We start from the raw sequence: 55,961 nt of genomic DNA, 5'->3' as shown, positions 1-55,961 counted from the left end.
GCCCTGCACTGCTCGTCTCCTTCGGGCCTTGCGCCCATTTTATGCTTGCACGATCGGCCCGGTGCGGGCGACCGCCTAGTCTCGTTCGCGGTCGACCAGGCGATGACGAGCCTGGCCCAGGTGGAACTGCATGGCTACGCGGGCCCGTTCACCATCCTGTTCGCGAATCGCGCCCAGGATCGCGGCGTGCTCGTCGGCCACGCGTTGCGCGCGCTGGCGCGAACCGGTGCGGGTCAGGCTGAGCGTCAGGCGCATGAAGCCGCTGATGGATTCGTGAATGGATTCCAGCACGCCCAGGTAGTAGTCGTTGCCGGTGGCCTGCGCGATGCTGGCATGGAACGCCAGGTCGGCCTCGGGCGATACGTGGCCACGCTCGAGTTCGTCGACGAAGGCCGCATGCGCATCGGCAATACGGCGCAGTTCTTCGTCGGTGCGGCGCTGCGCGGCCAAGCGGGCCGCGTCGCCTTCCAGGGCCACGCGCACTTCTTGCGCTCGCAGATAGGCGCCGACATTCTGCACATCGCTGAATGTCTTCAGGCGCGGCGCGGGCTGGTGGCTGACGAAGGTGCCCAGCCCTTGATGGGCGGTGACCAGGCCATCGGCGCGCAAGCGCAGCAGCGCCTCGCGCACGACCGGCCTCGACACCCCGAAGCGTTCGCAAATTTCGTGTTCCGAAGGCAGCTTGTCGCCTACGTTCAGGCTGCCGCCGGCGATCTGTTCGAAGATCTGGCCGTACAGTTGGTCAGCCAGCCGCACGCGCTGGCCACGCTCGAGCACCAATGTGCCGGCCTCTGTCGCTGTTGCTGCCGCGGCCGGCGCCGGTGCGCCAGCCGATTTCTTGCGTATCACCTCACTCCCCTTTCTGCGTTGCGAGATACCGGCGCGTTGCGGGCGCCATTCATCTATATACCACTGTCGGGCGCCGGTCGCTCAGCCGGCCGCCGCCCCTTGTGTGCTGACGTACAAGGCATAGATCGAATGCGAAGATGCCATGAACAGGCGGTTGTGCTGGGCGCCGCCAAAGCAAAGGTTGGCGCAGCGTTCGGGCAAGTGGATATGGCCCAGCCGCTTGCCCTGCGGCGACACTACCATCACGCCATCCTTGTCCTCGCCCATGCCCCAGCCACACCACAGGTTGCCATCGGCATCGCAGCGCATGCCGTCGATGGTGCCGCCCTGCGCATCCAGGAACACGCGGCGATTGCCCAACCCGGCCCCGCCATCGGCCACTTCGTAGGCGTGGATCAGCCGATTGGGGGTGGCGCGGCCTTCCACCACGTACAACTGCGACCCATCCGGCGCAAAGCACAGCCCGTTGGCGCCCTTCAGGTCGGTGATCATGGCCTCGCCCTTGCCCGAGGCCGCATCGATGCGGTAGACGGTATGCGGCAATTCGGCCGTGGCCTTGCGGCCCTCGTAGTTGCCACCGATACCGAAGGGCGGGTCCGAGAACCAGATCGAACCATCGGAATGGCAGACTACGTCGTTGGGCGAGTTCAGCGGCTTGCCCTGGTAGTTGTCCATCAGTACCGTGACCGATCCGTCGTATTCCGTACGCGTGACGCGACGCGTCAAGTGTTCGCACGTCACCAACCTGCCCTGGCGATCGCGTGTATTGCCATTGGCGTAGTTCGACGGTTTGCGGAATTCGCTGACCGCGCCGGTTTCCTCTTCCCACTTCATGATGCGATTGTTGGGAATGTCACTCCACAGCAGGAAACGGCCATCGCCGAACCAGACCGGCCCTTCGGCCCAGCGCATGCCGGTGGCGATGCGTTCCACGCCGGCATTGAACAGGCGGTAAGGCTCGAAGGCCGGGTCCAGCACCTGGATAGCCGGATCCGGATAGGCCGCGGCCGGCTGCCAGGCGTACGCCTGGCCCGGCAGCACGGCCACCGCAGCGGCACCCGCGCCGGCCAGCAGCCGGCGGCGCGACGGATCCGCCGGCGCATCGCCAGCGGACAGCATTCCCTGGAAGGCCGGCCGTGGCGGCCGCATATCGGCATCGTGCATGCATGTCTCCGGTTTGTCGTGGTGCGGGAAAACTTGCGCGAGTGCGGGCGCGCGCCAAGAAAGCTAGGCGGTGGCGGGCTCCTTGTCCCATTCCAGCAGGCTGCGCACCACCGGGCCCACGCGCTGGCGTTCGGCTTCGGACAGTCCGGTCAGGAGCGGCAGCATCGGTCCCATGCCGGCCACGCCCGACAGCGTCACGGCATCGTGCAGCACGCGGATCGGACTGATCTCGTCGCGGCAGTCTTCCAGCCCCAGGTAGTGCGTGCGCACCTGCTCGGCCTCGTCGAAACGGCCTTCATGCAGCAGGCGCAGCAGGCGCATCGAGCCGCGCGGCGCCACGCACACCGACCCCGACGTGAAGCTCTTGAGCCCGAACTGGCGAAAGTGCGTAATGGCCGGACGTTCGCCACTGCCGCTGACCAGCCAACGCGAATCCACGGCTTTCAGCAACGTCGACAGATACGGGTCGTCGCTCGGGTCGTCGCGCACCACGGCGTATTTCAAGGCCACGATGCGGCCTTCGTCGACCAGGCCGGCCACCGTATCAGGCGCCAGGTAGCCGGACGATTTCAGGTACACCACCACCGGCTTGCCCAGCGCGTCGCTGAAGCGCCGGATGCCGTCGGCCAGCCCGGCATCGGTATACGGGAATGACATGGGCAGCAGCATGGCGGTGGGAAACGCGCGCGTGCGCAGGATGGCCGCCTGGTCTATCAGCTTGCCGTAGTCCGGCCCGGCCGAGGGCAGCACCCAGGTGTCCTCGCCCGCCGTCTCGGCCAGGAAATCCACCACGCGCGCATATTCGCTTACGCCCACGTTGTAGAAGTTGGCATTGCCGCCATACATCACGCTGCGCACGCCGCCTTGTTCCAAGTGGCGCAAGAGCGCCTGGTTGGCGTTCGTATCCAGCGACAGGTCGGCCTTGCGCGCCAGCGGCGGAACGGCAATAACGGAACGCTGCAGATCGGCGGCGGTGACCGGGGTGGTTTTCATGGCGGTAACTCCTGGAAGCCCTGTTGTCGAAGTAGATGTCGAAAAAAGTATACTTGGTTGACAAGTAAAAGCTCAATACCTATATTTGTCTTACAAGAGTCCAACCATGGGAATTGCGCCGCTGCGGGCCGTGTCGACGACCCGCCCCACTGCACGGCGTACCGCCCGCAAGATGCGCCACCAGGCGCACCCCGAGGAGACACCACAATGCTTGTCGATTTTCCATTCCGTACCCTGTTGGCCGGCATATGCGCGGCCGCAGCGCTGGTGGCTGCACCCATGGCGCAGGCGGCCGATGCCTACCCCGCGCGCCAGGTCACCATCCTGGTGCCATTCCCGGCGGGCGGCACCACCGATATCGCGGCCCGCGTGGTGGCTGCCGAATTGGGCAAGACCTGGAAACAACCGGTAGTGGTCGAGAACCGCGCCGGCGCGGGCGGCAACGTGGGCACCGCCGAAGCGGCCCGTGCCGAGGCCGACGGCTACACCCTGCTGATGGGCACCGTCAGCACCCACGCCATCAACCAGTCGGTGTATGCCAAGCTGCCCTATGACCCGGTGGGCGACTTCACGCCAGTGACGCTGGTGATTCCCGTACCGAACATCCTGGAACTGAACCCGGCCTTCGTCGACAAGCACAATATCCGGTCGGTGGCCGATCTGATCGCCTACCTGAAAGCCAATCCCGGCAAGGTCAACATGGCCTCGACCGGCAATGGCACCTCTACTCACTTGTCCGGCGAACTGTTCCAGGCCATGACCGGCACCAGGATGACCCACGTGCCGTACAAAGGCAGCAGCCCGGCGCTGACCGACGTCATGAGCGGCTCGGCCGATCTGATCTTCGACAACCTGCCGTCGTCGATGGGCTTCCTGAAAGCCGGCAAGCTGCGCCCGCTGGCCGTCACCAGCGCCGAACGTTCGCCGGCCCTGCCCGACGTGCCCACCCTGGCCCAGGCCGGCGTGGCAGGCTACGACGCCTCTAGCTGGTTCGGCCTGCTGGCGCCCGATGGCACGCCGCCGGCGGTCGTCGACAAAGTGCAGCGCGACGTGGCGAAAATCCTGCAAGACCCCGCCGTGCGCGAGCGCTTTGCCGCGCTGGGCGCGGTTCCGTCCGCCATGACGCCCGCGCAATTCAAGCAGTTCATAGCCGCTGAAGCCGCCAAGTGGGCCAAGGTCGTCGAACAATCGGGCGCGCGGGTCGACTGACCCGCCCCCCGCCGCTTTCCCAAGCCGCCGGAGCGCGTGGCCGGCGGCTCATCCAACAACACGCGCACCAGGAGACATCGTGAACAAACTGATCAGCGCTATCGCGACCGCCAGCCTGGCCTTGCTGGGCGGCCCCCCCGCCCACGCGGCCTCGTTTCCCGAAAAGCCGGTCACCATCATCGTGCCTTTCGTGCCAGGCGGCTCATCCGACATCACCGCGCGCTCGGTCATGCCGGGCATGCAGAAGCTTCTGGGCCAAAGCTTCGTGGCCGAGAACAAGCCCGGCGCCAACAGCGCCATCGGCGCCCAGGCGCTGGCCCGTTCCACGGCCGACGGGTACACCATGATGGTGGGTTCGATCGGCACCTTCGCCATCAACGAGGCGCTGTACAAAGAACTGGCCTACAACCCCAGCAAGGATTTCGCGTACCTGACGCAGGCGGTGCGCAACCCCAATATCCTGGTGGCGCCGCCCTCGTTCCCGCCCAACACCGTGGCCGAACTGGTGGAATACGCCAAGAAGCATCCCGGCGAAGTCTCGTACGCCTCGTCCGGCACGGGCTCGTCGGACCACCTGTCGGCCATCCTGTTCCGCCAGCGCACCGACACCACCGGCGTCGATGTGCCCTACCGTGGCGGCGCGGCGGCCATCGCCGACCTGCTGGGCGCCCAGGTCAATGTCTCGTTCCAGAACCTGGGCGCGGTGCAGAAGCACGTGCTGGCGGGCAAACTGAAGGCACTGGCCATCACTGGCGATACGCGCGCCGCCGAACTGCCCGATGTGCCCACCCTGGCCGAAGCCGGCATCAAAGACATGGTCGTCTATTCCTGGCAAGGCTTCGCGGTGCCCAGGAACACCCCGGCCCCGGTCGTGAAGACGCTGTCAGATGCATTGCGCAAGACGCTGCGCGAACCGGACGTCACCAAGACCCTGCAAGGGCTGGGTTTCGAGGTCGTGGCCAATTCGCCCGAAGAATTCGCCCAGTTCCAGCAGGCTGAAGTCAAGCGCTGGAAGCAGGTGATCAAAGACGGCGGCATCCAATTGCAGTAGGCCGCAAGCCCGGCGCGGGCGGACATACTGGCCGCCCGCGCCCCGAATCAAGTAGCATTTGCGTTTTCCTCCACGATCCGCGCGAACGACATGACCAAGCAACGCATACTCCAGGTCGGCTCCCTGTCCGGCTCTCCTTCAGCGAACCAGCGGCTGGCCGACGGCTACGATGTCTTCGAACTCTGGAAGCACGGCGACCGCAAGGCCGCGCTGGCCGAACACGGCAAGGGCATCACCGCCCTGGTCACTTCGGCATCCATCGGCGCCGACGCCGAACTGATCGCCGCCCTGCCCGACCTGAAGGCCATCTGCAGTTGGGGCGTGGGTTATGAAACCATCGACGTACAGGCCGCCCGCCAGCGCGGCGTGCTGGTCAGCAATACGCCGGACGTGCTGACCGACTGCGTGGCCGACCTGGCCTGGGGCCTGATCATCGCGGGCGCACGCCGCATGACGCTGGGCGACCGCTACGTGCGCGCCGGCCGCTGGGGCCAGGTGCATGGCAGCATTCCGCTGGGTACCCGTGTCAGCGGCAAGAAGCTGGGCATCATCGGGCTGGGCCGCATCGGCCAGGCCATTGCCCGGCGCGGCGACGGCTTCGACATGGAGGTCCGCTACCACAACCGCCGCGCCCGCAGCGATGTGCCGTACGGCTACGAGGCATCGCTGGTCGAGCTGGCCCGCTGGGCCGATTTCCTGGTGGTGGCCACGGTGGGCGGCCCGGACACCCGGCACCTGGTCAACCGCGCGGTCATCGAGGCGCTGGGGCCCAAGGGCATCATCGTCAATATCGCGCGCGGCCCCGTCATCGACGAACAGGCCCTGACCACGGCGCTGGAGAACGGCAAGCTGGGCTGCGCCGCGCTGGACGTGTTCGAGCACGAGCCCAACGTGCCCGATGCCCTGAAGGCCAGCGACAACTCGGTGCTGTTGCCGCACATCGGCAGCGCCACCTACGAAACCCGCCTGGCCATGGAAGACCTGATGCTGGAAAACCTGCAATCGTACTTGCAGACCGGCAAGCTGGTCACCCCGGTCGATTGAGCAGGCTTGCGGGCGTGCCGGCCCGCAAGCCGTCGCCCGCCAATGAAAAAAGCCGCGTGTCCCGCGGCTTTTTCGCTGTGCGCCTCAGATTTCGCGCTCTTCCGTCTTGAGCTTGTTATCGTGGGCGAAGTCGACCACGAACTTGTAGGCCAGGGGTTCGAGGTCGCGCAGGCGCAAGTCGACCACGACGCCACGCACGTCATCGATCATGACGGGCAGGACATAGGGCGAATAGGTCAGGTGGCTGCCGGTCGAGCCGGGCGGACGGAACTGTGCCATGACGCCGGCCAGGCGTTCGGCCCAGTCGCTGGGACGAAACCGGGCCCCGCTCTCGGTGACACCGTGGATGACGAATTGTTTGACGCGAGTTGCCATGATTTTTTCACCACGGGCTGCGTATGCAGGTTCCAGACTGGCCATGCATCAAAGATGCGGCCCGCGCCGCGAATTGTATATGATTGGTCTTTTGGCTTCGCCGTTCCGATCATGACACCTCCCACGCACCAGACTGGCCCCTTGCGGCATTTCCTGCAGTTCCGGGACTTCTCTCCCGCCGAAATCGCCTATGTGCTCGACCGTGCCCGCTTGATCAAAGACAAATTCAAGCGCTACGAGCCCCATATGCCGCTGCACGACCGCACCCTGGCCATGGTGTTCGAGAAAGCCAGTACCCGCACCCGGGTCTCTTTCGAGGCGGGCATGTACCAGATGGGCGGTTCGGTCATCAACCTGACCTCGAACGATTCGCAACTGGGCCGCGCCGAACCCATCGAAGATACCGCGCGCGTTATTTCGCGCATGGTCGACATCGTCATGATCCGCACGTTCGAGCAAACCCGTATCGAACGCTTTGCCTCGCATTCGCGCGTACCGGTCATCAACGGCCTCACCAACGAATACCACCCTTGCCAGATCCTGGCCGATATCTTCACCTATATCGAGCATCGCGGCCCCATCGCCGGCAAGACCGTGGCCTGGATCGGCGACGCCAACAACATGTCGTACACCTGGCTGCAGGCGGCTGAAATGCTGGGTTTCGCCCTGCACGTGTCCACCCCGCCCGGCTATGAGCTCGACCCGGCCCGCGTGGGCACCCCGCCGGCCGGCGTGCTGCGCCAGTTCGCCGACCCCATCGAAGCCTGCCGCGGCGCGCACCTGGTCACCACCGACGTCTGGACCAGCATGGGTTACGAAGCCGAAAACGACGCGCGCCGCACCGCCTTCGCCGACTGGTGCGTCGACGCCGAAATGATGGCTGCCGCCGACGCCCAGGCTGTCTTCATGCACTGCCTGCCGGCCCACCGCGGCGAAGAAGTCACGGGCGAAGTCATCGACGGCCCCCAGAGCGTCGTCTGGGACGAAGCCGAGAACCGCCTGCACCTCCAGAAGGCCCTGATGGAATTCCTGCTGCTGGGCCAGCTCGACTGATTTCCAAGCCCTGCCAAGTGCCTGACATCCAGCCAAGACAGGTAAAGCCCTTCGCAAGCCAGTGCTCCCGACGATTCGATTGATCACCATCGCCGTCCCGTGGCGCACGGGCAGGCAGCGGCGGTGGCGAGCCGGGCGGCGGGGCAGCCTGCCCGTGCGCCACGGGACGGCGCAAGAACAATCCCCCCACCCAAACGCGCTAAAATGCCAGGTTCAACCGCATAACCCGCAGCCAGCTGCCGCCCTGATCACACAATGACCACTATCCTCCCTAACCTTCCCGTCGGCCAGAAGGTCGGCATTGCCTTTTCGGGCGGCCTGGACACCAGCGCTGCGCTGCTGTGGATGCGCAACAAGGGGGCCATTCCCTACGCTTATACGGCCAATCTGGGGCAACCCGACGAAGCCGACTATGATGCAATCCCGCGCCGCGCCATGGAATACGGCGCCGAGAACGCCCGCCTGGTCGACTGCCGCGCGCAATTGGTGGCCGAAGGTATCGCCGCGCTGCAAGCAGGCGCCTTCCACATTTCCACCGCCGGCATCACCTACTTCAACACCACGCCCATCGGCCGTGCCGTCACCGGCACCATGTTGGTGGCCGCCATGAAGGAAGACGGCGTCAACATCTGGGGCGATGGCAGCACGTACAAAGGCAACGACATCGAGCGCTTCTACCGCTACGGCCTGCTCACGAACCCCGACCTGAAGATCTACAAGCCCTGGCTCGACCAGCTGTTCATCGACGAACTGGGCGGCCGCGCAGAAATGTCGGAATACATGCGGCAAGCCGGCTTCGACTACAAGATGTCGGCCGAGAAAGCCTATTCCACCGACTCCAACATGCTGGGCGCCACCCACGAGGCCAAAGACCTCGAGCACCTGAACTCGGGCATCAAGATCGTCCAGCCCATCATGGGCGTGGCCTTCTGGCGCGACGACGTGCCGGTCAAGGCCGAAGAAGTCACGGTGCGCTTCGAAGAGGGCCAGCCCGTGGCCCTGAACGGCGTCGCATACAGCGATCCGGTCGAGCTGATGCTGGAAGCCAACCGCATCGGCGGGCGCCACGGCCTGGGCATGAGCGACCAGATCGAGAACCGCATCATCGAGGCCAAGAGCCGCGGCATCTACGAAGCCCCGGGCCTGGCGCTGCTGTTCATCGCCTACGAACGCCTGGTCACCGGCATCCACAACGAAGACACCATCGAACAGTACCGCGAAAACGGCCGCAAGCTGGGCCGCCTGCTGTACCAAGGCCGCTGGTTCGACCCGCAAGCCATCATGCTGCGCGAAACCGCCCAGCGCTGGGTGGCGCGCGCCATCACCGGCGAAGTCACCGTCGAACTGCGCCGCGGCAACGACTATTCCATCCTGAACACCGTGTCGGACAACCTGACGTACAAGCCCGAGCGCCTGACCATGGAAAAAGGCGAGTCGACCTTCTCGCCGGCCGACCGCATCGGACAGCTCACCATGCGGAACCTGGACATCATCGACACGCGGGATAAGTTGTTTACCTACGTGCAGACGGGGTTGCTGGCGCCGGCTACCGGGGCTGCGTTGCCGCAACTGAAGGATGGCAAGAAGTAGATCGCGTTGTAGTTCGTGTTGTTGAGCTATCGAGGCGTCGGTCCGGGTGGCGGGGGTTCTTGCGCTTCGTAGGCCGATCAACGAAAAGAAGAGAAATGCACGGTGCCGCAATCGTCGGCCGCCCAGCGTGGCCGACGATTGCATTCAGATGGTGACATGCGCGGGGCACCTTTCAAGTATCAGTGTCGAATACTTGGCGCGCCGAACCATCACCTGTCGAATTCGAGCCTCCTCGCCAGCCACGTACTGAATGACCGCGCCCATCCCGGCAATGGATGGATGGCATTCGGTGCGAGTCGGGGCGGGGCCAGAAAAACAACCCACAGCGAGACTACAGTTCCACCTGCATTCCCATTTCCACCACCCGATTAGGTGGAATCTTGAAGAATTTCGTACTCCGCGTGCCGTTGCGCGCCATGAAGGCGAATATGCTGCGCCGCCAGCGCTGCATGGCTGGCCGCTTGGCGGCCACTACCGTCTGGCGTGACAAGTAATACGACGTGCGCATCGGCTCCAGGTCGATCTCGGGATACGCCTCGGCCACCAGCCTGAGCACCACGGGCACGTCCGGGTCTTCCTTGAAGCCGTAGTGCACCACCACCTGCCAGCACGATGGACTGATCTGCTCTACATCGAAACGCTCGTCCGCCGAGGCGTACGGCACATCCTCCACCCGTATGGTCAGGAACAGCACGTGCTCGTGCAGCACCTTGTTGTGCTTCAGGTTGTGCAATAACGCAGCCGGCACGACGCCCGGATTCATCGTCATGAAGATGGCCGTGCCCGGCACCCGTGCCGGCGGGAATGCCTCGAGCTGGGTCATGAATTCCGTCAATGGCTGGTGGTCGCGCCGCTGCATGTTGGCCAGCAGGGTGCGGCCACGGCGCCAGGTCATCATCAGCATGAACACCACCGTGCCTACCAGCAGCGGCAGCCAGCCGCCTTCATGGATCTTGAAGATATTGGCACCGAACAGCAGCAGGTCGACCACCAGCAGCACGCCCAGCACTGCCAGCCATAGCACCCGACGCCCGCCGGTGGCGCCGCGTGGCAGCACCGAGAACGCCAGCACCGTGGTAACGAGCATGGTGCCGGTCACCGCGAAGCCGTAGGCAGCCGCCAGGCTCTCGGAATCCTGGAACAACAATACCAGGATCAGCACCGCCACCAACAGCAAGGCATTGACCTGCGGCAGGTAGATCTGCCCCTTCTCGGCCGCCGACGTGTGCAAGATCTGCATGCGCGGCCAGAACCCCAATTGCACGGCCTGGCGTGTCACCGAATAGGCCCCCGAGATGACCGCCTGCGAAGCCACGACCGTGGCAATCGTGGCCAGCACCACCAGCGGCACCAGGCCCCATTCGGGCGCCATCAGGAAAAAGGGATTGCGGATTGCCTGCGGCTCGCGCAGCAGCAATGCGCCCTGGCCGAAGTAGCAGAGCACCAGCGCGGGCAGCACCATGGCAAACCAGGCGCGCCGGATCGCCGGCCGGCCAAAATGGCCCATGTCGGCGTACAAGGCCTCGGCCCCTGTCAGGGCCAGTACCACCGCGCCCAGCAGCAGGAAACTGCCCAGCGGAAAGTCATCGATGAAACGCAGGGCCCACACCGGATTGAGCGCCTGGAGTATCTGCGGGGCCTGCCAGATCTGCCAGCCGCCCAGCAGCGCCAGCGTGACGAACCATACCCCCATCACCGGGCCGAACAGCTTGCCCATGGCGCCCGTGCCGCGCGATTGGATGGCAAACAGCAGGATCAGCACCACCAGCGACATGGGCACGATCCAGGGGTCCAGTGTGTGCGAGACCACCCCCACGCCTTCGATGGCCGACAATACCGAGATGGCCGGCGTGATCATGCTGTCGCCATAGAACAGCGACGCGCCGAAAATGCCCAGCACGATCAGCAGCCAGCGGGCCGGCCCCTGCCGCCCGCGCACCGCCAGTTCCAGCAGGGCCAGTGTGCCGCCCTCGCCCCGGTTGTCGGCACGCAATATCAGGGTGACGTACTTGAACGACACCACCAGCATCAGCAGCCAGAAAAGAATCGACAGCACCCCCAGGACATGGGCGGGCTCGAGGTCGGCAAAGCCCACCAGACAGGCGCGCAGCGTGTACAGGGGGCTGGTGCCGATGTCGCCATAGACCACGCCCAGCGCCCCCATGATCAACGCCGCTTTCGACGAGGGTACCTGGCCGTGAGGCGCCAGGACGCCTGGATGTTGTGATGTCATAAAGCGCGATCGTGACGAGTCAGTTGCGCTCCCTTGCGGGGGCCGGGAAATACCACGGACAAACGGGTGCCGGGATACTCGGGGCGGCTGGTCAGCTTCCACCACGCGCCGTGGGCATGGGCGATCTCGCGCACGATCGCCAGGCCCAGCCCCGAACCGCCCGCGGTACTGCCCGGCGACCGGTAGAACGCCTCGAATACGCGCTCGCGCTCGTCGCCCGGGATGCCGGGGCCGTCGTCCTCGATGGTCAGCGTCGGCGGGTTCACGGCCACGGTCAGCGTGATCCGCCCGGCTCCTTTGCCGTAGCGCAGCGCGTTGTCGATCAGGTTGCCCAGCAGTTCATCCAGCAACAGCGGGTCGCCATCGATCCAGACGGCGTGGTCCGGCGCCACCAGGTCGATCTCGAACTGCGCGGCGCGCGCGTGGGGAATCCATTCTGCGCCGCTGGCCCGCACCCATTCGCACAAGTCGATGCGCACGAAACTGTCTTGCGGGCGCGCATTCGGATCGGAACGCGCTAGCACCAGCAATTGCTGCCCCAGGCGTATCATGCGGTCGCTGACCGCCTTGATGCGCTCGGCACGCGCGCGCACGTCGTCCGGCAATGGGCGCGCCAGCATCAGTTCGGATTCCATGCGCAGGCCGCTCAGGGGTGTGCGCAGTTGATGCGCGGCATGCCCGATGAAGCGCCGCTGCGCCGCCAGTGAAGCATCCAGGCGCCGCAGCAAGTCATTGGTGTGGGTGACCAGGGGCTCGATCTCGACCGGCACGCCGGCCACTTCCAGGGGCTGCATGTCGTCGATGGAGCGCTGCCGTATTTCGTCGGACAGGTGGTTGACCGAGCGCAGCCCCGAACGCACCCCCTGCACGATCACGCCCGCGAACACACCCACCAGGATTGCCTGGCCTCCCACCATCAGCCAGAAGAAGTCTTCCAGCATCCAGCCCGCCATGTCGAACTTGTGGCTGATGACCCAGGTAGCCAGCAAATCCAGCGCCACCAGCACCAGGATGGGCGGCAGCAGGCGCTTTACCAGATAGCGCGCCAACGAGCCGCGAGGCAGTTGCCAGCGTGCGCCGAGCGGCGCGGCAGAATCGGGGGAAGAGGAATCCGGCATGGTGGAAGGCGCCGGCCGGGCGACAGAGCGCGTGGGCCGGCGCGGTGTATTCACGCCGGATCGGTGTCCAGCATATACCCGAAGCCGCGCACCGTCTGGATACTGGCACCGGTGCCTTCCAGGCGCTTGCGCAAGCGATAGACATAGACTTCCACGGCGTTCTCGCTGAAGTCGGCGTCCCAGGCTGAAAGAGAATTGACGATCTGGCGCTTGGTAACCACGCGGCCGGCGCGCGCCATCAGCATTTCCAGCACCGACAGTTCACGCACCGATAGCGACAGGCGCTGGCCATTGGCCCGCACTTCGCGGCCCACGGTATCGAAAGTCAGAGTGCCGGCCTCGATCAGGGGCTGCGCCTGGCCGGCGCGCCGCCGCCCGAAGGCTCGTACGCGGGCCGCCAGCTCGGGCAGGTCGAAGGGCTTGGTGACGTAGTCGTCGGCGCCGGCGTCCAGGCCCGCCACGCGGTCGTCCAGGCCGTCGCGGGCGGTGACGATCAGGATGGGCACCTGGTTGCCGTCCTGGCGCAACTGGCGCAGCACATCCAGGCCGCTGCGGCCGGGCAGGTTCAGGTCGAGCAGCATCAGGTCGTAGGACTGCCCTGCCAGGGCGCCCAACACCTTGTCGCCATCGGTCAGCCAGTCGACCGCATAGCCTTGATCGGCCAGGAATTCCTGGAGCGCATGGCCCAGGGTCGTGTCGTCTTCGATTACAAGAACTCGCATGCGGCGATTCTAGCGCGAAGATGGCACGGACGGGTAATGGCGCATGAAGCCGGCCGGTCAATTCGCCGGAGCGGGTGTCGCAGCCGGCGCCTGAGCCGGTGCCGGCGTGGCAGCCGCCGGAGCCGGCACGGCTCCCGGAGTGGCGGGCGTGCCGCCAGGTGTCGCCCCGTCCACCGGTGCAACCCCGCCGGGGGTCGGATTGGTAATGAAGCCGATGCGCGACAAGCCCGCGCGGCGGGCCGCCCCCATCACCTTGGCCAGCGTCTCGTAACGCGTATTCATGTCGGCGCGGATACGCAACTCGGGCTGCGGCTTGGTCTGCGCCAGGCTCAGGAAGCGGTTGGGCAGATCGTCGATGGCAACCGGCTTCTCGTCCCAGAACAGGTCGCCGGCCGGATTGATGGCCAGGTCGATGCTCTTGGGCTCGTCCTGGATCTGCTCGGCGCTGACTTGCGGCATGTTGATGCGGATCGAGTGCGCCATCAAAGGCGCCGTGATGATGAAAATCACCAGCAGCACCAGCATCACGTCGATCAGCGGCACCATGTTGATTTCCGACACGGTGTGACTGCCCGGACCCTTGCTGTCGAAGCTGCCGAAAGCCATTATTCGGCTCCCCGGGTGGCCGCCACATTACCCTGGCGGCGCAGGGCGCGCACCTTGCCATCGGACAGCACCACTTGCTGGCCGGTGCTCAGGAAGGCGAACAAGTCGTGGGCAAAGGCATCCAGGCGCGACAGGAACACGCGATTGCCGCGTACGAAGGCGTTGTAGGCCAGCACGGCGGGAATGGCCACCGCCAGGCCCAGGCCGGTCATGATCAGGGCTTCGCCCACCGGCCCGGCGATACGGTTGATGGTGACGCCGTCGGCCAGGCCGATGCCGACCAGCGCGTGGTACACGCCCCACACCGTGCCGAACAGCCCCACGAACGGCGCCGTCGAGCCCACCGATGCCAGCACGGTCAGGCCGTTTTCAAGCTTGGCTGTCTCTTCGTCGATGACCTTGCGCATGGTGCGCATGACAAATTCGCCGTTGGCGCCGCTTTCTTCGAGCTTGGTGGCGCCGAACTTGGCATGGTGGGTCTGCGCATGCACGGCATGGCTGGTCAGGTGCGAGAATGGGTCGCGCGCGCCGTGCGTAACGATCTCGTTCTCGACCTGCTCGAGCGAACTGGAATTCCAGAACTTGTTCAGGAAGTCTGACGAACGGCGGCGCATGCGCAGGTTGCTGACGAACTTCACCAGGATCAGGTACCAGGTGACCAGCGACATGATGATCAGGATGGCGAACAGCGTCTTGCCGACAAAATCGCTCTGGGCCACGAAATGCAGGAAGCCCATGTCGGCCGGTATGGGTAGCGGCGGCGGCAGCGCGGCGGCTGCTTGCTGGGCCGTGTCGGCAGCCTGCGACAGCGCCGGAGCGGCCTGGTTCAGGGCGTCGGCAGCTTGCTGCACAGCCGGCGCGGCTCCGGAAACCGCCGGCGCGGCGGTGGCGGCTGCCGCCGGGGCGGCGGCGCCAGGCGCCGCTGGCGCGGTGCTCGCCTGCGCCACCAGAATGGCGTTATGCATAGCGTTGGACATCTCAGTTCCTCATCACGAAATCGAACGGTAATTTGGCTTTGGCCGGATACGCCACGCCATTGCGGGTCAGGGGCTTGAAGCGCGCCTTGCGCGCCGCCGTCAGGGCCGACTCATCGAGCCGGGTATGGCCCGACGACTGGTCGATGGTGGCCCGCTCGACCAGCCCTTGTGTATTGATTTCCACCAGCACCACTACCCGGCCCTCTTCGCGCAGGCGCTTGGAGGTCATGGGATAGACCGGCAGGGGACGGCGTCCCAGGTACTCGACGCTGGACACCATGATGGGTTCGTCCGGCGGCGGGCCCTGCACCGGAGCCTGCGTCACCTGCGCACCTTCGGGCGCGCCGGTGGGCGGCGTCTCGACCTTGGGTGCCTCGACCGGTTTCTCGATCTTGGGCTTGGGCTTCGGCTTGGGTTTGGGTTTCGGTTTGGGCTTCGGCTTGGGTTTGGGCGCCGGCTCGGGCGCTTTTTCCACCACCGGCTCGGGTTCGGGCTCGGGTTCGATGACTGGCTCGGGCTCGGGCTCTATCACCGGTTCGGGTTCGGGCTCGGGCTCAGGTTCTGGCTCGGGTTCCGGCTCGGGTTCGGGCTGCGGCTCAACCGTGGGCTCGGCCTTGGCGACTTGCGGCAGGGGCGCCTCGATCACGCTGACCATCACTGCCTCGGGTTCGAGCAGTTGCGGCGGGCTTTCGTCGGGCATCCAGTAGATCGCCCCGATCACTGCCATGTGCGCCGCCAGTACCGTAAGACCGGCACCAGCGCGTAAAGCCAGGGAAGACTGCGAACGAGCGGACCAACCGTGTTGAAGACGAGGCATGAATCAGCCGAAAAGCATCAATGATGTCCGGCCGCGCAACCGGCACCACGCCGGGAAACGCCGGGGCCGGCAAATTCCAAGTCCAACATATTATATTAAATGCGAATGATTCGCACACACTTTCTGGCACGGCCTGCCGCAGTTCAATCGCCGGTCCGCCCCGCGCGGTCGATGTGCCCCAGGTCGCGCTGCGGATCCAGGCGATCGCGCACGCGCTGCTTCAGGACCTTGGCGTCGGGGAACCCGCCGTCGACTGTGCGGTCCCAGAGCAGGCTGTCGTCATAATGGATGCGGAATACTCCCCCCGTGCCCGGCACCAGCGTCACCGCCCCCAGGTCGGTGCCGAAGGTCGACAACAGCTCCTGCGCCATCCAGGCGGCTCGCAACAGCCATTGGCACTGCGTGCAGTATTCGATGCCGATACGGGGACGATTCGATTCAGTCATGAAGCACTCCGAGCTGGGCCAACGGGCGCTGCAACCGGACGCCCCAGGCGCCAGTATGCTTGCGCCCGCCCGGGGCCGGCAACCCGTTTTCGCTGCAGCGCAGCAGCGGGCGCCAATTCGCAATACAATGCGGCAACCGCGCCCAGTCCTTGGGCGCGCGCCTTGTCCCGCCCAGCAGCGGGCAACTCCGGCCGCGGACGCCACCCTGCGTCCGGCTTCCCGGCCGCCAACCGGCCTGCGCCGGTCCCTGGTTTTCATTATGTCCGGTAGTTCCGCCAATTCCTTCCTGCGCACCCTGTGCAGCCTGCGATGGCTGGCCATCGCAGGCCAGGCCGCGACCGTGCTGGTCGCCAGCGGCCTGCTGGGGCTCGAATTGCCGCTGCAACCGCTCTGGAGCGGCGTGGCGGTGCTGGTGGCATTCAACCTCTACGCCAGCTTGCGCGTGCGCCGCAGCCGCGGCCAAATCGCGCCCGGCACGGCCTTCGCGCATTTGCTGGTCGACATTACCGTGCTGTCCTGGATGGTCGGCTGGAGCGGCGGCATCCACAATCCGTTCGGCCTGATGTTCCTGATCCTGATCGCGCTGGCCGCGCTGGCGTTGCCGCGCGGCTGGGCGCTGGCCGCGGCACTGGCCTGCCTGGTCGGGTACGCGGTCTCGGCGCTGATGGGCCGCCCGCTGGAAGGACACCACAATCCCTATGCGCTGATCTTGTGGGGCATTGCCACCAGTTTCCTGATCTCGGCCATGGTGGTGCTGTATTTCTCGACCCGGCTGGCGGCAGACCTGCGCAGCCGCGAACGCGAACTGGCGGCGCTGCGCGAACGCTTCACCCGCAACGAAGGCATTGTCGCGCTGGCCACCCATGCCGCAGCCATGGCCCATGAGCTGAACACGCCGCTTGCCACCATGACGCTGCTGGCCGACGAGATTGCCGCCGAAGTCCGCACCGACGACCTGCAGGCCGATGTCGCGCTGCTGGGCCAGTTGCTGGCTTTGTGCCGCGAACGCATCCGCAACCTGGCGGTGCCCACCGAGGTCGACCTGGTACGCGTGGTGGGCCAGTGGCGCCTGGTGCGTCCCACCATCGACTTGCACCGCACGGGCGAACTGCCCGCTTCCCTGCGGGTCGAGCCGGCCATCGCGCATTTGCTGCAAGCCCTGCTGAACAACGCGGCCGACGCCGGCGAGGCCGAAGGGCACTCGCGCGTCGACCTGCATCTCGAATACCGCGACGGCGCGCTGCAAGGTGAAGTGCGCGACCATGGCCGCGGATTCGATCCCGACCATTCCCTGCTGCCCGCCACCAGCTTGTTCCATAGCGGCAAGCCCGGCGGACTGGGCGTGGGGTTGGCTTTATCGCACGCTACCGTAGAACAATTGGGCGGCGAAATGACCATGACTGCGGCCGACGGAGGAGGCGCCCGCATCCGCTTTTACTTGCCGCTGGAGCCCCGTGCTCCGCGCGCCTCCGGAATTCAAGCATGAACCCAACCGACGCCGGCCTGCTGATCGACGACGACGAACTCTACGTACGCACGCTGCAGCGCAGCCTGACCCGCCACGGCCTGGAAACACGCGTGGCCACCAGCATCGCCGAAGCCCTGCGCGTGGCAGAAGAAATGCTGCCCGCGTTCGCCCTGGTCGACCTGCGGCTGGGCGAAGACTCGGGCCTGACGCTGATCCGGCCGCTGCGTGCGCTGCGGGCCGATATGCGTATCCTGCTGGTCACCGGCTATGCCAGCGTGGCCACCGCCGTCGAAGCCATCAAGCGCGGCGCCGACGACTACCTGCCCAAGCCCGCCACCGCGCCCATGATCCTGCGCACCCTGGGGCTGGCCAAGGCCGAATCCGTGGCCATCGAATCCACCATGACGCCGCTGCACCGGCTGGAATGGGAACACATCCAGCAAGCCCTGCACGAGTGCGGCGGCAATGTGTCGGCCGCGGCCAGGCTGCTGGGCATGCATCGGCGCTCGCTGCAACGCAAGCTGGCCAAGAAGCCCGGCCCCGAACGCGATCTGACCCTCGATTGAACCAAATCGGGTGCGACACGTTGTCGCACCCAGTTGGCCGGGGCAAATACTGTTCCTGCAGGGGTAACCGGCCCTTACGCCGCTATACCTGGCCTCTCGCGCCTGCTCGATGCGACTTTTCGTCGCATCTTTGCGCTGCAGCAAACAGCTAGCATGGCGCCTTCACCGCATCTTTGCCCTTACGCAAGGCGTGTGATGCGATTCTTGCCGGCCACGGCGTCATCCTCAAGGCTGTACGTGAAACACCCCTTCTTTGCCACCTGCGGGCGCATGCTCGGTGTTGGTGCGCTCATGCTGCTCGGCGGCTGCACGATGGAAGTGCTCTCTCCCAAGGGAGACATCGGCGCCCAGGAAAAAACCCTGATTCTGACCGCCCTGGGGCTGATGCTCGTGGTGGTGGTGCCCGTCATCATCATGACGCTGTATTTCGCCTGGAAATACCGTGCCTCGAACACGCAGGCGGTGTACATGCCGCGCTGGGCGCACTCGACACGCATCGAAGTAGTGGTATGGACGGTGCCCTGCATCATCGTGGCCATCCTGGCGGTATTGACGTGGCGCTCGTCGCACGCGCTGGATCCCTACCGGCCCATCGCATCCACCGTCAAGCCGGTGAACATCGACGTGGTCTCGCTGGACTGGAAGTGGCTGTTCATCTACCCCGATTACGACATCGCCACGGTCAACGAAATCGCGTTCCCGGTCGATGCGCCCGTGCAATTCCGCATCACATCGGCCTCGGTGATGAACTCGTTCTTCATCCCCCAGCTGGGCAGCCAGATCTACTCGATGGCCGGCATGGAAACCAAGCTGCACCTGATTGCCCGCGAAGCAGGCACCTACGCCGGCATTTCCGCCAACTACAGCGGCGGCGGCTTCTCGGGCATGCGCTTCAAGGCCATTGCCACGTCGCAGCAGGGTTTTGAAGACTGGATCGGCCAGGCCAAGGCGGCCGGCAACCCGCTCACGCCCGAGGCCTACCAGGCCTTGACCACACCCAGCACGCACGCGGCCGTCACGCAGTATTCCAGCACGCCCACGGGCATGTTCGACTACATCATGCACAACCAGATGAGCAAGATCGCCGGCCTGGATCCGGCGACCTGCACGCCCACGTCGCAGAATTTGATCGCAGGAAACAACTGATGTTCGGCAAACTCACCCTGGATTCCGTTCCGTACCATGAACCCATTGTCATGGTCACGCTGGCCATGGTGGCCATCATGGGCCTGGCGCTGGTGGGCGCCATCAGCTATTGCGGCAAATGGAAGTACCTGTGGACCGAATGGTTCACCACTGTCGACCACAAGCGCATCGGCATCATGTACATCATCGTGGCCCTGGTCATGCTGCTGCGCGGCTTTGCCGACGCCATCATGATGCGCACGCAACTGGCCGTGGCCTCGAGCGATTCCACCGGCATCCTGCCACCGCACCATTACGACCAGATTTTCACCGCCCACGGCGTGATCATGATCTTCTTCATGGCGATGCCATTCATCACGGGCCTGATGAACATCGTCGTGCCGCTGCAGATCGGCGCGCGCGACGTCGCCTATCCGTTCCTGAACTCGCTGAGCTTCTGGCTGTTCGGGGCGGGCGTGGTGCTGATGATGATGTCGCTGTTCGTCGGCGAATTTGCGGCCACCGGCTGGCTGGCCTACCCGCCGCTGTCCGGGCTGGACTACAGCCCCGGCGTGGGGGTCGACTACTACCTGTGGGCCCTGCAGATATCGGGGCTGGGCACCACACTGAGCGGCATCAACTTCATCGTGACCATCCTGCGCATGCGTGCACCGGGCATGGGCCTGATGAAGATGCCCGTGTTCACCTGGACCGCGCTGGTCACCAACGTGCTGATCGTAGCCGCCTTCCCGGTGCTGGCGGCCACGCTGGCCCTGCTGACCGCCGACCGCTACCTGGGCACGCACTTCTTCACGAACGACATGGGCGGCAACGTCATGATGTACGTGAACCTGATCTGGATCTGGGGTCACCCCGAGGTGTATATCCTGATCCTGCCGTGCTTCGGCGCGTTTTCCGAGATCGTCGCCACCTACTCGAAGAAGCCGCTGTTCGGCTACAAGTCGATGGTCTATGCCACCGCGGCGATCGGCGTCCTGTCGTTCCTGGTATGGCTGCACCACTTCTTCACCATGGGCTCGGGGGCCAACGTCAACGCCTTCTTCGGCATCATGACGATGATCATCTCGGTGCCGACCGGCGTGAAGATATTCAACTGGCTGTTCACCATGTACCGCGGCCGGGTGGAAATGACGACGCCCATGCTGTGGACGCTGGGCTTCATGGTCACCTTCGTCATCGGCGGCATGACCGGCGTGCTGATGGCGATCCCCGCGGTGTCGTTCGTGCTGCACAACAGCCTGTTCCTGATCGCGCACTTCCACAACGTCATCATCGGCGGCGTGGTGTTCGGCTGCATCGCCGCCATGACCTACTGGTTTCCCAAGGCCTTCGGCTTCAAGCTCAATGAGCGCCTGGGCAAGTACTCGTTCTGGTGCTGGCTGGTGGGCTTCTACCTGGCCTTCATGCCGCTCTATGTCCTGGGCTTCAAGGGCATGACGCGGCGCCTGAACCACTACGACAACCCCGAGTGGCAGCCGTACCTGATCGTGGCCCTGATCGGCGCCTGCTTCGTGGCCCTGGGCATCTGGTTCATGCTGCAGCAGGTGTTCGTCAGCATCCGCGACCGCAAGCAGAACCTGGACACCACCGGCGACCCCTGGGGCGGTCGCACCCTGGAATGGTCCATTCCTTCGCCCGCGCCGTTCTACAACTTCGCCCACGTGCCGCATGTCGAGCACCTGGACCAGCACTGGGAAAACAAGCAGAACGGCGTGGCCGACACCCCGCCCGCGGGCTACGAAGACATCCACATGCCGCGCAACACCGGTGCCGGCGTCTACATCGGCGCCTTCGGACTGGCGATGTGCTTCGGGCTGATCTGGCACATCTGGTGGCTGGCCATCGTCGGTTTCCTGGGAATGATCGGCTCTTTCCTGGTACGAGCCTATGACCGCGACATCGACTACTACGTCCCCGCGCAGGAAGTCGAGCGCATCGAGTCCGCCCATTTCGCCAATATGCAAAAGGCCGCCTGAGCCATGACCCAAGCCGTCACCACCCTACCCCAGGGGTCCGGGCACGCCGGACACCACGACGACGGATCCAAGACCGTATTCGGGTTCTGGATCTACCTGATGAGCGACCTGCTGATCTTCTCGGTCCTGTTCGCCACCTTTGCCGTGCTGTCGCAAGCCACCGCCGGCGGTCCCACCGGCAAGGAACTGTTCGACCTGTCGTTCGTGCTGGTCGAGACCATGCTGCTCTTGATCAGCAGCTTCACGTTCGGCATGGCCATGCTGAACCTGCATGCCGGCCGCAAGAGCCGCGTCATTGCCTGGCTATGGGTCACCTTCCTGTTCGGGGCGGGTTTCATCGCCATGGAAGTCTATGAATTCCATCACCTGATCAGCGAAGGCGCCGGGCCGCAACGCAGTGCCTACTTGTCGGCGTTCTTCACCCTGATCGGCACCCACGGCCTGCACGTGACGTTCGGGCTGGTCTGGATCGTGGTGATGATCGACATGCTGCGCCGCCACGGCCTGGATGCGATCAATACGCGCCGCCTGGCATGCCTGAGCCTGTTCTGGCACTTTCTGGACATCGTCTGGATCTGCGTGTTCACCTTCGTCTACCTACTGGGAGCGCTCTGATGTCGCACGACGCCACCGCCACGGCAAGCCACGATCACGGCCACGACAGCGCCGCCCATGGCACCCTGAAATCGTACCTGGTGGGTTTCGGCCTTTCCATCGTCCTTACCCTGCTGTCGTTCGGCCTGGCCATGTCGGGCGCGGTGCCGCGTTCGCTGGCCTTGCCGGGCATCATCGTGCTCTGCGTGGCGCAGTTGCTGGTGCAATTGGTCTTCTTCCTGCACATGGGCGCCTCGCACTCGCAGCGCGACAATCTGTCGGCCTTTGTGTTCGCCGTGTTCGTCATTGCGATCATCGTGGGCGGTTCGGCCTGGGTGTTGCACAACATGAACGCCAACATGATGCATCCCATGCCCGCGGGGATGTAGGCCTGCCCGATTTGCCGCGGCCTGCCGGCTCCGGTATACTGCCGTCCGCGCTGATGAACGCGGCGCAACCGCCGTCGATAGCATCGGCGGCCATGCAAATGCGGCACCGGGGGTGCTTAGCTCAGTTGGTAGAGCGGCGCCCTTACAAGGCGTAGGTCACAGGTTCGACCCCTGTAGCACCCACCACCCCCACATCAGGCACTCGGTCTCGTCCGAGTGCCTTTTTGTTTCCGGGACCCGCGAAAACACAAAAGCCCTTGAAGTCTCAGCGCGGCACGCCGATTCAAGGGCTTTTTCGGGTCACGGCGCCAAGCGCCGCGCGACGCCGTTTTTAGTTGACAGCGTCTTTCAGGGCTTTGCCCGGACGGAACTTCGGCACCTTGGCCTTCTTGATCTTGATGGTTTCGCCGGTGCGCGGATTGCGGCCCGTACGAGCGGCGCGCGCCGAAACGGCAAACGTGCCGAAGCCCACCAGCGTGACCGTACCGCCCTTCTTGAGCGTGGTCTTGACGGCACCGATCAGGGCGTCAAGCGAACGGCCGGCGGCAGCCTTGGAAATATCGGCCTTGCTGGCGATATGATCGATGAGTTCGGTTTTGTTCATTCAGGATTACCCCTCACAAGGTATTGGTTCTGTCGGGTGTGCACTGGCGTCGCATGTAGGCGTCGACGCCGGCAAACGGAAGAACGGACGAGTGGAAAGCTTCTGGGCACGGCCAAGCGCAACTGCAAAATTGCTGCGTCGCGGAGACTTCAGCACAACAAATGCTGTGATGAAGTGTCAGCGACGCAGAGACGTATTAGGCCTTGCGTCGAAGCGGCTGTCAAGAGGAAAGCTTGTGGCAAGCCGCGCCAACACTGGCTTTTACGGCTTTCCGCAATAAGCTTACTTATGAGTAGGTGTTTCCGTGACTTGCCCGCAACGCCGCCGTGCGGCGCCTCACACATCGCCCCAACGGCGCAGCAAGTTGTGATAAATACCCGTGAGCTGCACAATCGAGGGATGCCCGGGTGTATCCTGGTTCAGGCGCTGGATGGCCACGTCCATGTCCAGCAACAGGCTGCGCTGGCCATCTTCCCGCACCAGGCTCTGCATCCAGAAAAAGGCGCTGATACGCGCGCCGCGCGTCACCGGGTTGACCTTGTGCAGGCTGGTGCCGGGGTACAGCACCATGTGCCCGGCGGGCAACTTCACCGTGCGCGGACCATAAGTATCGTCAACCACCAGTTCGCCACCCTCGTACGAATCGGGGTCGGAGAAAAACAGCGTGGCCGACAGGTCGGTGCGCACTTGCTCGGACGTACCCGGCACCACGCGCACCGCATTGTCGACGTGATAGCCGAACGCCTCGCCCCCTTCGTAACGATTGAACAGCGGCGGAAATATTTTGCGCGGTAGCGCCGCCGACATGAACAAATTGTTGGCCGACAGGCGCTGCAGGATCAGCCCGCCCAGTTCCTGGGCAAGCGGATGCTGCTCGGGCAACTGGCGGTTGTGCTTGACCTGCGCCGACTGATGGCCGGCCGTGGCCCGGCCATCCACCCAGTCGGCCTGCTCCAGGCGCTGGCGTATCCGCACCGCTTCATCGGCGCTGAAAACATCGGCAATTTGTATAAGCATGGGGGGCCCGCAGGAATGAAAGGCGCGGAATTACGCCAGACAGGCCTGCAAGGCCTGATCGAAATCGAACAGCAGATCGGCCTGGTCTTCGATCCCCACCGACACCCGGATCAGGCTGTCGGCAATACCCATCTGCGCGCGGCGTTCGGCCCCCATTTCGTAATAAATGGTGTGCGCAGCGGGTAGCGCCAGGCTGCGCGTATCGCCTAGGTGCGTGGCCATCAATACGATCTTCAGGCGGTTCAGGAAATCGAAACAATCGACGCCGTCCGCCAGCTCGATGCCCAGCAGGCCGCCGAAGCGCTGGCCGAAGAGCTCGGCGGCGCGCTGGTGTTGCGGATGGCTGGGCAGGCCCGGATAGTGCACCTTGGCCACGCCCGGATGCGCTTCGAGCATGCGCGCCAGCGCCAGGGCATTGCTGCAATGTGCGGCCATGCGCAAGGCCAGGGTCTCGGCCCCGATGGCAATACGGTGCGCCGAATCGGCCGACAAGGTGCCGCCCATGTCGCGCAGCCCCTTCTTCTTGACCTGCAGCAAGCCCCAGCCGGTGGGCGGGCCCTTGCGATAGCTGTCGTAGATATTGGAATAGTCCGACCAGTCGTACAGGCCGGTGTCGGTGATGGTGCCGCCCAGGGCGTCGCCATGGCCGCCGATGTACTTCGACAGCGAATTCATGACCAGCGAAGCCCCTACCGTACGCCCCTGGAATAGCCAGGGCGTGGTAAGCGTGTTGTCGATCATGTAGACCAGGCCGCGTTCGCGGCACAGCGCGCCGATGCCTGCCAGGTCGGCCAACTGGGTGCCCGGATTGGCAATGGTTTCCGTGAACACCATGCGTGTATTGGGCCGCAAGGCGGCGTGCACCTGGGCGATATCGGTAGGATCGACGTAACTGATCTCGACGCCCAGTTCGGCCAGGGTGCCCAGCAAGCTGTTGGTATTGCCGAACACATACTGGCTGGACAACAGGTGATCGCCCTTGCGCAGCAGCGTACTGAATACCGCCGCCAGCGCCGCCATGCCGGTGGCGAACGACACCGAGCTGGTGCCACCTTCCATCTGGCTGATCTTGGCTTCCAGGGCGCTGGTGGTGGGCGTACCCTGGCGGCTGTAAGTGAACCCGGCCTTGCCCTGGAACACCGCCGCCAGTTCGCGCGCGTCGGCGTAGGCGAACTCGGACGACGTGTGAATAGGCTTGTGCACGGCGCCGTGCTCGACGGACTGCTGGCGGTCGGAATGAAGAATCGTGGTGGTAAAGCCGTTCTGGTGCATGATGAAGACTGGAAGTGAAGGCGGCAATCGCCGCGCGGTGATCGACGCAGGCGGAAAAGTTTACTCCTGCCGTTGGCGCACGGCCTCGTAAAGGCAGACGGCACTGGCCACGCTGACATTCAGGCTCTCGACCGAGCCCAGCATGGGGATATTGACCAATTGGTCGCAGGTTTCGCGCGTCAGGCGCCGCATGCCTTCGCCCTCGGCGCCCATCACCCAGGCCAGCGGCCGGCGCGCGTCGACGGCATGCAGGCTGGCGGTGGCCTGGTCATCGGTGCCCACGACCCATACATCCCGCTCTTTCAGGGCGCGCAGCGTGCGCGCCAGGTTGGTCACAGTGATGTAGGGCACCGTATCGGCCGCGCCGCAAGCCACCCGCTGCACAGTGCTGTTGAGCCCTACCGCGCGGTCGCGCGGCGCGACCACCGCGTGCACGCCGGCGGCATCGGCGGTGCGCAGGCAGGCCCCCAGGTTATGCGGGTCGGTGACCCCGTCGAGCACCAGCAGCAGCGCCGGGCCCTCGATGGTGTCCAGCACTTCATCGACGTCCACCGCCAGCAGACGCTCTTCGGCCAGCGCCACCACGCCCTGGTGGCGGGTGCCGTGCGCCAGGCCGTCCAGCCTCTCGGCCGACACCGGGTGCACGCGCCGCCCTGCCCGTTCGGCCTGTTCCAGGAAGGACTGCATGCGCTTGTCGCGGCGCGAGGCCTCGACATAGATGTCCTTGATCGATTCGGGCGCGTGCCGCAAACGCGCCACCACCGCGTGAAACCCCGCCAGTACTTGGGCCGACGCCATGAATATTCACCTTGTTGTGGATAGCAAAACCCCGGCCGCCTGCGGCCGGCCCGCCGGGGCGCAATGATGCAAACCCGGCGGCATCCGCAATGTTACTGCTTGCGGCAGGCCGGCGCCCGGCGCCGGCTTACCGGCGGCCGTGTGGCGCGGCCTTCTTGGCGGGAGCGTGCTTCTTGGCCGCGGGCGCCGGCTTGGCCGCCTTCTTGGCCTGGGCGCGCCGCTGCTTGGCGGTCTGCCCCTTGAGCGCGGCCGGCTTGGGCGCGGCAGCCTTCTTAACCTTGCGCGGCTCGTCGGGGTTGCGCGAGGCCGCCTTGCGCAGCGCGTCGAAGCTGGTGCCCTGGACCAGGCGGAACTCGATGCGGCGCGCTTCCAGGTCGACGCGCGACACCTGCACCTGCACCTTGTCGGTCAGCCGGTAGCGCATGCCAGTGCGTTCGCCGCGCAATTCGTGCAAGGCCTCGTTGAACTGGAAGTACTCGCCGCCCAGCTCCGACACATGCACCAGGCCCTCGACGTGCAGCGTATCCAGCGTGACAAACACACCGAAACTGGCCACGCCCGTCACCGTGCCGCTGAAGTCCTCGCCGACCCGCTCTTTGACGAACCAGCACTTCAGCCAGGCCTCGACATCGCGCGAGGCCTCGTCGGCGCGTCGTTCGCTGGCCGACAGCAGCAGCCCCAGCTTTTCCCAGGTGGCATGCTCGTGTTCGCGCTGCGTGCGGCCGATGACCAGCGGCTGTTCTTCCAGGCCCGGAACGTAGCGCCTGCCCGCCAGCAAGGCCTTGATCACCCGATGCGTCAGCAGGTCGGGGTAGCGCCGGATCGGCGATGTGAAATGGCTGTATGCCGGATAAGCCAACCCGAAATGGCCGACGTTATCCGGACTGTAGATGGCCTGCTGCATCGAGCGCAGGCACATCGTCTGCAGCAACTGGAAGTCGGGCCGGCTGCGCACGCTGTCGAGGAATTCGCCATAGTCCTTGGCGGTAGGCGCTTCGCCGCCGCCCAGCGATAAGCCCATCGTGCGCAAGAACTCGCGCAGCGAGGTCAGGCGCTCAGGCGTGGGGCCTTCGTGAATGCGGTACAGGCCCGGATGTTTGCTGCGACTCATGAAGTCGGCCGCGCAAGTGTTGGCGGCCAGCATGCATTCTTCGATCAGCTTGTGCGCATCGTTGCGCACCACGCCCACGATCTGTTCGATGCGGCCCAGTTCGTTGCATACGATCTTGGTCTCGATCGTATCGAAATCGATGGCGCCGCGTTTCTTGCGCTGCTGCACCAGCAGTTGGTAGAGCTCGTGCAAGTGACGCACATGCGGCATCACCGCGCCCAGCGCATGCGCCACGGGGCCGCCCGGCTGCTGCAGGGCCTCCCATATCTGGGTATAGGTCGTGCGCGCATGTGAATGGATGACCGCGTTGTAGAACTGGTAGGCCGAGATGGTGCCCGCCTTGGCGCCCGAGGCCGGAATCACCATGTCGCACACCAGCACCAGCCGGTCGACTTGCGGGTTCAGCGAACACAGGCCATTGGACAGGGATTCGGGCAGCATCGGGATGACCCGGCGCGGGAAATACACGCTGGTGCCGCGCTCCAGGGCGTCGTCATCCAGCGCGTCGTGGGGCGCCACATAATGGCTGACATCGGCAATGGCCACCAGCAGGCGCCAGCCCGGCCGCTTGCGCTGGCCGGTGCCCAGTTCCACCGGTTCGCAATAGACCGCGTCGTCGAAGTCGCGCGCGTCCTCGCCGTCGATCGTGATCAAGGGTACGTCGCGCAGGTCGATGCGCTCTTTCAGGTCGGCCTTGCGCACCGTGTCGGGCAGGCGCGAGGCTTGCTTGGCGGCGGGCTCCGAGAACTCGACCGGCACGTCGAACTTGCGCACCGCAATTTCGATCTCCATGCCGGGGTCGTCGATCTCGCCCAGCACTTCGGATACGCGGCCCAGCGGCTGGGTATGGCGGGTCGGCTGTTCCATGATCTGCACCGCCACCACCTGACCGTGCTGCGCACCGTTGGTATCGCCCGGCGGGATCAGGATGTCGTGCTTGATGCGCTGGTCTTCCGGCACAACGATGGACAAGCCGTGTTCGTGCAGGAAGCGCCCCACCAGCTTGTTGGTGCGCCGCTCGATGACCTCGACGATCATGCCTTCGGGCTTGCCACGGTATTCACCCGAAGGCTTGACCAGCACGCGGTCCCCGTGCAGCACCTTGAGCATCTCGCGCGGCGACAGGAACAAGTCGGGGCCGCCGTCATCGCGCAGCAGGAAACCGAAGCCGTCGCGGTGCCCCTGCACCTTGCCGGCCACGAAATCCAGCTTGGTGGCCAGCAGCAGCACACCCTTGCGGTTGGGCATCAGTTGGCCGTCACGCTCCATGGCGCCCAGGCGGCGCTCGAAACCGACCAGCGTGGCCGGTCGTTGCACTCCCATGCGCTCGGCCAGTTCAGCGGGCGACAGCGGCGATCCGGCTGACCGCAACGCCTTCAGAATGGCCTCTCGCGAGGGCACATCGGGGTCGAAGTCGGGGGGCGTTTCGGGCGAGACGGATCCTGATCTGCCGTTGTTATTGTTATGAGAATCTTTACTCGATCGTTTTGCCAAAGTTGGTAATCCTGTATATAATCTTTTGCTTCTGTGGTCTGCCCAAGGCTGATCACTGCGGCAAGACCGGATGGTAGTACATTGTGATGCGTCGCTAGTTGGTTGCAGCGTATCATACAAATCTGCAAGGTTTTGCTCAGTGCCCAGGTGGCGGAATTGGTAGACGCGCATGGTTCAGGTCCATGTGCCGCAAGGTGTGGAGGTTCGAGTCCTCTCCTGGGCACCACGGAATTCAGGCGGTTCGGGCCATGCCCGGGCCACCACCCCAAACCCCCGGCAACCGTCAGGTTGCCGGGGGTTTGTTTTTGCCGTCAGGCCTCCTCAGGGCGGGGCCTCTATTCACACTTTGCCGCCCGGCTGCCGGCACGCCGCACGTGGTCGCGCTGATAGCGCTCTTGCCCCATCGCGGCGATCTGCCCGGCCACCAATATCTCGAAAGGCTTGAGCAACGCGACGAACGAGTGCGGCGCCTCCAGTGCGTCCAGCGCCGCTGCCACGGCCTCTATCGTGGCAAGCGCCTGCGGGTGCCCGGCATGGCGCACCCGGTAGCGCGATAGCTGCCCGTCGGCCAAGGTCGCGCGCGGCAATGCCGCCAACCCGGGGTGCGCGGCCAGCAACTGGCGCGCATGCCGCCACGTGCCATCCGGCACCACCAGCAACCGCGGCGGCGCTTGCGCCGGATCAGCCGCGTCGGCGGGAGCCAGGACTTCGGCGCCTTCGCCCGGGAACAGCAGCCAGGGCTGGTAGCCGGCCACTTGCCACAAATCGGCATCGAAATGCCGGCCTACGTGCAGGCTGGCATTGCGCAGGCCCAGCACCGCCAGCCGTGCGGTATTCAGCGCATGGCGCGCCTCTTCCGGATGCTGCAGCACCAGCACGCGGGTACGACTGCCCAGCGACGGGATCCAGCTGCACAGGCAGTGCGCCAGCGGCCGCAAGCAGCGCCGACATGCCGGCCGCGCCGCCCGCTCGCCCAAGTTGCGCCGCGCCTGGAATGTGTGCATAATGCGCGTCCTCTGATGTTCAAACGCAATTAGACAACAACGCGCCCGAACAACAGCGCCCAGGTGGCGGAATTGGTAGACGCGCATGGTTCAGGTCCATGTGCCGCAAGGTGTGGAGGTTCGAGTCCTCTCCTGGGCACCAATTGCTACATCGCGACCTACCTGCGCGATGCGCCAGGAAAACCCCGATCGCTCGCAAGGCGTCCGGGGTTTTTCTTTGCCCGGCGGTGATCCCGAGGCCAGGCTCAGCCCCCCAGGACATGGGCCATGGCAATGTGGTTGATGCCGGCCTCGACGAATTCCTCGCCCTGCGCCATGAACCCATGGGCCTCATAGAAACCGCGAGCGTGGGTCTGGGCGTGCAGCAGCAACATCCGATGGCCATCGCCATGCCCCTGCGCGATCAGCGCATCCAGCACCTGCCCCCCCACCCCACTGCCGCGAGCCACCTTGCGCACGGCCATGCGGCCGATATGGCCATCGGGCAACAACCGGCCAGTGGCCACGGGCGCCCCATCGGCGCCATACGCCACCGCATGCACCGCCAACGGATCGTCATCGTCGAGTTCGATGTCGACCGGCACCAGTTGCTCTAGCACGAACACCTCGTGGCGCACGGCGTAGGCATCGTCGCGCAGGCGCTCCCAGGTTCCCAGGACGATACGGATAGTGGGCGGGATAGGCATGGCGGGTCTCCGGCAATAGTCGATAAAGGCGAGTGCCAATCAGGCACACCCGGATTTTCGCAGGCAAAGCGCCCGCCTGGAACCCACTGGCGCACAGTAGAATGGGCGCTCTTCAAATCCCCCGCGCCATCCTGCTGTCGACCATCCTGTCGGTACCGACGGTGTCACTGCTGGTCGCCTGGATCAGCACCTGCTCTCCTTCCCGAACTACGCCGCCATGCTGCTGCCCGCCGCCATCTTCATCGCCACGCTGACGTTCGTCATCTGGCAGCCACGCGGGCTGGGCATCGGCTGGAGCGCCACCGCAGGCGCAGCGGTGGCGCTGCTGACCGGGGCGGTCCAGCTCGCCGACGTGGCCGCGGTCTGGCAAATCGTCTGGAATGCCACCGCCACGTTTATTGCCATCATCATCACCAGCATCATCCTGGATGCGGCCGGCTTTTTCGAATGGGCCGCCCTGCACGTGGCGCGCTGGGGACGCGGCCGGGGCCACTGGCTGTTCGCGCTGATCGTGCTGCTGGGCGCCGCGGTATCGGCCTTGTTCGCCAACGACGGCGCCGCCCTGATCCTGACGCCCATCGTGATGGAAATGCTGCTGGCGCTGGGCTTCGGCCCCGGCGCCACGCTGGCGTTCGTGATGGCTGCCGGCTTTATCGCCGACACGGCCAGCACCCCGCTGGTGGTATCGAATCTGGTGAACATCGTGTCGGCCGATTTCTTCGGCATCGGCTTCGGCCGCTACGCCTCGGTCATGGTCCCGGTCAACTTCGCCGCGGTGGCCGCCACCCTCGCCGTGCTGTTCCTGTACTTTCGCAAGAACATCCCGGCTCGCTACGATGTAGCGCAATTGCCCGCGCCGCGCTCGGCGATCCGCGACCCGATCACCTTCCGCACCGGCGTGGCGGTACTGGGGCTATTGCTGGTAGGTTTTTTTGTCCTGGAACCCCTGGGCATTCCGGTCAGCGCCATTGCGGCCGCGGGCGCTCTCGCGCTGCTGCTGGTGGCGGGCCGCCAGCATATCGTGGGCACGCGCCGCATCATGCGCGAAGCGCCCTGGCACATCGTGGTGTTCTCGCTGGGCATGTACCTGGTGGTGTATGGGTTGCGCAACGCCGGCCTCACCGCCTACCTGACCGAGCTGCTCGAGAGCTTTGCCCGCCATGGCATCTGGGGCGCGGCGATGGGCACGGGGCTGGTGACAGCATTCCTGGCCTCGGTGATGAACAACTTGCCGGCCGTGCTGGTCGGCGCGCTGGCCATCGCCGACACCAGCGCCACCGGCGCCGTGCGCGACGCCATGATCTACGCCAACGTCATCGGTACCGACCTGGGCCCGAAAATCACGCCCATCGGCAGCCTGGCCACGCTGCTGTGGCTACACGTGCTGGCACGCAAGGGCCTGCGCATCACATGGGGGTACTACTTCAGGGTCGGCATCGTGCTGACCTTGCCAGTGCTGTTGGCTACGCTGGCCGCGCTGGCGCTGCGCCTGCACTACCAATAGTTATCAACAATAAATAATTCTATTTCCATAGCCATTTTCCACGCTGGCACTGTCGTCCCTCCCGGCCGAGCGCACGCCGGCCGCCTCGTTTTGGCAAACCGCCATCCAGCATGGCGCGCATCACGCGTGCCGCGTCTGGTGGTATGGTTGCCGTCATCCGCAATCAGGAGACGGGCATGAGCTGGATGGTCGGCCGATACACAAGCTTTGTTTTGGTGCTGCTGGGCACCGTCATCACCACCCTGCTGGCGATAACGTCGCCCGCCTGGCTGTGGGCAGCCGTGCCGTTGGGGCTGCTGACGCTGCTGGGCGTCTACGACATGATCCAAGTCCGCCATGCCATCCGCCGCAACTACCCGGTACTGGGCAACCTGCGTTTCCTGTTCGAATTCATCCGCCCCGAGATCCGCCAGTACTTCCTCGAAGACGACACGCATGCCGCGCCATTCTCGCGCTCACAACGTTCTATCGTGTACCAGCGCGCCAAGCAGGAGATCGACAAGCGCCCGTTCGGTACCCAGGAGGACGTCTACGGAGACCGCTACGAATGGATCAACCATTCGCTGGTAGCGGCGCATGTTGCCGACCCCGACTTCCGCGTGACGGTAGGCGGTCCCGACTGTACCCAACCGTACTCCATGTCGGCGTTCAATGTCTCGGCCATGAGTTTTGGCGCGCTGTCGGCCAACGCGATAATGGCCCTGAACGAAGGCGCGCGGCTGGGCAATTTCGCGCACGACACCGGCGAAGGCGGAATCAGCCGCTATCACCGCCAGCCCGGCGGTGCACTGGTCTGGAACATCGGCTCCGGCTATTTCGGATGCCGCGACGAAAGCGGCGCATTTTCCGAAGCCGCCTTCGTGCGCAACGCCTGTACTCCCCAGGTGAAGATGATCGAAATAAAACTGTCGCAAGGTGCCAAGCCTGGCCATGGCGGCATCTTGCCCGGCGCCAAGGTCACGGCCGAAATCGCCGAAGCGCGCGGCGTCGCCGCCTGGCAGGACTGCAATTCGCCGTCCAGCCACAGCGCATTCGACTCGCCGATCGGCTTGCTGCACTTTGTGGCGCGCCTGCGCGAACTCTCCGAAGGCAAGCCGGTGGGCTTCAAATTGTGCCTGGGCCATCCCTGGGAATGGTTCGCCATCGTGAAGGCCATGCTGGAAACAGGCATCACGCCCGACTTCATCGTGGTCGACGGCGCCGAAGGCGGCACCGGTGCCGCTCCCGTCGAGTTCGTCGATCATGTGGGCACACCCTTGCGCGAGGCGCTGCGCCTGGTACACAACACCCTGATCGGTGTGAACCTGCGCGACCGTATCCGGCTGGGAGCATCCGGGAAGATCATCACCGCATTCGACATGGCTCGCGTCATGGCCATGGGTGCCGACTGGTGCAATGCCGCGCGGGGTTTCATGTTCGCCATCGGCTGCATCCAGGCGCAAGCCTGCCACACGGGCAAGTGCCCCACCGGCGTCACCACCCAGGACCCCTTGCGCCAGCGGGCCCTGGTGGTGCCCGACAAAGCACAGCGCGTGGCCAATTTCCATCGCAATACGCTGCACGCGTTGGCCGAGTTGCTGCAGGCCGCCGGCCTGAGCCACCCCAGCCTGCTACGGCCCCACCACATTGCACGGCGCGTTTCCTCCAGCGAAGTACGCCTGCTGTCGGCATTGTTCCCTGAACTGGAGCCGGGCGAATTGCTGCGCGGCGAATTCCGCCACACCTTGTTCAAAGTGGGTTGGCCGATGGCGCGGCCCGACTCGTTCCAGCCTGCGCATGATGTGACCGTGGCCCTGGCTGCCATCCATCGGGCCCAGACGGCGGCAGCCACAGCCTGATCGGTGCGGGCGGGCCGCCGCTGCGGGCGATCTATAGCCAGCGTTCGAACAAGCGCGAAAAGAACTCCATGAACCTGTCATCGGGGCTGCGCTTGTGCCAGTCCTGCAACGTGACTTGCTGGGCCGCGGCCACGTCGCTATCGAACAGGGCCTCCATCTCGGCACCGAATTGGGGCCCCAGGATCACCGCGTTGATCTCGTAGTTCAAGGCAAAGCTGCGCCAGTCCATGTTGCTGGAACCCACCGTGGACCACACCCCATCGACCACGACAGTTTTGGCATGCAGCAGGGCATCGCGACGCTCGTAGATCTTGACACCGGCCTCGAGCAGGCCTTCATAGTGCGAACGCCCGGCATGGAACACCAGCGACGAATCGCTGAAACCCGGCAGCACCAGCCCGACATCCACGCCGCGCTGCGCGGCGTTTTCCAGCGCCTCGACGAAGGCCGGATCGGGCACAAAATATGCCATGGTGATGTGAATGGATTGCTGAGCGCTTTCAAAGGCCGACATCAGCGTCAAGTACACCGTGTAGCCATCGCTGCGATCGGGCTGGTTGGCCAGGATGCGCACCGTCAGGTCGCCTTGCGCGGCGATCTTCGGAAAAAAGTCCCGCGGCACCAGCGGCGGCCCCTTCTGGGATTCCCAGCCCGCCAGGATGACACGCTCGAGTTCGGCCACCGCCGGCCCCGCAATGCGTATGTGGGTATCGCGCCAGGGTTGCGCGTCGCGGCCACCGCTGGCCGGCCGCGAGCCCGACGAGTACACGCTGCTGACATTGATGCCGCCCAGGTAGCCGACCTTGCCGTCCACGACCAGCAGCTTGCGGTGATTGCGCTGATTGGGCGACCAACCCGCCCGCGCCTCGGCTGGATTCACCGGATTGAACACCGCCACTTGCACGCCCGCGTCGCGCATCCGGTCGAACAAGGCATCGGGGGTACCCAGCGTGCCCACCGCGTCGATCATGACGGCAACCGCAGCGCCGCGCCGATGCGCCGCGATCAACGCGTCGGCGAAACGCTGGCCCTCTTCGTCGTCGTCGAAAATATAGGTTTCCATATGCACGTAATGCCGCGCATTGTCGATGGATTCCAGCATGGCGCGAAAGGTGCCCGGCCCATCGGCCAACAGGCGTACTTCATTGCCACGCACCAGGGGCGCGCCGCTGATGGCCTGTTCGACAGCCTGGTGGCGGGCGTGGAAATCTTGCGAGCGAGCATCCGCATGGGCCACGATATCCCTGCCCTTTTCATAGCTGGACCAGCCCGTATCGGCCGATTGCCCGGCCTGCTGCTGGCGAAGGCGGCGTTCTTGCGCATCCGGGACAGAGGCGCACGCCGCCAGCGCGGATGCCAGCATCAGCCACGCCAGGTATTGCGCCGTACGTCCAAGATCGCCGGCCTGCATAGCTTTTGTCTCGTTGTGTCAGGGCTGCCACTGAGTGCGATGCGATACCGTCGTACGGCGCGACGACGTATTGCGGCGCCCCGACTCTCGATCGGTCCAGCGTCCGCCACGCCAGCGGCCATGTTCGCGGTCGACCTGGAAGCCGCCCGCATCGCGCAGCAGGCCCATGACTGCTTCTTCTTCATCTGGCTCGACATGCACGGCCAATAGCACCGCCTGCTCGACGGCGGGCACATTGTGTAGCCGCGCATTGCGTGCCGCCATCAGGCGCAGGCCTGCCCACCATGCACCGATGGCCGCCCCTGTGCAGGCACCCAGCACGGCACCGCCTATCACCGCGAAATCGCCGCGCACCAGGAACATCGCGGCCAGGGTGCCCAGCAGCGCCCCGGCGGCGGCCAGCGCCGCCGCGCGCCACGCCATGCCATAGCGCACATGGCCGGCCGGGGCCTCCGGATCTTCATCCCACGATTGGACCCGCCCCGTACGGCGCCCGCCCCGGAACAGGCTTACCGCCTCTTCCCGGAAACCTTCGGCAAAAAGGGCATGCGCCGCGCTTTTTGCCGACGGAACACTATCGAAACGCGCCACGATCATCGACGACATACGCAGTCCCTTGGCATATTGCTCTGGGCTTTATTCTGCTCGTACCGCCCCGTGCTGTCCTGTGGTTTCGCAACCAGCAGTAATGCGGTATTTCGGCCCCCCGCGGCGTGGACACACTTTCTCGCCAGCGCCACAGCCTGCTTGCGTTTCGTTAAAAAACATTGCAATCCGCGCGCGGGGCTTGACAGTGCGACGGGGTCAGCGGCCACAATAAGTGCCGCGCCAAGCGCTACTGCAAGGAAGCAACCGCATGGTCCAGCCCCGCAGCATGCTCGCCACTGCGCCATCCTCGTTCCTGGAACCCTCGCCCAATGCGGCCAGCCAAGCCCTCCAGGAATTGCAGGCTGGCCTGCTCGCGCGCCCAGCGCATATCGACCCAAAATACCTGTACGACCGCCTGGGCTCGAGCCTGTTCACCGCCATCACCCAGTTGCCCGAGTATTACCCCACCCGCTGCGAAGCAGAAATCCTGCGCGATCATGCCGCCGACATCGCCCGCCACGTGGGCACCGTGAATTCGCTGATCGACCTGGGTGCGGGCGATTGCGTCAAGGCCGAGCGGCTGTTTGCCGACCTTCGGCCAGGGCGCTATGTTCCCATCGACATCTCGGCAGACTATCTGCGCGGAGCCGTCCAGCGCCTGGAACATGCCCACCCAGGGCTCGAGATCATCGCAGTGGGCCAGGACTTCCATCATGCGCTGAATCTGCCCGACTGCATCCCGGCCGCGGGACGCCTGTTTTTCTATCCTGGTTCAAGCATCGGCAACCTGGATCCTGGCCAGGCCCTGGCAATGCTGACACGCATACGGGCTGCCTGTGCCGACGGCGGCCTGCTGGTCGGCATAGACCGCGTCAAGCCGCGCAGCATCCTGGAGCCCGCCTACGATGACGCGCTGCACCTGACCGCCGCGTTCAACCTGAACCTGCTGCGGCACGTCAACGGCATACTGGGCAGCGATTTCGATGTGCACGGCTGGAGCCACGTCGCCCACTACGACGAAGCGCACTCGCGCATGCAAATGTACCTGCAGGCGCTGGGCGATGTAAGCGTCGGTTGGCCGGGCGCACAGCGGCGCTTCGAAAGCGGCGAGCGCATCCATACCGAGAATTCCTACAAATACACGGTGGACGGCTTTCGCGACCTGCTCGTGCGCGCCGGCTACTCCCGCATCCAGCACTGGTCGGACACACGCGACTGGTTTTCCGTATTCAGCGCGCACGCCTGAACTCGCATTACGCTCTTCTACGCGACAAGATACCGCCATGGACCCCGCTTGCCTGCTCACCCAATCCGCTCCGCATCAAGATGCCACCGCGCCCAGCCTGGCACAGCGCTATAGCCGTGTGCGCGCCCAATCCCGGGCGCTGGCCGATCCGCTCAGCCCCGAAGACTGCCAGATCCAGTCCATGCCCGACTGCAGTCCCGTGAAATGGCACCTGGCCCACACCACCTGGTTCTTCGAAACATTCATCCTGGCGCGCTTCTTGCCCGCGCACCCGCCGTTTCATCCGAACTACCGGATGCTGTTCAATTCGTACTACAACGCCATCGGCGACCGCCACCCGCGTCCGCAGCGCGGCATGCTGTCGCGCCCGCCGTTGGCCGACGTGCTAGGCTATCGCGAGCACGTCGATGCGGCCATGGCCGAATTGCTGGCCCGTCCGGATGAAACCGACGCCGCATTCGCACAACTGGTGGTATTGGGCCTGAACCATGAGCAGCAGCATCAGGAACTGATCCTGACCGACATCAAGCACGCCCTGTCGCTCAACCCGCTCAGGCCCGCTTACGCTCGGGCCCGGCAAGGCTCGCTGCCCGCGGCCACGCCCACGGGATGGACGCGCTACGAAGGCGGTTGCGTACGCATCGGGCACGAGCCGCCAGGGTTTGCCTTCGACAACGAAGGCCCCGCGCACGAGGTGCTGCTGCGCCCTTTCCACTTGGCCGATCGCCTGGTGACGCAGGGCGAATACCTGGAATTCATGCGCGACGGCGGCTACCGCCGCCCGGAACTGTGGCTGTCGCTGGGCTGGGACCGGGTCTGCGCCGAACAATGGCGCGCACCGCTGTATTGGGAAGGCCAGAAAGACGACTGGCAGGTCTTCACGCTGCTGGGCATGCAGGCGCTGGACCCGCATGCACCGGTAACCCATGTCAGTTATTACGAGGCCGATGCGTACGCCCGCTGGGCTCGCGTGCGCCTGCCCCGCGAAGCCGAATGGGAACATGCGGCCCGCGCCAGCCAGCCCCCCCTGCACGCCAACCTGCTGGACAACGGCCACCTGCACCCTCGCGCGGCGCCCCAGCGCCCGGCCGCGGGCGGCCCGGTGCAGCTATACGGCGATACCTGGGAATGGACCAGCAGCGCCTACGATGCCTATCCCGGCTATGCCCCGCCCCCTGGCGCCGTAGGCGAATACAACGGCAAGTTCATGTGCAATCAGTACGTGCTGCGCGGCGGTTCGTGCGCCACGCCGGCGGGACATATCCGTGCCACCTATCGCAACTTTTTCCCGCCCGAAGCGCGCTGGCAGTTCTCGGGTATACGCCTGGCGCGCGACACCTGAAGGGTTTGCGCGGCAAGTTAAGGTCATGCTAGAATTTCGTTCTTTCCCAGGCGTCTGTTGCCTGGAAAGGCTCGCAAGATAGTACGAATTTTGTGCTTCATGCTTGGCACATTTTGGCGCATTAGCTCAGCCGGTTAGAGCGACGGAATCATAATCCGCAGGTCCCCTGTTCGAATCAGGGATGCGCCACCAGAATTCGAAGGCCCGCAATCGCTTGCGGGCCTTTTTCATTGGCTTGCGGTGAACGGCCACTGCCAAGCAGCGGCAACGGCAACGATAGCGGCAACTGCATCGACGAAGCCTTCCGCCTCCCGGCAGGTAACAAATCAATTCTTCCGCCGGACACAATTCGATTATCGATTATTAAGGCTGAGTAGCACAGGGCGATAATTACTAACGCATCTGCTATTTTCTTGTTGATTATCTGGATGACATTTTTATTATCTCAGGCTTGCGCCAGCCCCACATAAGTTACATTATATATCGTTAATTTACGTAACAAAACACCACTTTCCCTCTGCAGCCGAATCGCGCGGGATTGCAATTTTTTAGCCTAATTGACATTTTCCACCCCCTGCCTCTAACGACAACGTCAGTGAAGATGATGAATTGCCGCAACACCAATGATGCAAAAAAGTAACATAATTAATTAGAAATGTGCTGAGAATGACAAAAATATGCACAAACTCTCATCGAATCATCGCAAGTTTGAGCATTTATCGAAACCTGACGGATTGAGACTTGATGAAAATCAGAAAATCGGCCAATGTATAGCGAAATCAGAGAGACACACGCCTGATTTTTGCCCTGATATCGCGTTGACGGCGATACAACGGGTTACGAGCGTCAATGGGGAGGATTGTCATGTCGTATCCGCACTTCAAACCGTCCGACACTTACGATAGCCGCCTGTGCCCGGCCGAACTGCGAGCTGCCAAAACAGCCGTAGCATCGCGGACCATGGCGGCGAACTATCTGCGACAGCGCTCCACTGAAGAAGAGCTGGCGCAATACGTCCGCGAAAAGTACGCCCGAAAAGATCGCATCTAGGTTGCTTGCCTCCGGAAGACTCCATCCGACCGGGAAACAGGTTCGATCGCGAAACACACCGCCGAGCAACGTTGCACGCGATCATGGCGAACGCCCGCCTTTTCCTGCCTATTCACTGGCCAACCGCGGGAGCCAGCATGTGCGGCACAATCATTCAGAAATCCGGGCCCATGGATTACATGGAAGTCTTGTTCACTGGTCTCGACCCTGGCTCGCGGCGCTTGTCCCCTGCCTGGGAGGAAAGCACTGACTCATGCTCCCGGCCACTGGCTATCCATCGTCTCGGCGATATGCCGGCCATGGACAGATTCCACTGGGGCTATGCCCCTAGCTGGTGGAAGCGCCGACCGGTTGCCAACGCACCCCTGACTACGCTCCTGCGGGGCTCGGCAGTGTGGCGCCCGCTACTTTCACAGCGTGTGCTCGTGCCGGCCGACGGTTGGTACGAACCCGCCGAAGACGAGGGCAAACCCGGCCAATATATTCACGCATCGGATGGCAAGCCGGTATACATCGCAGCAATCACTGCTTGGCGCCCGGGTAACGCGCACGGCAAGCAGGATGGCTTGGCCATCATCACCGACGGCGGCAAGTACGACGGCCAGGAGCGGCCTGTCGTGTTGCCGGTAGATGCCGCCCGGGTCTGGGTGGATCCGGCCACGCCCATCATCAATGCCCTGGGGCTAGCGTGCACGCCCTGGGCAGACTCGTCCTTCCGCTGGCGACCCGCCGCGCTGCAATAGCGCGGTATCGCCGGCAGAAAGCCCGCCTTAGGCAGCCACTTTCAGATGCCGTTTTGACGGACCGCCCTTGATGCGCCGCAGCAAGCTGCTGGGCACATCCAGAACCAGTTCCGGTTCGCACCGCACGCTGACCTGCCCCGGCAAGATCCAGCTCTTGCCGTGGCGGCATTCGGTGTCCTGCAGATGCTGCGCCAGGCGCAGCGCGTCGAGCTCGGCACGGTCGCGGCCAGAACGCACCATGTCGCAAAATCGTGCAAAGCTGAACGCATGGGCGCCTTGGCGACCTATGACATCGGCGCAGCCACGAAACTCGCCAAAGCCGACTTCATGCACGCGCGGGCGTATGGAATAGCTCACCCTGGAAGCAAAAGCAGAAAAGGTATCCATGGCTTGATTCTCCCTGATGAAGTACCACAGGCCCAGGGTAGAGCAAAAACATGGCAGTTCCGCCGCGGCTTTGCAATCTTTGAAGAGGATTACCCGCCTGTTACAAAAGCCATAATTGACTACATGCGCCACTTCCTGGGCGCAAACGCCGGGAATCAGTGCCGATTGGAAGCGCCGTCAGCCGACTCCGCATCGACCAGATCAGACGCGAATAAGTCCCAACACGCGATGAACAATGCCGCGATCAGCGGTCCGATTACGAAGCCGTTCAAGCCGAACAGCGCCATGCCGCCCAGCGTGGAGATCAGCACCACATAATCGGGCAGCTTGGTATCTTTGCCCACCAGCAGCGGTCGCAGCACGTTATCGACCATGCCTATCACCAGCACGCCAAACAAAATCAAAGTCACGCCTTGCCAGATCGCGCCGGTCACCAGGAAATACACTGCTACAGGCGCCCAGATCAGCCCTGCGCCGATGGCGGGCAGCAGGGACAGGAACGCCATCACCACTGCCCACAACACCGGCCCCTGGATTCCCAGAATGTAGAAAATCACGCCGCCCAAGGCGCCTTGCATCGCGGCAACCGCGACGTTGCCTTTGACAGTGGCACGTATCACGGTGGTGAATTTGCGCAGCAAATGCATTTTGTGGCTGTCATCCAGGGGAATCGCGGCGCGCAAGCGCGCCGATAGCACGGACCCGTCGCGCAGCAGGAAGAACAGCAGGTACAGCATGATGCCGAAACTGATCAGAAACTGGAAAGTGTCCTGCCCGATATTGAAGGCCTGCGTGGCCAGGTACTGGCTGCCTTGCATCGCGCCGGCAGTGAGCTTGTCTTGCAAGCTGGTGATGTCCGCCATGCCGAAGCGCGTCAGCAGGCTGTGCACCGAGGCCGGCAGCGCATCGAGCACCTGCTGGAAATAGGCGCCGAAGTTCAGGTTTCCCGACTTCACGCGCTGATACAGGTTTGCGCCTTCCTGCACCAGCGAGCCGGTAATGAAGGTCACCGGTACGATCACCACCAGCAACACCAGCAGCAGCGAGGTCAGCGCGGCCAGGTTGCGCCGCTTGCCCAGCTTGGCGGCAATGCGCCTGTGCACGGGCGCAAAAATAATCGCCAGGATCGCGCCCCAGAACACCGCCCCGTAGAAAGGCCACAGTACCCAGCCAAAAGCAATCGATACCAGTATCAGCAACAGTATGAAGAAACGATAATACAGGCTAGACCCGTTCATGTTCGATCCCGTGCGCGACGATTGCCGCGTGAAGCGCAATTGTACAAATCCGGCATGACGGCTTGTATCACGCCGGTGCCAGGGCCCTCAGGCTGCGCTGCGCCTGGTCGATCGCCGAGGCATGGCCGTTCAGGGCTTCCAGCAGGCGATTCAATTCTTGTTGTACCGACGGGTCGCGCACTGACGCCGACTCGGCATCGATGACGATCTGTTCGCGATGCCGGGCAACAAAGTCCGCCACCCGCAAGGCGTCGTCCAGCGCCGCTGCCGTCACCGCCAGCAAGGGATCCAACTGCGCCGCACTGTGGTTGACGGCCCGTTCGTATGCCTGCGCATAGACTGGCTGCAAATCGGCCGGCTGCTCCAGCTCGGCGCGTTCAGCCTGGGCTTGCCGCAGCGCCTTGTCCAAACTGGTGCGCGCCTCGGACAAGGCCTGGCGATCGGCCAGCAAGTCATCATGCCGCGCCTGCAATTGCGCCAGCGAGTGCAGCTCTTCATGTTCCAGCGTGCGTGCCAGACGGTCTACCACCGAAGCTGCCACCGTGTCGAAATCGGCCAAGATGTCATAGTGCTCGGCATAATCGCCAAACGCATCGCGCTGCGCTTCATCCAGTGGAGGAACGGCCGCGCCGGGCGTATCAAGCACCTTGGCCTGCAACCAGGCCATGAATGCAACGCGCTGCTCTGGCTCTTTATTCACACAGCCGGCCAGCACCAGGCTGGCCACCAGTAGCCACATGAAACGAAACGCGATACGCATGATCCCCCCATTTACGCCGGCTGGCGCAGCGCCCGGCCGGTTCGGAACATTACCCCAACTGGCCCAGCCCATACAGCGCTTATAGGATTTGTTGCCTCGGAATCGATATGTGACACGGCAGCCGCAAACCGCCCCACCCCCGTCCTACAATGCTGGTTGCTCGTCTCGCATTCATCGATTTTGCCGACAATGACCACCACTTCCGATAATCCTTCCGCGCAAGAGCCCTGGGGATACACGCATCCCGAATGCCGTGGCGCCACGGCATTCCTGTTTTTTACCTCGGACCTGGCTCGCACGGTAAACCAGGAACTGGCCGGCACAACGCTGGATGCCGCGGCCCTCGAACAGGCGCAGCAGGCCGTGGATGCGCTGGTGCAACGCTACATCGACATCCAGGCCGCGCCGGCGGCGTTTGCCGGCCAACGCATCCGGCTCAAGCTCGAGGCCGCCGCGGGAACCGCCCCGCAAGTGGCCCTGGAAATGTCTGCCGAGCTGGAAGACCAGATTATCGAGGCGCAACGTCTGGCCCATCAGCAGGCCGCGACGCCGCATTGAGCCTTGAACGCGAAAAGTATTGCCAAAACAAGGATTTATCCGTATAATCGAAGGTTTGGCAGTAGAACAACGTAGGCAGTGGTTAGGCATTAGACCCTGTTGGTGCAGGTCACTGCAGGCAATTATTCGCAGGCTTGTCGTCCGTCCATGCCTGCTTTATTACAAAGCCTGCGGTAACCAAACACCCGCCTGCAAGAGCCCGCGGCCCGGCGCAAAACCATCCCAAGTCAGCCAGGCCCGGCAATCGTTCTACCGCCTGTTTGCGCCAGCTTGTCTGGCAACCCGCCAGCAGCTTTCCCTGCGCGAACCCTGCGCCCCGCACCCAACCGGGGCGCCCGAAGCGCGCCGCGCTTGCGTACCGCTACAGATCTCGTTGCCCACCTTCGACTGGTGGCGCCTGCCTCTGTACGTGCGCCGGCCCCGCGCTGCATTTTCCATAACGAGAACTCGAAAGAGAGAAAAAATGAACCAATCCATCCATTCCATCACGGCCGCGCAATTGCTGCCCCGCCGTACGCACAGCCGGCTCGACCACATCCCCATCCATGTGGGCGACATCGTGCACCTGAAGCCTGCCGACGGCCCGGAGATCCGCGCCACGGTCATCTACAACGCGCCGATCAACGGCATCGTCACTTACACCACCGATGTGATCCGTCCGTGCGGCCGCCTCAATGGGCCCGGCATGCGCATCCGCTTTCGCCACGAACACGTGCATCGTATCGAGCCCCTGCGCCGCAACGCCGCCCTGGCCGCCTGAACGCCGGCGCAGCAGGCATGGCGCGCGGTCGCCATGCTAAATTCAGCCTCATCATTTGCCGGTTGACCCGCCATGCAGCACACGCGCTCATCCATACGTATCTGGGACCTTCCCACCCGCCTCTTTCACTGGGCCCTGGCCCTATGCGTGGTGGGCGCCTATGCCAGCGTCAAGCTGGGCGGGCTGTACATGGATTGGCATGTGCGTTTTGGCCTGGCCACGCTGGGGCTGGTGGTCTTTCGCATCGTATGGGGCATGGTGGGCCCGCGCTACGCGCGGTTTGCCACGTTCGTGCGCGGGCCCGGCGCCATCAAGCGCTATCTGCAAGGCGCCGCAGCGCCGGCCGGCCACAATCCGCTGGGCGCGCTGTCAGTCATTGTCCTGTTGGCCGTGCTGGGCTTCCAGGCCACCAGCGGCCTGTTCGCCAGCGACGACATCATGACGCAAGGCCCGCTGTACGCCCGCGTAGACGAAGCGGTTGCGTCCTGGTTCACGTCCTGGCACCACACGAACGAATGGCTCATCATTGGCCTGGTCGTCCTGCATGTGCTGGCGGTACTCTGGTACGCCGCGGTACGGCACAAGCGGCTGGTGCGCCCCATGATCACCGGCAATGCCCGGCCGCACGACCTGCCAGCCGGCACCCCACCCGCCGATGACGGCCCGGCCATCTGGCTGCGCGCTGCACTGGTGGCCGGCGCCGCCGCCGCGCTGGTATTCTGGATCCGCTCGCTGGAAATCGTGGCCGACTTTTCCTTTTCGTAACCGGTACCAGGCCGCCCTATTTCTTCTTGCGGTACGAGTCGTGGCATGCCTTGCAGCTTGCACCCACGTCACCGAAAGCCGCACGCACCTTGTCCAGGTCGCCCGAATCGGCTGCCGCCGTGAGCTTGGCCAGGTTTTCTTTCAGGCGATCGCGCTTTTGCTGGAAGCCCGCAGCATCGCTCCAGACCTCAGGACGCGCCTCGCCCCCTTCGGTGCCCGGGCCGAAAGCGGCCCACGGCAATTCGGCCAGGGTGTTCAGGATCTGCACATTGGCCTTGATCTGGGCCGCGTCATAAGGCGCCTGGCCCTTCATCACCGGCTGCATGCGGCCGAAATGCGATCCGATCAGCGTCAAGGCGGATTGCCGGTACTTGATGGCATCGGCGGGCTTGGCGAACTGTGCCAGCGTAGGCGTGGACCACAGCGACATGACGCTGGAACAGGCCACGGCGGCCAGCAAGGGGAACTGCTTCATGGACGATCTCCCGGTAAGTGCGACGATGCCGGCCAGGCCGGCAGTGCCGACTATACCTCCCGGGCAAGTCCGGCGGCCAGTCCCACATAGGCGCGCGGGGTCAGCGCCAGCAAGCGCTTCTTGGGCTCGTCGGGCAACTCGAGGCCGCCCACGAATTCGCGCAGCGCGGCCTCGGTGATGCCCTTGCCGCGCGTCAGCGCCTTGAGTTGCTCGTACGGTTGCGGCAAGCCATAGCGGCGCATGACCGTCTGTACCGGCTCGGCCAACACTTCCCAGCAGGCGTCGATATCGGCGTCGATGGCCGCGGTGTTGACTTCCAGCTTGCCCAGGCCGCGCAAGCAGGCGTCCCATGCCACCAGGCTGTAGCCCAGGCCCACGCCCAGGTTGCGCAGCACGGTGGAGTCGGTCAGGTCGCGCTGCCAGCGCGATACGGGCAGCTTTTCGGACAGGTGGCGCAGCACTGCATTGGCCAGGCCCAGGTTGCCTTCGGAATTCTCGAAGTCGATGGGGTTGACCTTGTGCGGCATGGTGGACGAGCCCACTTCGCCTTCCCGCAGGCGCTGCTTGAAGTATCCCAGTGCCACGTAGCCCCAGATATCGCGGTCCAGGTCCAGCACGATGACGTTGGCGCGCGCCACGGCGTCGAACAGCGCGGCCATCCAGTCGTGCGGTTCGATCTGGATGGTGTGGCGGTTCTGGGTCAGGCCCAGGCCCCCAAGCACGCGGGCGCTGAAGGCTGGCCAGTCGATTTCGGGATACGCGGACAAATGGGCGTTGTAATTGCCGGTGGCGCCATTGAGCTTGGCCAGCGGCTCGACCGCCTCGACGGCGGCGATGGCCCGTTGCAGGCGGACCGCCACGTTGGCGAATTCCTTGCCCAGCGTGGTCGGGCTGGCGGGCTGGCCGTGGGTGCGCGACAGCATGGGCTGGTCCGCGTGCTGGCGCGCCAGGCCGGCCAGGGTATCGGCGATCTGGCGCAGGCGCGGCACCACGACCTCGGCGCGTGCGCGGCTCAGCATCAGCGCATGCGAGGTATTGTTGATGTCTTCAGAGGTGCAGGCGAAATGGATGAATTCGGCCGCACGGGCCAGTTCGTCGTCGCCGGCGACTTTTTCCTTCAGCCAGTACTCGACCGCCTTGACGTCGTGGTTGGTGATGCGCTCGATATCCTTGATGCGGGCCGCGTCGGCCTCGGAGAAGTCGTGCACCAGTTGCGCCAGGCGGGCACGGGCGGCTTCGGAAAAGCGCGGCAGCTCGGGCAGGCCAGCGTCGGACAGGGCCACCAGCCAGGCTACTTCGACCTCGACCCGGTGCGCCATGAAGCCGGCCTCGGACAACAGGCCTCTCAGTGCGTCTCCCTTGGTGGCATAGCGGCCGTCCAGCGGGGACAGGGCATTGAGGTGGCTGATCTGGTCGGCAATCTGCATGGCGTGAAAAGAAATCAAGGGAGTCCAATGGCGGGACCCGATTTTATCATTCGCCCCGATGTAACAATGGCCCAAAAAGCGTTGCGCAATGGGAACTTCGCATTTTTGGGACAGTTGCTCCTGCTATACTTCGGCCGCTTTCCGACTTCGCTTGTGGCCTCCATGAAACTGATCGGCTCGCTTACCAGTCCCTATGTTCGCAAAGTGCGGGTCGTCATGGCCGAGAAGAAGCTGGACTACCAGCTGGAGCTCGAAAACGTCTGGTCCCCCGATACGCAGATCCAGGCCTACAACCCGCTGGGCAAAGTTCCCTGCCTGGTCATGGAAGACGGCGGCGCCCTGTTCGATTCGCGCGTCATCGTTGAATACCTGGACACCTTGTCCCCGGTAGCGCGCCTGATCCCGCAGCCTGGCCGCGAACGCGCGGCAGTCAAGTGCTGGGAAGCCATCGCCGACGGCGTGCTCGACGCCTGCGTCACCATCGTCAAAGAAAACCAGCGCCCTGAAGTCCAGCGCAGCACCGACTGGGTCGACCGCCACTACCGCAAGATCCACGCGGGCCTGGAAGCCATGAACACCAGCCTGGGCGAGCAAGCCCACTGCATGGGCGTGAACTACAGCCTGGCGGACATTGCCGTGGGTTGCGCGCTGGGCTACCTGGACCTGCGCTTCGCCGCGCTGAACTGGCGTGCCCAGCACGCCAACCTGGCCCGCCACCACGAAAAGCTGGCGGCGCGCCAGTCGTTCGTCGACAGCGCCCCACCGGCCGCCTGAGCGGCCGGCCTGGCCCGGGTCAGCCGCCGAAGGCCTGCCAGGCCTTGAACAGCATGTACGCCGCCAGGGCGAACAACAGCCCCGCAAACACCCGCTTCAGCGTGCCCACCGGCAGGCGGTGGGCCATGTGCGCGCCAGCCGGCGCGGTAAGCACGCTGGTGACAACCAGGGCCAGCAAGGCCGGCCAGTAGATGTAACCCAGCATGCCCGGACGGGCCACGCTTTCGTTCAGCCCCGACACGACATAGCCGATGCTGTTGGCCAGCGCGATGGGAAAGCCCAGCGCCGCCGAGGTGGATACGGCGGCATGCAGCGCCACGTTGCACCAGACCATGAAGGGCACCGACAGGAACCCGCCGCCGGCACCCACCAGCCCGGACAGGAACCCGATGCCCGCGCCCGCGGCCGAGGTGCCCACCATGCCAGGCATCTGGCGCGACGGCTTGGGCTTCTTGTTGCGCAGCATGCTCCAGCCCGAATAGCCGACGAACACGGCAAAGAACAGCGACAGCCAGGCCGTGCTAAGTGCAGCGAACACCGCCCCCCCCGATAGCAGGCCGCCCACGATGATGCCGGGCGCCATGGCAAATACGATTTTCCATTGGATGGTGCCCCGGCGCTGATGCGCCCGCACGCTGGAAAGCGAGGTGAACAGGATGGACGTCATCGAGGTGGCGATGGCGGCATGCACAATCAGGTCTTGCGGCATGCCTTGCCAGGTGAACAGCATGGTCAGGAACGGCACCAGCAGCATTCCGCCGCCGATGCCCAGCAGCCCTGCCGCGAACCCGGCCACGGCGCCCAGCGCCAGCAGGCAAACCAACATCGCTACATCCACTTCGACCTCCTCAGAGTAATGAACAAACCTGGCGCCGCCCCCTCCGGGCGACGGTTCAGGCGATGATGCCGCCGCCCAGGCAGACCTCGCCGTCGTACAGCACGGCCGATTGGCCGGGTGTCACGGCCCATTGGGCCTGGGTAAACGACAATTCGAACGCGCCCTGCGCGGCGGACTCCAGCGCGCAGGCCGCGTCGGCCTGCCGGTAACGCGTCTTGGCGCCGTAGCCGCCCGCTTGCGGAGGCCGGCCGGCAACCCAACTGGCATCCAGGGCCTGCAGGCGATTCGACAATAGCCAGGGATGATCGTGACCCTGCACGACATAAAGCCGGTTGCGCGGCAAATCCTTGCGGGCCGCGTACCAGGCGTCGGCGGTGCCGTCCTCGCGCTGGCTGCCCTTGACGCCACCTACTCCCAGGCCCTTGCGCTGGCCCAGCGTATAAAACGACAGGCCATGATGCCCTCCCACTCGCTTGCCTTCCGGGGTCAGGATGTCGCCGGGCTCGGTAGGCAGATAACGGTTCAGGAACTCGCGAAACGGCCGCTCGCCAATGAAGCAGATACCGGTGGAATCTTTCTTGGCGGCATTGTGCAGGCCGATTTCGTGGGCAATGCGCCGTACCTCGGTCTTGCGGATCTCGCCCAGCGGAAACAGCGTGCGCGACAGTTGCGCCTGGTTCAGGCGATGCAGGAAATAGCTTTGGTCCTTCGTGGCGTCCAGCGCCTTCAGCAATTGGTATTCGCGCCCATGCGGCCCGGCGATGGCGCGCACGCGGGCGTAGTGGCCGGTGGCGATGTGCTCGGCGCCCAGGGTCATGGCGTGATCGAGGAACGCCTTGAACTTGATCTCGGCGTTGCACAGCACGTCGGGATTGGGGGTGCGGCCCGCGGAATATTCGCGCAGGAACTCGGCGAAGACGCGGTCTTTATATTCAGCGGCAAAATTGACGTACTCGAAATCCACGCCCACCAGATCGGCCACGCTGGCAGCGTCGAGCAGGTCCTGGCGAGTAGAGCAGTATTCGGAATCGTCGTCGTCTTCCCAGTTCTTCATGAACAGGCCGATGACTTCGTAGCCTTGCTGCTTGAGCAGCCAGGCCGTCACGGACGAATCGACGCCGCCGGACATGCCGACGACCACGCGGCGGCCTTTGCCGGAAAATGAGCTTAACGATGCAAAAGACATGGTGGCGCTATTTTAGAGCGCGACGGCTTGTTCGGCAGGACGCGGCTCGGCTGCCAGCGAGACCTCCATCAGCCAGGCCCGGAACGCCTGCAGGATGGGCAGGTTGGCCTTCTGCTCGGGATAGCACAGGTAATAGCCCTGGCGGGCGCGGATCGGCGCCTGAAGGGCGACGGCCAGCTTGCCGTCGCGCAATTCGTCTTCGATCAGGCAGCGCGGGATCAGCGCAACGCCGAAGCCCGCCGCCGCCGCCTGCGACAACAGCGAGTATTGGTCGAATCGCGCGCCCTCGAGCGCGCGGCGCGCATCGCAGCCCGCCTGCTCGAACCATTCGCGCCAGCCCTCGAGGGCCGAAGTATGGTGCAACAATGGATAGCGCAACAGTTCGTCGGCGTTGTCGCAACCGTTGCCGATCAGGCGCGGGCTGCATACCGGCACGACGTCGCGCCCCACGATATAGTCGGCGCCGCTGCCTGGCCAGATGCCATCGCCGAAGCGCACTGCGGCATCCAGTTCGGGAGTGGAAAAATCGTAGCCCTGGCGGTGCGGCAGGAACTCTACGTGGATATCGGGCCGCACCCGCATGAATGTGGCCAGCCGTGGAATCAGCCAGCGGGCGCCAAAGGTCGGCATGCAGGTCAGGTGCAAGGTGCCGCCCTTGCCCTGGTGGGCAATCAGTTCTACCGTGGCGGCCTCGATCTGGCCCAGGCCGGCCTGGATCTTCTTCAGGTAGCTTTGGCCGGCCTCGGTCAACACCAGCCCTTGCCTGATGCGCAGGAATAGTTCGACGCCCAGGAAGGCCTCGAGATGTTTCACTTGTTTACTGACGGCGCCCTGCGTCACACAAAGTTCCTGGGCGGCCCGGGTAAAGCTGCTGTGCCTGGCAGCGACTTCAAACGCTTGCAAGTCAGTCAGGGAAGGACAGAATCGGCGCATGGGTGTGGCGCGAACGATGTAATTACTTACAACTTCCGGCATGAGAAAAAGGAATAGCTTACGGAGAATCTTTCGTTTGCGCAAACCTGGTACCCCGCCCAAAATCTTAAGGTTTGCAAATCGCAACGCTCGATAACTTCCTACAGGGGAATTCATGCAACGTCGCCATGTCATCCTGGGCCTGTCCCTTGCCGCCGCGGTACTGGCCGCGCCGCTGACCGCCGGCATCGCCCACGCACAAGACGCCTACCCGACCAAGCCTATCCGCTTGATCGTGCCCTTCCCGCCCGGAGGCACGACCGACATCGTCGGCCGCCTGTTCGCCGACCAGCTCACCCAGGCGCTGGGCCAGACCGTCGTGGTGGAAAACAAGGCCGGTGCCGGCGGTTCGATCGGCAGCGCCCAAGTCGCCAGCAGCGACGCCGACGGCTATACGTTGGGCATCGCCACGGTCAGCACGCACGGCATCAACCCGGCCATTTATCACAACCTGCCGTTCGACGCCGAAAAGGACTTCACGCCGATCTCGAACCTGGCTGCCGTGCCCAACGTCATGGTGATCAATCCCAAGGTGCCGGCCAAGAATATCAGCGAATTCATCGCCCTGGCCAAGAAAGAACCGGGCAAGTTCGCCTACGCTTCGGCCGGCAATGGTTCGGTCTCGCACATGATGGGCGAACTGTTCAAGATGGCCTCGGGCACCGACCTGATGCACGTGCCCTACCGAGGCGTGGGCCCCGCCCTGAACGACACCTTGGCCGGCCAGGTCGACGTGCTGTATGACAACCTGCCTTCGTCGCTGCCGCACGTGCAGGCCGGCAAGCTGGTGGCGCTGGCCGTTGCATCGCCCAAGCGCGTGGCCGCCCTGCCCGACGTGCCCACCTTCGCCGAAGTCGGCCTCGTGCCGGTCAACGATTCGTCGTGGTTCGGGCTGATCGGGCCGGCCAACCTGCCCAAGCCCATTCTCGACAAGCTGCATGCCGCCGTGGTGAAGGTCAGCGCCGAACCGGCCGTGGTGCAACGCCTGGAAAGCCTGGGTGCCTCGCCGGTGGCCAACACGCCGCAAGAATACGCCCAGCAGATCTCGGCCGAAATCGCCAAGAACAAGCGTATCGCCAAAGAAGCCAATGTGAAGATCGACTGATCGATCTGCGGCCCCGCCACGGCGGGGCCGTTTCCTGTATTGCTGCCGTATCGATTCCATGCTTATCAACGAACCTCTGTCTTATCGCCTGGCGTTGCCGGCGCGCTACCCGGAAGCATCCGCCGCACTGGTGCTGGATTCGCCGCACAGCGGCACGACCTATCCGCCGGACTTCGCCTCTTCGGCGCCGTTTGCCGCGCTGCGCACCGCCGAAGACACCTGGGTCGACGACCTGTGGAGCGATGCCGTCGACATGGGCGTGCCGCTCATTGCCGCCGCGTTTCCGCGCGCCTATATCGACGCCAATCGTTCGCTGGAAGAAATCGATCAGCAGTTGCTGGACCAACCCTGGCCCGAACCGCTGCCCGATTCTCCCAAGGTAAAGCTGGGCAAGGGCCTGATCTGGCGCATGCTCGATGACGGCACGCCGCTGTATGACCGCAAGCTGAGCCTGGACGAAGTACGGCATCGCATCGATGCCTGCTGGAAGCCCTATCACGCCCAGGTGGCACGCCTGATCGACGCGGCGCACGCGCGGCATGGCAAGGCGTGGCATATCAACTGCCACTCGATGCCCAGCGTGGCCGGCGCCTACGCCACCGACAAGCCCGGCCTGGTCCATCCCGATTTCGTGCTGGGCGACCGCGACGGCTCTACCAGCGACCCGGCCTTCCGTGAGTTCGTTGCCGCCTGGCTGCGCGAGCGCGGCTATGACGTCAGCGTGAACGATCCCTATAAGGGCGTGGAACTGGTGCGTGCCTTCGGCCGTCCGGCCGAAGGCCGCCACAGCCTGCAGATAGAAATCAACCGCAAGCTGTACATGGATGAAACTACGCTGCGGCCTTCGGCCGGCTACAGCAAACTGAAGGCCGATCTGCGCGGCCTGACCGCCGCCCTGCTCGACTGGACGCGTGCGCAAACGGCCTGACGCCGGACGTTTGCACGCCCGTGGCCGGCGCCCGCGCCGGCCTTCCTGGACGCCCTGCCCTGCAGGGCGTTTTTTATGCCCCTTGCAGCACGGCGATTCAGGTCGTGGCCAGTGTCGAGGCCGATCTGGGCAAGGTGCGGCAAGCCCTGCATGGGCTTGGATACGGTCCCGACCGAAAAGGGACGCACGCGCCTGGCAAGCGCCCAACCGGACTACCAACGGGCCCTGGATGCCGCGCTTAAAAAACACCGCGGCGGGAAACTGCTGTCGACGCATGCCCCGAAGGCCAGACAGGCCACGACCCGCCCCTACCCTGCCGATTCGTGTATAACTACGCGAACTCAGGGAGGAGTAGCGATGCAGATCGGGATACCGCGAGAAACCCGTGAGGGTGAGACTCGTGTTGCAGCAACGCCAGAAACCATAAAGAAGTACATCGGCGCCAACCATACTGTCGTGGTCGAGCACGGAGCGGGCCAGGCGGCACGCTACCCCGACGAGGCCTATGCCGCGGCGGGCGCCACGCTGGGTTCCGCACAACAGGCATTGGGCAGCCCGCTCGTGCTCAAAGTGCGCGCGCCTTCGGCCGACGAACTGCCGCACATGAAAGCCGGCACGGTCGTGGCCGGCATGCTGGACCCCTTCGACACGGAAGGCCTGGCGGCGCTGGCGGCAGCCGGCCTGACCGGCTTCGCGCTCGAGGCCGCGCCGCGCATCACCCGTGCGCAAAGCCTGGACGTGTTGTCTTCGCAAGCCAACCTGTCCGGCTACAAGGCCGTGCTGCTGGCAGCCCATTATTACGGGCGCCTGTTCCCCATGATGATGACCGCCGCCGGCACGCTGAAGGCCGCGCGGGCGATCGTGCTGGGCGCCGGCGTGGCAGGCTTGCAGGCCATCGCCACGGCCAAGCGCCTGGGCGCCGTGGTCGAGGCCTCGGACGTGAGGCCCGCCGCCAAGGAGCAGATCGAATCGCTGGGCGCCAAGTTCATCGACGTGCCCTTCGAGACCGACGAAGAACGCCAGATCGCCGAAGGCACCGGCGGCTACGCGCGCCCCATGCCGCCGGGCTGGATGGCGCGGCAGGCGGCGCTGGTGTCCGAACGCTGCAAGCAGGCCGACATCATCATCACCACCGCCCTGATCCCGGGCCGCCCGGCACCCACCCTGCTGTCGGCCGAAACCGTGCAGGCCATGAAGCCCGGCTCGGTCGTGGTCGACCTGGCGGTCGAACGCGGCGGCAACTGCCCGCTGTCCGAACGAGGCCAGGTAGTGGAAAAGCACGGCGTCACGCTGGTCGGCCTGACCAACCTGCCCGGCCTGGTGCCCACCGATGCCTCGGCGCTGTACGCGCGCAATCTGCTCGATTTCCTGAAACTCATTACCGATCCCGAAGGCGCACTGGCCATCCGCCGCGACGACGAAATCGTCGCGGCCTGCCTGGTATGCGAGGGCGGCAACGTCATACAGAAACAGAAGGGCTAGGCCATGGAAGCGATCAATCCCACGCTCGTCAACCTGATCATCTTCGTGCTGGCCATCTACGTGGGCTACCACGTGGTATGGAACGTCACACCTGCGCTGCATACGCCGCTGATGGCGGTCACCAACGCCATTTCGGCCATCATCATCGTCGGCGCCATGCTGGCCGCCGCCCTGACCGAAGGCAGCCTGGCGCGCGGCATGGGCGTGTTCGCGGTAGCGCTGGCCGCCGTGAACGTATTTGGCGGCTTCCTGGTCACCCGCCGCATGCTCGAGATGTTCAAGAAGAAAGACAAGAAGCCCGCGCAGGAGCACCGTTCATGATCTCGCTGAATCTGGTAACCCTGCTGTACCTGGTGGCCTCGGTGTGCTTCATCCAGGCATTGAAAGGGCTGTCGCATCCCACCACGTCGCGGCTGGGCAATGCTTTCGGCATGGCTGGCATGGCCATTGCCGTCCTGACCACCGCCGCGCTGATCGTGCAACTGGCGCGCGCGGGCAGTGCCGGCATCGGCCTGGGCTGGGTGGTGCTGGGGCTGCTGGTGGGCGGCTCGATCGGCACGCTGATGGCCAAGCGGGTCGAGATGACCAAGATGCCCGAGCTGGTGGCCTTCATGCACAGCATGATCGGCCTGGCCGCCGTGGCCATTGCCGTGGCGGTGGTGGCCGAGCCCCACGCCTTCGGCATCGCCGCGCCGGGCGCACCGCTACCCGTGGGCAACCGCCTGGAGCTGTTCATCGGCACCTTCGTGGGCGCCATTACCTTCTCGGGCTCGGTCATTGCATTCGGCAAGCTGTCGGGCAAGTACAAGTTCCGCCTGTTCCAGGGCGCGCCGGTGGTGTTCGGCGGCCAGCACACGCTGAACCTGCTGCTGGCGCTGGCCATGCTGGGTTGCGGCTTCTGGTTCATGGCAACGCAAGACTGGACGCCGTTCATCATCATGACCGTCATCGCCTTCGTGCTGGGCGTGCTCATCATCATCCCGATCGGCGGCGCCGATATGCCGGTGGTCGTGTCCATGTTGAACAGCTACTCCGGGTGGGCGGCCGCCGGCATCGGGTTCTCGCTGAACAACCCGATGCTGATCATCGCCGGTTCGCTGGTGGGCTCGTCAGGCGCGATCCTGTCGTACATCATGTGCAAGGCCATGAACCGCTCGTTCTTCAACGTGATCCTGGGCGGCTTTGGCGGCCAGGCCGCGGCCGCCACGGCGGCCGGCGACGGCCAGCAACGCAGCGTGAAATCGGGCAGCCCCGAAGACGCGGCGTTCCTGATGACCAATGCCGAGACCGTCACCATCGTGCCCGGCTACGGCCTGGCGGTGGCGCGCGCCCAGCATGCGCTGAAAGAGCTGGCCGAGAAACTGGGCGAAAAAGGGGTGACGGTGAAATATGCCATCCACCCGGTGGCCGGCCGCATGCCCGGCCACATGAATGTCCTGCTGGCCGAGGCCGAGGTGCCCTACGACCAGGTGTTCGAAATGGAAGACATCAATGGCGAGTTCGGCCAGACCGACGTCGTGCTAGTGCTGGGCGCCAACGACGTGGTCAATCCGGCCGCCAAGAACGACCCGGCTTCGCCGATCGCGGGCATGCCCATCCTGGAAGCCTACAAGGCGCGCACCGTGATCGTGAACAAGCGCTCGATGGCGGCGGGCTATGCCGGCCTGGACAACGAGCTGTTCTACATGGATCGCACCATGATGGTGTTCGGCGACGCGAAGAAGGTGCTCGAAGACATGGTCAAGGCGGTGGAATAGCACGACGCGGGCGCGGGCGGCCCCCGCGGCCCGCCTCGGCCGACCGCGTGCCGCTAGCCCTGCTAGCCCCGCAAGCGCTCGTCGACCACTTCGATCCAATGCCGCACCGGCGTGTCGGTGCCGCTCTGCAAATGCGACACGCAGCCGATATTCGACGATACGATCACCGGCGGCGCATGCGGCGCCATCGCCGCCAGCTTGCGGTCGCGCAATTCCAGTGCCATGGCCGGATTCAATACTGAATAAGCCCCGGCCGACCCGCAGCACAAATGCGAATCGGCAAAGGGCTGCAGTTCGAACCCCAGGTCAACCAGCAGGCGCTCGCTCAAGGGACGCAGCCCTTGCCAGTGCTGCAGCGTGCACGGCGGATGAAAAGCCGCCCGCCCCCCGGGCGCCATGCGTTCGCGCAGTACCTGCGCATGCGGCGCCAGTATTTCGGCCACGTCCTTCACCAA

56 protein-coding genes and 4 tRNA genes (2 of these 60 running past the window's edge) are annotated in these 55,961 nt (G+C 64.6%); 30 read left to right on the top strand and 30 right to left on the bottom strand.

The window, feature by feature from the left end; genetic code table 11:
• The 4 genes from KW845_RS22525 to KW845_RS22510 form a co-directional block, all read right to left on the bottom strand.
• On the bottom strand, positions 1-9 hold the beginning of the coding sequence (locus KW845_RS22525) for an Ldh family oxidoreductase (protein WP_218371606.1). Its footprint begins 1,110 nt before the window's first position; only the first 9 of its 1,119 coding nucleotides appear in the window; its start codon is at positions 7-9; the stop codon falls past the left edge of the window.
• 66 nt (positions 10-75) lie between these two features.
• Complete coding sequence (locus KW845_RS22520; protein ID WP_218371605.1) at positions 76-849, bottom strand: FadR/GntR family transcriptional regulator; 774 nt, start codon at positions 847-849, stop codon at positions 76-78.
• Between the two features lie 81 nt (positions 850-930).
• Positions 931-2,013, bottom strand: coding sequence for an SMP-30/gluconolactonase/LRE family protein (locus KW845_RS22515; RefSeq protein WP_218371604.1), 1,083 nt, complete (start codon positions 2,011-2,013; stop codon positions 931-933).
• A 63-nt stretch (positions 2,014-2,076) separates the two neighbouring features.
• Entirely contained in the window at positions 2,077-3,006 is a 930-nt protein-coding gene (locus KW845_RS22510) for a dihydrodipicolinate synthase family protein (RefSeq protein WP_218371603.1), read from the bottom strand.
• A gap of 207 nt (positions 3,007-3,213) precedes the next feature.
• On the opposite strand from KW845_RS22510, the gene KW845_RS22505 reads away from it, so the two are divergent.
• From KW845_RS22505 to KW845_RS22495, 3 genes are all read left to right on the top strand, one after another.
• Positions 3,214-4,215, top strand: a complete 1,002-nt coding sequence (locus KW845_RS22505; protein ID WP_218371602.1) for a tripartite tricarboxylate transporter substrate binding protein — start codon at positions 3,214-3,216, stop codon at positions 4,213-4,215.
• Between the two features lie 79 nt (positions 4,216-4,294).
• Positions 4,295-5,266, top strand: coding sequence for a tripartite tricarboxylate transporter substrate binding protein (locus KW845_RS22500; protein WP_218371601.1), 972 nt, complete (start codon positions 4,295-4,297; stop codon positions 5,264-5,266).
• 90 nt (positions 5,267-5,356) lie between these two features.
• The gene (locus tag KW845_RS22495; RefSeq protein ID WP_218371600.1) at positions 5,357-6,310 is read left to right on the top strand and encodes a 2-hydroxyacid dehydrogenase; all 954 of its coding nucleotides are present in this window, start codon (positions 5,357-5,359) and stop codon (positions 6,308-6,310) included.
• 84 nt (positions 6,311-6,394) lie between these two features.
• Here the strand turns inward: KW845_RS22495 and KW845_RS22490 are convergent, their stop codons facing one another.
• Entirely contained in the window at positions 6,395-6,685 is a 291-nt protein-coding gene (locus KW845_RS22490) for a DUF3579 domain-containing protein (protein ID WP_218371599.1), read from the bottom strand.
• A gap of 111 nt (positions 6,686-6,796) precedes the next feature.
• Here KW845_RS22490 and argF point away from each other — a divergent pair, with 111 nt between their 5' ends.
• Both argF and argG read left to right on the top strand, forming a co-directional pair.
• A complete protein-coding gene (gene argF, locus KW845_RS22485; RefSeq protein WP_218371598.1) occupies positions 6,797-7,738 on the top strand; it encodes an ornithine carbamoyltransferase in 942 nt (313 codons plus the stop codon).
• A 255-nt stretch (positions 7,739-7,993) separates the two neighbouring features.
• Positions 7,994-9,328 (top strand): argininosuccinate synthase, encoded by a 1,335-nt coding sequence (gene argG, locus KW845_RS22480; protein ID WP_218371597.1) that lies wholly within the window; start codon positions 7,994-7,996, stop codon positions 9,326-9,328.
• 331 nt (positions 9,329-9,659) lie between these two features.
• Here the strand turns inward: argG and KW845_RS22475 are convergent, their stop codons facing one another.
• The 7 genes from KW845_RS22475 to KW845_RS22445 form a co-directional block, all read right to left on the bottom strand.
• Positions 9,660-11,561, bottom strand: coding sequence for a potassium transporter Kup (locus tag KW845_RS22475; RefSeq protein ID WP_218371596.1), 1,902 nt, complete (start codon positions 11,559-11,561; stop codon positions 9,660-9,662).
• Positions 11,558-12,679 carry a HAMP domain-containing sensor histidine kinase gene (locus tag KW845_RS22470; RefSeq protein WP_218371595.1) on the bottom strand — a complete coding sequence of 374 codons (1,122 nt, stop codon included), beginning with the start codon at positions 12,677-12,679 and terminating at the stop codon, positions 11,558-11,560. Before KW845_RS22470 ends, KW845_RS22475 begins: the two co-directional genes overlap by 4 nt.
• 50 nt (positions 12,680-12,729) lie before the next feature.
• Entirely contained in the window at positions 12,730-13,401 is a 672-nt protein-coding gene (locus tag KW845_RS22465) for a response regulator transcription factor (RefSeq protein WP_218371594.1), read from the bottom strand.
• A 57-nt stretch (positions 13,402-13,458) separates the two neighbouring features.
• Entirely contained in the window at positions 13,459-14,007 is a 549-nt protein-coding gene (locus tag KW845_RS22460) for a biopolymer transporter ExbD (RefSeq protein ID WP_218371593.1), read from the bottom strand.
• Positions 14,007-14,984 carry a MotA/TolQ/ExbB proton channel family protein gene (locus KW845_RS22455; RefSeq protein ID WP_218371592.1) on the bottom strand — a complete coding sequence of 326 codons (978 nt, stop codon included), beginning with the start codon at positions 14,982-14,984 and terminating at the stop codon, positions 14,007-14,009. The genes KW845_RS22460 and KW845_RS22455 overlap by 1 nt, the downstream gene beginning before the upstream one ends.
• Before the next feature lies 1 nt (position 14,985).
• On the bottom strand, positions 14,986-15,801 hold the full coding sequence (locus KW845_RS22450; RefSeq protein WP_218371591.1) for an energy transducer TonB: 816 nt from the start codon (positions 15,799-15,801) through the stop codon (positions 14,986-14,988).
• Between the two features lie 143 nt (positions 15,802-15,944).
• On the bottom strand, positions 15,945-16,247 hold the full coding sequence (locus tag KW845_RS22445; protein WP_218371590.1) for a SelT/SelW/SelH family protein: 303 nt from the start codon (positions 16,245-16,247) through the stop codon (positions 15,945-15,947).
• 259 nt (positions 16,248-16,506) lie between these two features.
• Here KW845_RS22445 and KW845_RS22440 point away from each other — a divergent pair, with 259 nt between their 5' ends.
• The 7 genes from KW845_RS22440 to KW845_RS22410 all read left to right on the top strand — a co-directional run bounded on the left by KW845_RS22440 (position 16,507) and on the right by KW845_RS22410 (position 22,572).
• Positions 16,507-17,733, top strand: coding sequence for an ATP-binding protein (locus KW845_RS22440; protein ID WP_218371589.1), 1,227 nt, complete (start codon positions 16,507-16,509; stop codon positions 17,731-17,733).
• Positions 17,730-18,281 (top strand): response regulator transcription factor, encoded by a 552-nt coding sequence (locus KW845_RS22435; RefSeq protein ID WP_218371588.1) that lies wholly within the window; start codon positions 17,730-17,732, stop codon positions 18,279-18,281. The genes KW845_RS22440 and KW845_RS22435 overlap by 4 nt, the downstream gene beginning before the upstream one ends.
• Before the next feature lie 237 nt (positions 18,282-18,518).
• Positions 18,519-19,427, top strand: coding sequence for a ubiquinol oxidase subunit II (gene cyoA / locus KW845_RS22430; protein WP_218371587.1), 909 nt, complete (start codon positions 18,519-18,521; stop codon positions 19,425-19,427).
• Entirely contained in the window at positions 19,427-21,403 is a 1,977-nt protein-coding gene (gene cyoB, locus KW845_RS22425; RefSeq protein ID WP_218371586.1) for a cytochrome o ubiquinol oxidase subunit I, read from the top strand. Before cyoA ends, cyoB begins: the two co-directional genes overlap by 1 nt.
• A gap of 3 nt (positions 21,404-21,406) precedes the next feature.
• Positions 21,407-22,018 carry a cytochrome o ubiquinol oxidase subunit III gene (gene cyoC, locus KW845_RS22420; protein ID WP_218371585.1) on the top strand — a complete coding sequence of 204 codons (612 nt, stop codon included), beginning with the start codon at positions 21,407-21,409 and terminating at the stop codon, positions 22,016-22,018.
• Positions 22,018-22,386, top strand: coding sequence for a cytochrome o ubiquinol oxidase subunit IV (gene cyoD, locus KW845_RS22415; RefSeq protein ID WP_218371584.1), 369 nt, complete (start codon positions 22,018-22,020; stop codon positions 22,384-22,386). The genes cyoC and cyoD overlap by 1 nt, the downstream gene beginning before the upstream one ends.
• A 110-nt stretch (positions 22,387-22,496) precedes the next feature.
• Positions 22,497-22,572: transfer RNA gene (locus KW845_RS22410), tRNA-Val, on the top strand.
• Between the two features lie 145 nt (positions 22,573-22,717).
• Here KW845_RS22410 and KW845_RS22405 read toward each other — a convergent pair.
• The 5 genes from KW845_RS22405 to rnr all read right to left on the bottom strand — a co-directional run bounded on the left by KW845_RS22405 (position 22,718) and on the right by rnr (position 28,682).
• On the bottom strand, positions 22,718-22,990 hold the full coding sequence (locus tag KW845_RS22405; RefSeq protein ID WP_003812968.1) for an HU family DNA-binding protein: 273 nt from the start codon (positions 22,988-22,990) through the stop codon (positions 22,718-22,720).
• 336 nt (positions 22,991-23,326) lie between these two features.
• Complete coding sequence (locus KW845_RS22400) at positions 23,327-24,007, bottom strand: Fe2+-dependent dioxygenase (protein WP_218371583.1); 681 nt, start codon at positions 24,005-24,007, stop codon at positions 23,327-23,329.
• A 30-nt stretch (positions 24,008-24,037) separates the two neighbouring features.
• Positions 24,038-25,279: a cystathionine gamma-synthase family protein gene (locus tag KW845_RS22395; RefSeq protein WP_218371582.1), complete on the bottom strand. Its 1,242-nt coding sequence runs from the start codon at positions 25,277-25,279 to the stop codon at positions 24,038-24,040.
• 60 nt (positions 25,280-25,339) lie between these two features.
• A complete protein-coding gene (gene rlmB / locus KW845_RS22390) occupies positions 25,340-26,077 on the bottom strand; it encodes a 23S rRNA (guanosine(2251)-2'-O)-methyltransferase RlmB (RefSeq protein ID WP_218371581.1) in 738 nt (245 codons plus the stop codon).
• A gap of 127 nt (positions 26,078-26,204) precedes the next feature.
• Positions 26,205-28,682, bottom strand: coding sequence for a ribonuclease R (rnr, locus tag KW845_RS22385; protein ID WP_218371580.1), 2,478 nt, complete (start codon positions 28,680-28,682; stop codon positions 26,205-26,207).
• A 141-nt stretch (positions 28,683-28,823) separates the two neighbouring features.
• Between rnr and KW845_RS22380 the strand changes: the two genes are divergently transcribed.
• Positions 28,824-28,908: transfer RNA gene (locus tag KW845_RS22380), tRNA-Leu, on the top strand.
• Between the two features lie 109 nt (positions 28,909-29,017).
• Here the strand turns inward: KW845_RS22380 and KW845_RS22375 are convergent.
• Positions 29,018-29,686, bottom strand: a complete 669-nt coding sequence (locus KW845_RS22375; protein WP_218371579.1) for a tRNA-uridine aminocarboxypropyltransferase — start codon at positions 29,684-29,686, stop codon at positions 29,018-29,020.
• 57 nt (positions 29,687-29,743) lie between these two features.
• Between KW845_RS22375 and KW845_RS22370 the strand changes: the two genes are divergently transcribed.
• A tRNA-Leu gene (locus tag KW845_RS22370) sits at positions 29,744-29,828 on the top strand.
• Between the two features lie 103 nt (positions 29,829-29,931).
• Here the strand turns inward: KW845_RS22370 and KW845_RS22365 are convergent.
• Positions 29,932-30,372, bottom strand: coding sequence for a GNAT family N-acetyltransferase (locus KW845_RS22365; RefSeq protein WP_218371578.1), 441 nt, complete (start codon positions 30,370-30,372; stop codon positions 29,932-29,934).
• Between the two features lie 217 nt (positions 30,373-30,589).
• Between KW845_RS22365 and KW845_RS22360 the strand changes: the two genes are divergently transcribed.
• Together KW845_RS22360 and KW845_RS22355 are read left to right on the top strand one after the other, a co-directional pair.
• Positions 30,590-31,876: an arsenic transporter gene (locus tag KW845_RS22360; protein ID WP_218371577.1), complete on the top strand. Its 1,287-nt coding sequence runs from the start codon at positions 30,590-30,592 to the stop codon at positions 31,874-31,876.
• Positions 31,877-32,052: 176 nt separating this feature from the next.
• Positions 32,053-33,714 (top strand): FMN-binding glutamate synthase family protein, encoded by a 1,662-nt coding sequence (locus KW845_RS22355; protein ID WP_218371576.1) that lies wholly within the window; start codon positions 32,053-32,055, stop codon positions 33,712-33,714.
• 31 nt (positions 33,715-33,745) lie between these two features.
• On the opposite strand, the gene cls is transcribed toward KW845_RS22355, so the two are convergent.
• Complete coding sequence (gene cls / locus KW845_RS22350) at positions 33,746-35,125, bottom strand: cardiolipin synthase (protein WP_218371575.1); 1,380 nt, start codon at positions 35,123-35,125, stop codon at positions 33,746-33,748.
• Positions 35,126-35,143: 18 nt separating this feature from the next.
• Positions 35,144-35,731 carry a hypothetical protein gene (locus tag KW845_RS22345; RefSeq protein ID WP_218371574.1) on the bottom strand — a complete coding sequence of 196 codons (588 nt, stop codon included), beginning with the start codon at positions 35,729-35,731 and terminating at the stop codon, positions 35,144-35,146.
• 250 nt (positions 35,732-35,981) lie between these two features.
• Between KW845_RS22345 and egtD the strand changes: the two genes are divergently transcribed.
• From egtD to KW845_RS22320, 5 genes are all read left to right on the top strand, one after another.
• Positions 35,982-36,959, top strand: coding sequence for an L-histidine N(alpha)-methyltransferase (gene egtD, locus KW845_RS22340; RefSeq protein ID WP_218371573.1), 978 nt, complete (start codon positions 35,982-35,984; stop codon positions 36,957-36,959).
• A 37-nt stretch (positions 36,960-36,996) separates the two neighbouring features.
• Positions 36,997-38,301, top strand: coding sequence for an ergothioneine biosynthesis protein EgtB (gene egtB / locus KW845_RS22335; protein WP_218371572.1), 1,305 nt, complete (start codon positions 36,997-36,999; stop codon positions 38,299-38,301).
• A 115-nt stretch (positions 38,302-38,416) separates the two neighbouring features.
• Positions 38,417-38,493: transfer RNA gene (locus tag KW845_RS22330), tRNA-Met, on the top strand.
• Between the two features lie 672 nt (positions 38,494-39,165).
• A complete protein-coding gene (locus tag KW845_RS22325) occupies positions 39,166-39,351 on the top strand; it encodes a hypothetical protein (protein ID WP_218371571.1) in 186 nt (61 codons plus the stop codon).
• 83 nt (positions 39,352-39,434) lie between these two features.
• Positions 39,435-40,094: an SOS response-associated peptidase family protein gene (locus tag KW845_RS22320; RefSeq protein ID WP_370628276.1), complete on the top strand. Its 660-nt coding sequence runs from the start codon at positions 39,435-39,437 to the stop codon at positions 40,092-40,094.
• Positions 40,095-40,121: 27 nt separating this feature from the next.
• On the opposite strand, the gene KW845_RS22315 is transcribed toward KW845_RS22320, so the two are convergent.
• From KW845_RS22315 to KW845_RS22305, 3 genes are all read right to left on the bottom strand, one after another.
• Positions 40,122-40,481, bottom strand: coding sequence for a hypothetical protein (locus KW845_RS22315; protein ID WP_218371569.1), 360 nt, complete (start codon positions 40,479-40,481; stop codon positions 40,122-40,124).
• A 155-nt stretch (positions 40,482-40,636) separates the two neighbouring features.
• Complete coding sequence (locus tag KW845_RS22310) at positions 40,637-41,719, bottom strand: AI-2E family transporter (RefSeq protein WP_218371568.1); 1,083 nt, start codon at positions 41,717-41,719, stop codon at positions 40,637-40,639.
• A 67-nt stretch (positions 41,720-41,786) separates the two neighbouring features.
• Complete coding sequence (locus KW845_RS22305) at positions 41,787-42,479, bottom strand: DUF3053 domain-containing protein (protein ID WP_218371567.1); 693 nt, start codon at positions 42,477-42,479, stop codon at positions 41,787-41,789.
• A gap of 189 nt (positions 42,480-42,668) precedes the next feature.
• Here KW845_RS22305 and KW845_RS22300 point away from each other — a divergent pair, with 189 nt between their 5' ends.
• The 3 genes from KW845_RS22300 to KW845_RS22290 all read left to right on the top strand — a co-directional run bounded on the left by KW845_RS22300 (position 42,669) and on the right by KW845_RS22290 (position 44,562).
• Entirely contained in the window at positions 42,669-43,037 is a 369-nt protein-coding gene (locus tag KW845_RS22300) for a hypothetical protein (protein WP_218371566.1), read from the top strand.
• A gap of 463 nt (positions 43,038-43,500) precedes the next feature.
• The gene (locus KW845_RS22295; protein ID WP_218371565.1) at positions 43,501-43,797 is read left to right on the top strand and encodes a hypothetical protein; all 297 of its coding nucleotides are present in this window, start codon (positions 43,501-43,503) and stop codon (positions 43,795-43,797) included.
• Positions 43,798-43,869: 72 nt separating this feature from the next.
• Positions 43,870-44,562, top strand: coding sequence for a cytochrome b/b6 domain-containing protein (locus KW845_RS22290; RefSeq protein ID WP_218371564.1), 693 nt, complete (start codon positions 43,870-43,872; stop codon positions 44,560-44,562).
• 16 nt (positions 44,563-44,578) lie between these two features.
• Here KW845_RS22290 and KW845_RS22285 read toward each other — a convergent pair whose 3' ends face one another.
• The gene (locus tag KW845_RS22285; protein WP_218371563.1) at positions 44,579-45,037 is read right to left on the bottom strand and encodes a cytochrome c; all 459 of its coding nucleotides are present in this window, start codon (positions 45,035-45,037) and stop codon (positions 44,579-44,581) included.
• A 50-nt stretch (positions 45,038-45,087) separates the two neighbouring features.
• A complete protein-coding gene (gene purB, locus KW845_RS22280; RefSeq protein WP_218372134.1) occupies positions 45,088-46,464 on the bottom strand; it encodes an adenylosuccinate lyase in 1,377 nt (458 codons plus the stop codon).
• Between the two features lie 162 nt (positions 46,465-46,626).
• On the opposite strand from purB, the gene KW845_RS22275 reads away from it, so the two are divergent.
• Positions 46,627-47,238 (top strand): glutathione S-transferase N-terminal domain-containing protein, encoded by a 612-nt coding sequence (locus KW845_RS22275; protein WP_218371562.1) that lies wholly within the window; start codon positions 46,627-46,629, stop codon positions 47,236-47,238.
• Positions 47,239-47,257: 19 nt separating this feature from the next.
• Here the strand turns inward: KW845_RS22275 and KW845_RS22270 are convergent, their stop codons facing one another.
• From KW845_RS22270 to gcvA, 3 genes are read right to left on the bottom strand one after another with little or no spacing between them, the layout of a single operon-like run.
• Positions 47,258-48,076 carry a sulfite exporter TauE/SafE family protein gene (locus tag KW845_RS22270; RefSeq protein ID WP_218371561.1) on the bottom strand — a complete coding sequence of 273 codons (819 nt, stop codon included), beginning with the start codon at positions 48,074-48,076 and terminating at the stop codon, positions 47,258-47,260.
• 55 nt (positions 48,077-48,131) lie between these two features.
• On the bottom strand, positions 48,132-49,262 hold the full coding sequence (gene mnmA, locus KW845_RS22265) for a tRNA 2-thiouridine(34) synthase MnmA (RefSeq protein ID WP_218371560.1): 1,131 nt from the start codon (positions 49,260-49,262) through the stop codon (positions 48,132-48,134).
• A gap of 12 nt (positions 49,263-49,274) precedes the next feature.
• On the bottom strand, positions 49,275-50,195 hold the full coding sequence (gcvA, locus tag KW845_RS22260) for a transcriptional regulator GcvA (RefSeq protein WP_218371559.1): 921 nt from the start codon (positions 50,193-50,195) through the stop codon (positions 49,275-49,277).
• Positions 50,196-50,349: 154 nt separating this feature from the next.
• On the opposite strand from gcvA, the gene KW845_RS22255 reads away from it, so the two are divergent.
• The 5 genes from KW845_RS22255 to KW845_RS22235 all read left to right on the top strand — a co-directional run bounded on the left by KW845_RS22255 (position 50,350) and on the right by KW845_RS22235 (position 55,506).
• Entirely contained in the window at positions 50,350-51,339 is a 990-nt protein-coding gene (locus tag KW845_RS22255; protein ID WP_218371558.1) for a tripartite tricarboxylate transporter substrate binding protein, read from the top strand.
• A gap of 58 nt (positions 51,340-51,397) precedes the next feature.
• Positions 51,398-52,267, top strand: coding sequence for an N-formylglutamate amidohydrolase (locus KW845_RS22250; protein WP_218371557.1), 870 nt, complete (start codon positions 51,398-51,400; stop codon positions 52,265-52,267).
• Between the two features lie 357 nt (positions 52,268-52,624).
• Positions 52,625-53,749: a Re/Si-specific NAD(P)(+) transhydrogenase subunit alpha gene (locus tag KW845_RS22245; RefSeq protein ID WP_218371556.1), complete on the top strand. Its 1,125-nt coding sequence runs from the start codon at positions 52,625-52,627 to the stop codon at positions 53,747-53,749.
• Positions 53,750-53,752: 3 nt separating this feature from the next.
• The gene (locus tag KW845_RS22240) at positions 53,753-54,070 is read left to right on the top strand and encodes an NAD(P) transhydrogenase subunit alpha (RefSeq protein WP_218371555.1); all 318 of its coding nucleotides are present in this window, start codon (positions 53,753-53,755) and stop codon (positions 54,068-54,070) included.
• Positions 54,067-55,506, top strand: coding sequence for an NAD(P)(+) transhydrogenase (Re/Si-specific) subunit beta (locus tag KW845_RS22235; RefSeq protein WP_218371554.1), 1,440 nt, complete (start codon positions 54,067-54,069; stop codon positions 55,504-55,506). The genes KW845_RS22240 and KW845_RS22235 overlap by 4 nt, the downstream gene beginning before the upstream one ends.
• Positions 55,507-55,568: 62 nt before the next feature.
• Here the strand turns inward: KW845_RS22235 and glcF are convergent, their stop codons facing one another.
• Positions 55,569-55,961: the 3' portion of a glycolate oxidase subunit GlcF gene (gene glcF, locus KW845_RS22230; RefSeq protein ID WP_218371553.1), read on the bottom strand. 828 nt of this gene lie beyond the right edge of the window; only the last 393 of its 1,221 coding nucleotides appear in the window; its start codon lies off the right edge, out of view — the gene reads right to left on this strand; its stop codon occupies positions 55,569-55,571.

This window comes from Bordetella sp. BOR01, assembly GCF_019218885.1.
Taxonomy (GTDB): domain Bacteria; phylum Pseudomonadota; class Gammaproteobacteria; order Burkholderiales; family Burkholderiaceae_B; genus Bordetella_A.
Note: the sequence above shows the minus strand (reverse complement) of the source record. Positions and strands in the feature narration are given on the sequence as shown.

Coding starts and splice junctions, on each gene's coding strand:
- KW845_RS22495 (WP_218371600.1), top strand. CDS start 5,357: ATGACCAAGCAACGCATACTCCAGGTCGGCTCCCTGTCCGGCTCTCCT.
- KW845_RS22290 (WP_218371564.1), top strand. CDS start 43,870: ATGCAGCACACGCGCTCATCCATACGTATCTGGGACCTTCCCACCCGC.
- KW845_RS22375 (WP_218371579.1), bottom strand. CDS start 29,686: ATGCACACATTCCAGGCGCGGCGCAACTTGGGCGAGCGGGCGGCGCGG.
- KW845_RS22445 (WP_218371590.1), bottom strand. CDS start 16,247: ATGACTGAATCGAATCGTCCCCGTATCGGCATCGAATACTGCACGCAG.
- KW845_RS22435 (WP_218371588.1), top strand. CDS start 17,730: ATGAACCCAACCGACGCCGGCCTGCTGATCGACGACGACGAACTCTAC.
- KW845_RS22275 (WP_218371562.1), top strand. CDS start 46,627: ATGAAACTGATCGGCTCGCTTACCAGTCCCTATGTTCGCAAAGTGCGG.
- KW845_RS22405 (WP_003812968.1), bottom strand. CDS start 22,990: ATGAACAAAACCGAACTCATCGATCATATCGCCAGCAAGGCCGATATT.
- KW845_RS22305 (WP_218371567.1), bottom strand. CDS start 42,479: ATGCGTATCGCGTTTCGTTTCATGTGGCTACTGGTGGCCAGCCTGGTG.
- KW845_RS22355 (WP_218371576.1), top strand. CDS start 32,053: ATGAGCTGGATGGTCGGCCGATACACAAGCTTTGTTTTGGTGCTGCTG.
- KW845_RS22295 (WP_218371565.1), top strand. CDS start 43,501: ATGAACCAATCCATCCATTCCATCACGGCCGCGCAATTGCTGCCCCGC.
- KW845_RS22235 (WP_218371554.1), top strand. CDS start 54,067: ATGATCTCGCTGAATCTGGTAACCCTGCTGTACCTGGTGGCCTCGGTG.
- KW845_RS22395 (WP_218371582.1), bottom strand. CDS start 25,279: ATGCACCAGAACGGCTTTACCACCACGATTCTTCATTCCGACCGCCAG.
- KW845_RS22320 (WP_370628276.1), top strand. CDS start 39,435: ATGGCGAACGCCCGCCTTTTCCTGCCTATTCACTGGCCAACCGCGGGA.
- KW845_RS22465 (WP_218371594.1), bottom strand. CDS start 13,401: ATGCGAGTTCTTGTAATCGAAGACGACACGACCCTGGGCCATGCGCTC.
- KW845_RS22365 (WP_218371578.1), bottom strand. CDS start 30,372: ATGCCTATCCCGCCCACTATCCGTATCGTCCTGGGAACCTGGGAGCGC.
- mnmA (WP_218371560.1), bottom strand. CDS start 49,262: ATGTCTTTTGCATCGTTAAGCTCATTTTCCGGCAAAGGCCGCCGCGTG.
- KW845_RS22440 (WP_218371589.1), top strand. CDS start 16,507: ATGTCCGGTAGTTCCGCCAATTCCTTCCTGCGCACCCTGTGCAGCCTG.
- KW845_RS22245 (WP_218371556.1), top strand. CDS start 52,625: ATGCAGATCGGGATACCGCGAGAAACCCGTGAGGGTGAGACTCGTGTT.
- gcvA (WP_218371559.1), bottom strand. CDS start 50,195: ATGCGCCGATTCTGTCCTTCCCTGACTGACTTGCAAGCGTTTGAAGTC.
- KW845_RS22470 (WP_218371595.1), bottom strand. CDS start 12,679: ATGCCGGATTCCTCTTCCCCCGATTCTGCCGCGCCGCTCGGCGCACGC.
- egtD (WP_218371573.1), top strand. CDS start 35,982: ATGGTCCAGCCCCGCAGCATGCTCGCCACTGCGCCATCCTCGTTCCTG.
- KW845_RS22325 (WP_218371571.1), top strand. CDS start 39,166: ATGTCGTATCCGCACTTCAAACCGTCCGACACTTACGATAGCCGCCTG.
- KW845_RS22345 (WP_218371574.1), bottom strand. CDS start 35,731: ATGTCGTCGATGATCGTGGCGCGTTTCGATAGTGTTCCGTCGGCAAAA.
- KW845_RS22510 (WP_218371603.1), bottom strand. CDS start 3,006: ATGAAAACCACCCCGGTCACCGCCGCCGATCTGCAGCGTTCCGTTATT.
- cyoC (WP_218371585.1), top strand. CDS start 21,407: ATGACCCAAGCCGTCACCACCCTACCCCAGGGGTCCGGGCACGCCGGA.
- argF (WP_218371598.1), top strand. CDS start 6,797: ATGACACCTCCCACGCACCAGACTGGCCCCTTGCGGCATTTCCTGCAG.
- KW845_RS22400 (WP_218371583.1), bottom strand. CDS start 24,007: ATGCTTATACAAATTGCCGATGTTTTCAGCGCCGATGAAGCGGTGCGG.
- KW845_RS22450 (WP_218371591.1), bottom strand. CDS start 15,801: ATGCCTCGTCTTCAACACGGTTGGTCCGCTCGTTCGCAGTCTTCCCTG.
- KW845_RS22360 (WP_218371577.1), top strand. CDS start 30,590: ATGCTGCTGCCCGCCGCCATCTTCATCGCCACGCTGACGTTCGTCATC.
- egtB (WP_218371572.1), top strand. CDS start 36,997: ATGGACCCCGCTTGCCTGCTCACCCAATCCGCTCCGCATCAAGATGCC.
- purB (WP_218372134.1), bottom strand. CDS start 46,464: ATGCAGATTGCCGACCAGATCAGCCACCTCAATGCCCTGTCCCCGCTG.
- KW845_RS22315 (WP_218371569.1), bottom strand. CDS start 40,481: ATGGATACCTTTTCTGCTTTTGCTTCCAGGGTGAGCTATTCCATACGC.
- KW845_RS22240 (WP_218371555.1), top strand. CDS start 53,753: ATGGAAGCGATCAATCCCACGCTCGTCAACCTGATCATCTTCGTGCTG.
- KW845_RS22310 (WP_218371568.1), bottom strand. CDS start 41,719: ATGAACGGGTCTAGCCTGTATTATCGTTTCTTCATACTGTTGCTGATA.
- KW845_RS22490 (WP_218371599.1), bottom strand. CDS start 6,685: ATGGCAACTCGCGTCAAACAATTCGTCATCCACGGTGTCACCGAGAGC.
- KW845_RS22255 (WP_218371558.1), top strand. CDS start 50,350: ATGCAACGTCGCCATGTCATCCTGGGCCTGTCCCTTGCCGCCGCGGTA.
- KW845_RS22505 (WP_218371602.1), top strand. CDS start 3,214: ATGCTTGTCGATTTTCCATTCCGTACCCTGTTGGCCGGCATATGCGCG.
- KW845_RS22300 (WP_218371566.1), top strand. CDS start 42,669: ATGACCACCACTTCCGATAATCCTTCCGCGCAAGAGCCCTGGGGATAC.
- KW845_RS22250 (WP_218371557.1), top strand. CDS start 51,398: ATGCTTATCAACGAACCTCTGTCTTATCGCCTGGCGTTGCCGGCGCGC.
- KW845_RS22475 (WP_218371596.1), bottom strand. CDS start 11,561: ATGACATCACAACATCCAGGCGTCCTGGCGCCTCACGGCCAGGTACCC.
- KW845_RS22455 (WP_218371592.1), bottom strand. CDS start 14,984: ATGTCCAACGCTATGCATAACGCCATTCTGGTGGCGCAGGCGAGCACC.
- cls (WP_218371575.1), bottom strand. CDS start 35,125: ATGCAGGCCGGCGATCTTGGACGTACGGCGCAATACCTGGCGTGGCTG.
- KW845_RS22515 (WP_218371604.1), bottom strand. CDS start 2,013: ATGCACGATGCCGATATGCGGCCGCCACGGCCGGCCTTCCAGGGAATG.
- KW845_RS22460 (WP_218371593.1), bottom strand. CDS start 14,007: ATGGCTTTCGGCAGCTTCGACAGCAAGGGTCCGGGCAGTCACACCGTG.
- cyoB (WP_218371586.1), top strand. CDS start 19,427: ATGTTCGGCAAACTCACCCTGGATTCCGTTCCGTACCATGAACCCATT.
- rlmB (WP_218371581.1), bottom strand. CDS start 26,077: ATGGCGTCGGCCCAAGTACTGGCGGGGTTTCACGCGGTGGTGGCGCGT.
- cyoD (WP_218371584.1), top strand. CDS start 22,018: ATGTCGCACGACGCCACCGCCACGGCAAGCCACGATCACGGCCACGAC.
- KW845_RS22285 (WP_218371563.1), bottom strand. CDS start 45,037: ATGAAGCAGTTCCCCTTGCTGGCCGCCGTGGCCTGTTCCAGCGTCATG.
- argG (WP_218371597.1), top strand. CDS start 7,994: ATGACCACTATCCTCCCTAACCTTCCCGTCGGCCAGAAGGTCGGCATT.